Source organism: Asanoa hainanensis, from assembly GCF_900188485.1.
Lineage (GTDB): Bacteria > Actinomycetota > Actinomycetes > Mycobacteriales > Micromonosporaceae > Asanoa > Asanoa hainanensis.
Window position 1 is genome coordinate 168,894 of record NZ_FZPH01000016.1, and the last position, 43,910, is coordinate 212,803.

Genomic DNA, 43,910 nt, shown 5'->3' on the forward strand with positions numbered 1-43,910 from the left:
GGCGGCGGGCTCGCGGTGACGGCGACCCTGGCCGCCCGCGCCCGCGACCTGCCGGCCCCGGCGGCGCTGCTGCTCATCTCGCCGTGGGTGGACATGGCGGTCAGCGGCGACAGCTTCGACACCAACGCCGAACGCGACGGGTTCTTCTACCGCGACGTGGTGCTGGAGTTGGCCGCGATGTACCTCGCGGGCCGCGACCCCCGCGATCCCGCGGTCAACCCGCTCCACGCGGACCTGACCGGGCTGCCGCCCACGTTCATCCAGGTGGGTGCTGACGAGACGCTGCTCGACGAGAGCCGGATGCTGGAGAAGCGGGCCCGGGAGTTCGGTGTGGAGGTGCGCCGCGACGTCTTCGAGGAGCAGCAGCACACCTTCCAGATGGCCGCCGGGCGCGCACCGGAGGCGGATGACGCGATCCGCCGGTTCGCTGACTGGGTACGACCGAGACTGGAGCTGTGACGATGGATCCGGGAGAGCTCGAGCCACATCGCCGCGAGCTGACCGCGCACTGCTACCGGATGCTCGGCTCGGCCGAGGAGGCGCAGGACGTGGTGCAGGAGACGTTCCTGCGGGCCTGGCGGGCCCGGGAGCTGTTCGAGGGACGGGCGTCGGTGCGGGTCTGGCTCTACCGGATCGCCACCAACGCCTGCCTGACGGCGCTGGAGCAGCGGGCCCGGCGCCCGCTGCCCTCCGGCCTCGGCGCGCCCGCCGACGACCCGACCGCACCCGGCACGATCGACCTCGACGTGCCGTGGCTCCAGCCCTTCGCCGACGACCCGGCCGACACGGTGGTGCGGCGCGAGAGCCTGCGCCTGGCCCTGGTCGCGAGCCTGCAGCTGTTGCCCCCGCGGCAGCGGGCGGTGCTGTTGATGCGCGAGGTGCTGGAGTTCCCCGCGACGGACGTGGCGTCCATGTTGGACATGTCGGTGCCGGCGGTGAAGAGCAGCCTGCAACGGGCGCGGGCGCGCCTGGACGCGGCGCGTGGCGAGCCGCTGTCCGACCCGGACTCGCCGGAGGCGTTGGCGCAACTCGACGCGTACCTGGCAGCGTTCGTCAACAGCGACCTCACCGCGCTGGAAGAGGCGCTGCGCAAGGATGCCACGCTGGAGGTCGTCCCGTCCCGCACCTGGTTCGCCGGCAAGGCCGTCTGCGTTCCCTACCTGCGTTCGGTCCTCGGCGAGCCCGGCGAGTGGGCGATGTTCCCGGTGACCGCCAACGACCAGCCGGCGGTGGTGGTCTACCGTGCCGGAGCCGCGTTCGGCGTGGTGCTGCTGTCGCCGACCCCGACCGGGCTGGCCGGCATCGTCCTGTTCACCGGTGCCGACCACGTCGAACGCTTCGGCTATCCCGCGGTGCTGGGCCCTGGGCTTGCCTAGCCGCCCTCGGTCTGGCGGAGCTGGCCGGCGATGTCGTCCGGCGAGAGGTTGGCGTTGGCGAACGCGGCCGTGCGGGGCAGGCTCAGGTGCAGCTCGGTCTCGGTGGCCACCCGCACCTCGCCCTCGACCAGGGCGAAGTCGAGGGCGTGGCCGCCGTGGTCGCGGTCGGCGGTGAGGAAGTGCAGGTGGTAGCCCGGCACCGCGATTCCCAGCTCGTACGACGGTGACCGGAAGCCGGCCAGGTCGCCGTCGACGTCGCGGAACGTGGTGACGGCCTGCCCTTCGGTGGCCTTGGTCAGCGGCGGGTACGGCGGCTTCTGCTCCATCACCGTGCGGGTCTCGACGCTCGCGAACCGGCCGGTGACGCGGACGGCGGCCGTCAGGTTGGTGGTGGGCAACGCGTGGTCGATCCGGTCGAGCAGGTTCTTTCGGTCGACCGGCGCGGTGATCCGCAGGGTGATCTCGGGCCGGAACCAGGTGACGGTGGCGAACGGGGTCAGGTCGGTGGGCTCCGCGACCCGCGCGCCGCCGTCGGCCCGCAGGTGGTGGCAGGTCCCGTCGAGCACGACCATCTCGCCGTCGAGGTGGTTGAAGGTGCCGAGCCCGAAGTTGCCGTGCCGCAGCAGCTCGGCGATCGTCACGTCGCCGTCGTAGAGCCCGTCCAGCAGGGCGGCGATGGTCGAGGTCTGGTAGATCTCGTCGGCGTGCCCGTCGTGGATCATCGCGCGGCCCCACGCCCGGAACCGGTCGTATGCTTCGCTCTCCATGGCGCTTCCTCGCTCGGCGTCACCTTTGTCCCTCGTCGGGGCACCCGCTTGACACCTACCCGGTGACGCCCGGCCGACACCACCCGGCGCGGTAGAGGTCGCGCAGCACGCCGATCTCGCCGCCGTGGTGCATGGTCTCGCGGTTGACGTGCACGATCAGGGCGGCCATCGGCTCCGCGGCGAAGTAGGCCCCGCGCGGGCCGAGCGGGCGGGCCAGCTCGTCGGCGTCGAGTGCGGCGATCGCCGTGTGCCAACGGCCGTACACGTCGTCGAGGAAGGCCAGCGCCCCGGTGGCGTCCGCCGGGAGGTCGGGGACGTGCCGCGGGTCGGACATGTCGGCACCGTCCTCATTGGAGGCGAAGAACGTGCTCACCCGGGTGTGGAAGTTGACGGCTACGTGCGCGATCCGCCAGGCGATGGTGGTGAACGGCGGCGGTGTGCCCGGTTCCGGCCAGGGGCCGTCGGCGCGGTGGCGGCCGTCGTCTCCCCGGCGGACCGTCCAGGCGTCGGGGACCGGCTCCCAGGCGTACTCGTCGTCGGTCAGCCCGTCGAGTCGGGGTCGCAGGTGGTTGTCCCAGTAGAACGTGAGCTGGTCTTTGAACAACTCGATCAGAGCGCCGCTGCCCATGCCCGCACCTTCTGCCGGAAGTCCTGCTCCACCTCGTCCGGTGGCAGCCAGGCGATGCCGTGCACCTCGTCTGCCCGCAACCGGGTGGCAGGTGCGGTGACCGTGGTGAAGAGATAGCGGACGTCGAAATGGTGGTGCGCGGCTTCGTCTCTGGCCGGGTTGGCGGCGATCGGGTGGACGCCGATGTCGCACGGCGTGTCGTCGGCCAGGGTCAGCAGCGCGATGCCAGTCTCCTCTTCGACCTCTCTTTGGGCCGCGCCGACTAGCGTCGTGTCGCCGGGTTCGAGGTGTCCGCCGGGCTGGAGCCATCTCTTGAACACGCTGTGGCGGATGTGGAGCATCCGGCCGGCAGGGTCGAGCACCACCGCGGAGGCGGTCACGTGGCCGGGTACGAACGTCTTTCGGGAGACGACGTCGGCTTCTTCCGTGAGGGCGGTGGTCAACGGTGCCAGCCGCTCGGCCTCGGCCGGGTGCCGCGCGAGGTAGCCGGCGATCACCTCGGCGACGTGCGCACGGGACATCACCCCGAGATGGTACGCGTCGCCTTACGGATGCTGGTGTGCCGTGGACGCGCGGGGCACGAGGCTCGGCTCGAAGCGGAGGTGCCGGGCCGTGACCGGGCTGCCGTTCTCGCGTTCGACGATCCCTTCCAGCAGCAGGCGCGCCGCGTGGCGGCCGAGGTCGGCGCGGGGCGCCCGCACGGAGGTCAGCGGGACGGCCGCCGCGGCCGCGAACTCCATGTCGTCGTAGCCCACGATGGCGACGTCCTCCGGCACCCGGACCCCGTGCGCAAGCAGCCCTTGCAGCAGGCCGATCGCCACCAGGTCGTTGGCGGCGAAGACGCCTGTGGGCCGGCTCGCGGGGTGCATCGCCAGGAGGTGGTCGGCGGCGCCGCGGCCGGAGCGCAGGGTCAGGTCGGCGGTCGGGATCGACAGGAACGAGGTGGCGCCGTCGGAGACCTGGCGGATCGCCTCGTACGCGCCGTCCCTGCGGTCCTCGATCTGGGCCAGCGTGGCCGGGCCGCCGACGACCGCGATCCGCCGGTGGCCGCGGGCGAGCAGGTGCTCGGCCGCGATCCGGCCGCCGGCCACGTCGTCGACGGCGACGTTCGAGTGGGTGCGCTCCAGGTGCCGGTCCAGGAAGACGATCGGGATGCCGAGGCGGTCGAACGCGTCGGTGCTCGGCGGGGACAGGTTGGTCGGGTTCCAGAGCAGTCCGCGTACCCGCTGCTGCTGGAACATCTCCAGGTAGCGCTGCTCGCGGCCCAGCAGGCCGCCGCTGCCCGCCAGCATGACTACGAGCCCGGCGGTGGCCACTTCGTCCTCGACACCGCGTACGACGTCGGTCAGATAGGGGTTGGCCACGTCGAGCACCAGCATGGCGACGGTTCGGCTGGACCCGGCGCGGAGCTGGCGGGCCGACTCGCTGCGCACGAAGCCGAGCTTGGAGATGACGGCGCTGACCCGGCGCCGGGTGGGCAGTGCGACCAGATGTGGCCGGTTGAGCACATTGGACACAGTGCCGACCGAGACGCCGGCGGCCGCCGCCACGTCCTTGATCCGCACACCGCCCGGTAGCTCAGCCATAGGTGTGACCAGGGTGCCACAGCCAGCGATCGATGCGGCATCCGCCGCCCGGCGGGCGGCTGTGGCCGTCGTCACGTGGTGCCATTACGTGCCCGTGACATCGCGCGGATCGATCGCGGACACGTGGCTGCCACCGTCTGACCTGTGCCTTTGCTATCTCCCCGCCTCGCCGATCGCCGTGGTGCCAGCACCCTCTGGGTCTCGTCGTGGGCCACGTCCGCCGAGTCATCCCGGGTGGCTTGGGCGGACACGGCCAAGGGCGCCTGCATCCTGCTGGTCGTCGCCTGGCACGTGATCGTCAAGGACTACCTGCTGGTCTCGTGGCACATCGGGCTGCCGCTGCCGGGGGTGTGGGGCACGTTCGGAGAGCAGCTGTTGCCACTGCGAATGCCGCTCTTCTTCACCATCTCCGGCATTTTCGCGAGCAGTGCTCTCGCCCGGCCATGGCGGGTGGTGGCCCGCGGCCGGATCGCCACGTTCCTCTACCTGTACGCGGTGTGGCTGCTGGTGCACACGGCGGTGCTCGCGCTCGTGCCGGACTTCCCGACCGCGCGGGCCCACTCGCCGCTGGAGCTGGTGGAGCAGCTCACGATCACCCCGTCGAACCTTTGGTACCTGTACGCCCTGGCGATCTACTTCGCGTTCGCCAAGGCGGTGCGGCGGCTGCCTCCGTTGGTGGTGCTCGTGCCGGCGGCGGTGCTGTCCGCGGTCGCGGCGGCCGGCCTGGTGCCGACGCCCGGCGACCGCGGCGGCTTCTACCAGAACCTGGTGTTCTTCCTCGCCGGCCTGTACTTCCGGCCGCGTCTCGAATCGCTCGCGGCCACCGCGACCCCTCGTCGGTTGTGGCTCACCGGCCTGGCGTACGTGGGTGCGCTGGCCGTGATGGCCGCGCTCGGCGCCTCGGAGTGGTTCGGGGTGTGGCTGGTGGTGTCCGCGGTGGCGGTGGTGTTCGGGGTGACCGCGGCCGCCTGCGTCGCCCGGTCCGCGCTGGGCACGCGGCTCGCGCGGCTGGGCCGGATCACCCTGCCGATCTACGTGATCCACATGCCGGTGCTGGCCCTGCTGCACCTGCTGCTGGTCGGGCTGGTCTCCTCCCTCGGCGGCGGCGCCCAGTTGGTGGTCGCCCTGTTCTACCCGGCGGTGCTGACCGCGGTCGTGGTCGTCCTCAGCCTGGCCATCCATCGTGGACTGACCGCTGTGCGTGCGCGCTGGCTGTTCGCCCTTCCCTCCCTCCCCCTCCGCCTCCGCTTAGGAGCTGCCCCATGATCCTGATCTCCGACCCCCGCGTCGCCGCGGTGCCGGTGTTCGACAACGGTGAGGCCATGGTCGACCTGCGCACCGTGGACGAGCTCCGGGTCGACGACCGGCTGGCCGATCCGGAAGGTGCTTTCGCGCGGCTGCGGGAGGGCGCGGTGGCGCGGCTCCTCGCGGCGCAGCGCGCGCTCCCGGCCGGGCTGCGGTTGCTGGTCGTAGAGGCCTACCGACCGTTGCGGCTGCAGCGGGAGTACTTCGGTGGCTACCAGGACGAGCTGCGTTCCCGGTTTCCGTCGTGGTCGGAGGAACGGGTGTACGTGGAGGCGAGCAAGTACGTGTCACCGCCGTCGGTGGCGCCGCACAGCACCGGCGGCACCGTCGACCTGACGTTGGCGGGGCCGGACGGGCGCGAGCTCGACATGGGCACGGCCGTCAACGACAGCCCGGTGGCCAGCGCCAACGCGTGCTTCACGGCCGCGACGCACATCCCGGCATCGGCGCGCCGCAACCGCTACGTGCTGGGCTCGGCCCTGCGATCGGCCGGCTTCGCGAACTACCCGACGGAGTGGTGGCACTGGTCCTACGGCGACCGCTACTGGGCCCTGGGCACGGGCGCCTCACAAACCCACTACGGCCCGGTCGACCTGGGCTGACCCTGGGTCAGCGGTTGTCGGCCGCGACCAGTAGGCGGATCTGGGCGTCGGTCCAGGCGTTCGGTAGTCGGTCCGGGGAGCCGCAGGCGCCGGCCACGGTCGTCAGCGCCTGGCCGCAGCGGGCCAGGCCCAGGTTGGTGAGTGTGGTCGCGGCGGTGCGCAGGCGGTCCGGGTAGGTGGGCGGTAGGTGGTGCCCGCCGCGGTGGGCCAGCTCCGCGAGCAGGCCGAGGGCGTCGTCGAGCGCCCGGCCGAGCTCGTCGCCTTCGGCCGCGTCGCCGTGGGTGGCCAGCTCGCCGCCGGCGGTCGCTAGGTCCGGCACCACCACCGTGTCGGCCACGACGACGGCGAGTGGGCTGATGACCAGGCCGCCCCGGCCCCGGCGGACCAGGCCCGACAGGAAGCGGGCCTTGGGCAGAGCCTCCGCCAGGGCGTCCAGCGCGCCCGGGCTCGCGGAGCGGTGGACCGCGGAGACCGTCGCCGTGGCGCCGGTCGCGTCGGCGACGACCGCGTCGAGTCGCTGGTCGCCTGGGGCGTAGTGGACGGACCTGACCTCGGCCACGGGTATCACCCGGACCGCTTCGGCGTCGACCCGCGGGCGGATCAAGCGTGGAGGTAGTCGGTCCAGCTCGGCGGTCAGCGCGGCCAGGTCGGGGGTGAGGATGCCGGGCGGCAGGTCGCCCCACTCCCCCGCCGAGCCAAGCACGCTGTTGCGGGACAGGCGTCCGGCGGGCAGCCGGACCCGGCGGCTGGCGGTGCGCACCGCCGACTCGCTGAGCAGGTTGCCGCCGGCCAGGGCCGCGATCGTGGTGCCCACGACGCGGCGGGATCCGGCGGGCTGCCCGTCCGCGCCGCCGCGCGTCCAACGGTGGCGCAGGGTCAGCACCGTGGCGGTCATCGGGTCCGCCAGGAAGATGTCGGCGGTTTGCTCCGGGCCGGCCGACGTGACCCGGCAGCCGAGGCCGGTCAGCCGGACCCGGCGCAGCTGCGTCTCGGCGGCCTCCTCGGTGCCGAGCACCGACGCGCCCCGCGCGGCGGCTCGTCGCCGGCAGTGCAGCTCCGCGAGCAGTTCCGCGAGCTGCTCCGGGCGATAGCGGGCGCTGCGCTCGGCGTACGCGGTGAGCTGGTCCGCGATGTCCTCGAGCGCGAGGAGCGGCCAGCGCAACCGGGCGCCGTCGAGCCCCTTGGCCACCGCCGCGACGGCCGGCAGGAGCGGGGTCGCGTGTGCGGCGCCGTCGAGCAGGAGGTCGTTGGCGAGGGCGACCGCGTCGTCCAGCGCGCCCAGCGGGCCGGTGCTGCCGCTGCCGACGTCGACGCGTTGCCGGCCAGCCTCCGGGTCCTGCTCGTCGGCGACCCGGAACGCCCACACGGCCAGCGCGACGGTGTGGTCTGTCCCGCCGTGCGCGGCGTCGCTGTGCACGTAGCCGAGGTCGTGCGGCACCAGGAACCGGACCGTACACGCCGGCAGGTCGACGCGGGGTGCCGGATCGTCGGGCGTCGGGCGGTGGACCTGGGCCTGGTAGCCGGAGCGCGCGATCCGCCGGGCCGCGGCGAACGCGCGCTTCCCGATCGCCGCTTCGAGGTCGGTGTCGGTGAACGCGCCCGGCGACCACGCGGCCACGGGTGCCGGGCTCTCCACCGTGGGTGGGTCGGCCTGGTAGGTGAGGATCGTCGCGAGCGCGTGGCGGCAGGTGGTGGTCGCGCCGCAGGTGCAGTGGGCGGCGTCGAGGCCGCCGGGTGACAGCGTCGTGCGTACCCCGTCGGAGAAGTCCGCCCGCACGGAGCCGTCGGGATCGGTCCGGATCGTCGGCCGGTCGCCGGACTCGACGGCGCGGCCGGCCCGCTTGACCAGGCCTCGGTTCGTCAGCGCGGCCAACGCGTCGGTGGTCAGCGCGAGCAGGTCGGCCCTCATCGGCCCACCTTCTCGGCGACGAACTCGGCCAGGTGCGCGGGGGTCATCGCGCCGACGTGGGCGCCCGCGTCGGCGAGCAGTTGCGCGGTCTGCCGGTCGTACGACGGATTGGCCTCCTCGTCGAGGGCGGCCAGCCCGAGCACGTGGGTGCCCTGTTCGACCAGCCCACGGACCGCCCGCACGAGCCCGCCCGGCGGACCGCCCTCGTAGAAGTCGGTGACCACGGCGACGATCGCCCGGCGCGGGTTGTCGACCAGCCCGGCGCCGTAGCGGACCGCCCGGGCGATGTCGGTGCCGCCCCCGAGCTGGACCTTCATCAGCAGCTCGACCGGATCGTCGACGTCGGCGGTCAGATCGACCACCTCGGTGTCGAACGCGACCAGGTGCGTGCGGATGCCCGGCAACCCCCAGAGGCAGGCGGCGGTGACGGCGGAGTGGATGACGGAGCTGACCATCGACCCGGACTGGTCGACCAGCAGGATGAACTGCCAGGGTTCGAGCTGCCGCCGCGTACGCCCGAAGAAGTGCACGTCCTCGACCAGCAGCCGGCGCTGGTCCGGCTGGTAGTTGCCCAGGTTCGCCCGGATCGTCCGGCGCATGTCGAGGTTGCGGGCCTGTTTGAACCGGCTCGGGCGGCGCGACCGGGCACCGGTGAACGACTGCCGCACGCTGACCGCGAGCCGGTCCACGAGATCCTGCACGACCGCCCGGACGATCCGCCGGGCCAGCGCGAGCACCTCGGGGTTCATCAGGTGTTTCGTGCGCAGCACGGCCTTGAGCAGCGTGGCGTTGGGCTCGATCCGGCCGAGCACCTCGGGGTCGGTGAGCACGTCCGGGATCTGGTAGCGCTCGACCGCGTCGCGTTCGAGCCGTTCCACCGTCTCCTTCGGGAAGAGCCGGTTGACCTGGTCGAGCCAGTCCATCGTGGTCAGTTGGGAGGCGCCGTCACCGCCGGCGCGGCGCCGGACGTCGCGCTGGTCCAGGTCGTCGTCCCGGCCGTAGAGCCAGTCGAGTGCGGCGTCCCGCCCGGCCGCGGTGGCGCTCATCGGCTGGCCGCACAGGCAGGCGTCGGCGGCCTCGCCGAGGATCAGCCGCCAGCGTTCGAGGTCGCTCATGGTGCCACGAGTCCTTCCCTGTGCAGCAGCTCGTCTACATAGGAGTCCAGCTCGCTCGCCCTTGCGTGCCGCACCGGGTCATGCCTCAGGCGCAGCAGGGCGCGGCTGTCCGCGACGATCCCCCGCCGGGCCAGCAGCGCCTCGGCGAGGCGGTGCCGCTCGCGCGGCGGGAAATAGGCGAACGCCTGGCGCAGCGCGGGCAGGGCGATCAGGAAGTCGCCGTCGGTCATCGAGCTGACCAGGCCGTCGAGCACGTCGAGCAGCCCGCCGTCGGCTGTCGCCTCGTCGCGGGCGACGCTGAACAGCCCCGCCAACCAGTCGCCGAGCACGCCCGGCGCCGCCGCGCCGCGCAGCGCCCTGGTCGGGTCGCCGCTTTCGCCCAGGGACCAGCCGAACCCGAACGCGGCGCCGCGTAGGTCGGGTGGTGCCGCCGCGTCGGCCGCGACCCGCGCCATGACGGCGAGCCCGGCCGCGCGGTCGAGACCGAACGCGTCCGCGGCATGCCGCAGCCCGTCCCGGATCGCCGCGACCGCCCGCAGCCGCGCCAGGTCGGCCGGCGCGGGTCCACCATGGACACCCTCGGCCAGCCACAACCCGCGCGTCACACCGCCTCTGACGACCTCGCCGAGCACCGGACTGCGCGCGGCGCCGAACAACCGGTCGTGCCGCCACAGCCCGAGCGCGACGGCGAGCACCCCGCCGAGCTCGGCCAGGTCGGTGACGCCGCCGACGGCCCGACGCAGCACGCTGACGATCTCACCGGTGACCGCCGCGACGCCGCACAAGGCGGCGTCGAACAACACGGCGGCGACGGCGTCGGCCCGCCCACCCGCGTCGGCGGCCCGTTCGAGCAGCGCCGCGGCCGCCGCGTCGCCGAGTGTGGCGCCGTGCCCGCCGGCCTCGATCAGCGCGACCAGCCGGTCCGGGTCGTCGGTCAGCCGCCACTGTTCGGTCAGCACGGGGTCGACTCCGGGCTTCGGCCCGCTAGCTCTCTCGTATCCCGGCACCCGCAACACCCGCAGCCGGTGCAGTGTGCGGCTGCGGTCCCGGTCGTCGCCGTCCGTCAGGTCCAGCTTCCGGGTGCCTGCGGCGTCGAGGCCGAGCCGCGTCAGCTCGGCGGCCGCCGCGCCGACCAGCGGGGGTTGCGGAGTGTCCGGGTGCAGGGCGCCGACCCGCTCACCGGCGAGGGCGGCGACCATCTCGACGACCACGGGGTGCGTGCCGACCGCGAGCCGGCCGCGGTGCGCCCACGGCAGCGGTGCCTCCATGGCCTCGCCGACCAGGGCCGAGACCAGACCGTCAAGGACGTCGGCCCGAGCCGGGTACGCGTGGCCGCGCACCCGGGCCAGCCCCTCGGCCATGGTGCGGGCCGCGATCAGGTCGGCGGTTGAGGCGGGTTGCCCGCGCGGGCGCAGCCGGGTGACCACGGTCTCGGCGAGCCCACGCCCGGCCGCCTCGGGCCCGTCGTCCCAGACCCGCTGATAGAACTCGGGCGACGGCATCCCGGACTGGTAGCCGTGAAAGGCATCCAACCGCTTGAACGCGTACGGAACGAGGTAACTGGACCCCACCGCCCCGGCTGGAGGCGCCGGCACCTCAGGCCACAACCCAACGTCCCCGCCGTCCATAGCCGGTACCTCTGACCGCGAGCCAACCGCCCGGCCTGCCACCAACTCCGACCGCGAGCCAACCGCCCGGCCTGCCACCAACTCCGACCGCGAGCCAACCGCCCGGCCCGCCGCCAACTCCGACCACGACCGAACATCGGCGCCCGCCACCACCACCGGCTCGGACCGCAACCCAAGGTCCGCGCCCGCCGCCACCACCGGCTCGGACCGGGACTCGGCCCCGGTGCCCGCTGGCACCGGCAAGCCGGACCGCGACTCGACAGGCCCGCCCGACGCCACCTCCGACCGCGACTCGGCCGCGTTGCCCGCTGGCACCGGCCCGCCGGACCGCGTCCCTACAGGCCCGCCCGACGTCGGGGCCCCGGATCGCAACCCAACATCCCCGCCCAGTTCCGCCGGCACATCCGGCCACGACCGGTCTGTGCCGGCGGCGGCGATCAGGCGTTCCAGGGCCGGGCGGTGGAAGCCACCGCAGACCACGAGGACCGGGCCTTCGTCGCGGGCCACCGCGGCCCGGATCCACGTTGCCATGTAGGCCTCGCGTTCCAGGTCCGCGGCGCTGGCTGCCGTGTCGCCGCGGAGGGTCTCGAAGTAGACCGACAGGCGGTCCGCGAGGCCCTCGAAGGGTGCGGCCTCGACGAGGTGGTCCCAGAGCGTGTCGGTGTTGTCCATCGCGAACGCCGCGCACAGCCGCTCGGTCGCCCGCAGGTAGCGCTCCTCCGCGTCGGCGTAGCGGTTCTCCCTCGTCGCGAACGCCGGGTGCCAGGCCGGCAGGTCGATGAAGCGGACCTCGGCGCCGTTGGCCCGCCCACGCGTCAGGGCCACCCATTCCGGCGAGTAGTCGCAGAACGGACTCCAGGACGCGTGTGTCCGCTCGCCGTCGCGGTAGGAGGTGAAGATCGCGACCGGCAGCGTGTGCCCGAGCAGCAGCTCGTCCAACCGCTCGTTGACGTCGGCCGGGCCTTCCACCAACACGTGCGGCGGGCGTAGTTGCTCGATCGTGGCGGCGACCAGGCCGGCGCAGGCGGGGCTGTGGTGGCGCACGCCTACGACGGTGACGGGCGCGGCCATCAGCCTGGAAGCAGGTGGCGCGCCGCGTGCAGCGCCTGCCACTGCTCGCCCGCGTGCGCCCGTGCCTGCTGCTCCAGGTAACGGCGCAACCTCGCCAGATCGTCGGCGTTGTCTTTTGCCGCGGTGCCGGCCAGGCAGGCCACGACGTCGGCCGCCTGGCCCGCCTCACCCCGCAGGAACCAGCCGCGTAGCCCGACCGCGTGCGCCACCGAGACCGCTTCGGCGGTGCTCATCACCGACGACAGCCGTTCCATGGTGTCGCCGCGTTCGGTGACGCCGCCGCGCAGCTCGCGGAACGCGGTGACGAGCACCTCCAGCACGTCGCGGCGCGGCGGCACCCGCACGCCCGACCGAGCCAACAGCTCGGATGCCTGCGCCTCGACCAGGTCGAGCTCGGTGGCCAGGTCCGGGATCGGGAACACGGTCTCGAAGTTGAACCGCCGCTTGAGCGCCGCGCTCATCTCGTTGACCCCGCGGTCACGGGTGTTGGCGGTGGCGATGACGGTGAAACCGTCGCGGGCGAAGACCAGCCCGTCGTCACCGCTGAGCTCCGGGACGGCCAGCATCCGGTCGGACAGCGGCGACAGGAGCGAGTCCTGCACCTCCAGCGGGCAGCGGGTGATCTCCTCGAACCGCACCACGCGGCCCTCGGCCATGCCGCGCAACAGCGGCGCGGCCACGAGCGACCGGGTCGACGGCCCTTCGGCGACCAGCAGCGCGTAGTTCCACGAGTAGCGGATCTGGTCCTCGGTCGTGGCGGCACCACCCTGGATGACCAAGGTGGAGTCGCCGCTGACCGCCGCCGCCAGCAGCTCGGAGAGCAGCGACTTGGCGGTGCCTGGCTCGCCGACGAGCAACAGCCCGCGACTGGTGGCCAGGGTGACCAGGGCCCGGTCGATCAGCGACGGGTCGCCGACGAACTTGCGGCTGATGCCGGCCGCGGGGTCGCCGACGATGAACGTGCGGGCCGCCCGCAGGCTCAACGCCCAACCGGGCGGCCGTTCGCCGTCGTCGGTCTCCCGCAGCCGCGCCAGCTCGGCGGCATACCGAACCTCAGCCGGCGGCCGTTGCACCGCGCCCGCCCCAGGCTCATCCGCCATCCGGTCCGCAGGCACGCTCCGCACCACGCGCACCGCAGGCTCAGGCGCCACCCGCTCCGCAGACACGCTTCGCACCGCGCCCGCCGACGGCTCGTCGGCAATCTGGTTTGCAGGCACGCTCCGCGTCGGGCCCACCGCAGGCTCAGGCGCCACCCGCTCCGCAGACACGCTTCGCACCGCGCCCGCCGACGGCTCGTCGGCAATCTGGTTTGCAGGCACGCTCCGCGTCGGGCCCACCGCAGGCTCAGGCGCCACCCGCTCCGCAGACACGCTTCGCACCGCGCCCGCCGACGGCTCGTCGGCAATCTGGTTCGCAGACACGCTCCGCGTCGCGCGCGCCCGTGGCTCATCGGCGGTCTGGTTCGCCGGCGGGCTCTGCACCGCGCTGTGGGTGGTTCTGGGGGTCATCGGGCCAGTACCTCGTTCAGGTCGCGGAGCATCTCCGACACGGTCACCGCGTCGAGGGTGTCGAAGGTTTCGGTCAGCCCGGGTCGCAGCCAGTCGCCGTCCGGGCGGGTGTTGATCCAGACGGCCGTGACCGTCTGCTCTTCGAGGATGTCGGGTGCGCCGACCGCGATGCCCGGGTCGAGGTCGATCACGATGGCGCGACGGTCGGGGGTGGCGCGCCAGAACCAACTCTGGACACCGGCGTCCTGCGGCTCGCCCCGCCGCCAGCCGCGGCGTTCGAGGCCGAGCAGGGTGGTGCTGGGCACCTTCTCGTCGGCGTAGCGGGTCAGCGTCGTCGCCGCGCGCTCCGCGTCGGTGAGCGCCAGGACCGGCCGACCGAGCTGTGGGAACGGCTGGAGGATGGCGTAGTCGGCGAAGATCTCCGACCACGCCGCCGCCTCTTCGGCGCCGAGGTGCAGCGGGTGGGCTACCCGGACGGTGGCGTCGGCCGGGAGCTCCCAGGTCTCGTCGTCGACGTCGGCGTAGCTGCGGTCCTCGGCCACCCGGAACGCGACAGGGTCGCCGTCGCCGACCCGCGCCACCCAGACGAGGCGGCGGACGATGTGCCAGAGCAGCGGGTGCCGCACGAACAGGTCGCGGAACTCGTCGGCCGACCAGGCCCGCTGGCCGACCATCGCCGCCTCGAGCCGACGGATCTGGTCGGCGGCGAGGGTACGGACGTCTTTCTTGAGGCCGGCAAAGCGCTGGTGCGCCGCGGGAGCGAGCGCGGGCTCGTCGCGGATGCCCGGCTTGGGCAGGTCTTTGCGGCGGGCGCCCGACTCGTCGACCACGTAGGGCTCGAGCTGCTCGTCGAACCCGACCACGAACCGGCGGGGGCCGTAGTCGAGGGTCAGCGAGCCGTTGGCGTCGAGACCGAGGTCGGGCACGAGTCGGTCGGCGAGCTGGTCGGCGGTGAGCCCGAGCCCGTCGGCCACCTCGGCGATCTTCTCGCCCGCACGGTCCTTGAGGCCCTTGAACTTGGCCTTCTGCGCGATGCCGTGCAGGTGCGTCAGCGCGAGGTCGGAACCGATCTCGGCGAGCACGTCGAGCCCGATCAGCGCCTTGGAGTGGCCACCGTCGCCCGGCCACGCCCGGATCACCGGCGATAGGCGGCGAACCGTCTCGTCGTCACCGATCCAGCGCAGCGCGTGCAGCGGCCAGGCCTCCTTTGGCGGCGCACCGACCGCCTGCCACTGCGTGAACAGCGCCCAGGCGAAGTCGGCCAGCGAGCGCGGATCGCAGGCGGCACGGACCAGCGGAACGCCGGCGTAGACGTCGCCGGGCTTGGAGATGGCGAGCATGGTGCAGAGGTGTCGGACCGCCTCGGTGCTCAGCGCGGCCGAGCGGTCGGCGAGCAGGATCCGCGGCAGCAGGCCGGGCTCGGCCCAGGCCGGGAGCTTCGGGAGGCGCGTCGGCACCAGGTCGAGCGCGTCGGTGCCGAGCAGCTCCTCGACGCCGGCCCGGGCGGCCGGACCGTAGTCGTCGGCGGCCGCGAGCACGGCCGCGTGGTGCCGGGCCGCGATCTGCCGCAGTGCTCCCTCGGCGGCCCGGCGGTCGGTGCCGGGCTTGCCCAGTGCGGCCGGGGTCAGGGCGCGGGCGGCGTACGCGGGGTGCCGGTCGAACCAGGCGATCGCGTACGAGCGCAGCGACTTGAGCCGGGCCAGCGCCTCGGCCATGCGGGTGGCGATCTCGGCGCTGGCGAACGGGAGCAGCAGCTCGGTGCAGCTCGCCGGCAGCGCCTTGGCCACGTGCATGGTCGTGGGCAGTGCGACGAGCCCGTGGGCGGCGACGATCGCCGGCAACCACTCGTGGGCGTCCCAGACCCGCCCCGGCCGCCAGTCGGGTAGCAGCGTCGCCACCACGTCATGCGGTCCGGTGCACATCAGCGTCACGTGGTGGTGGGACGGCAGCTTTCCGGCGCGGAACTGCTCGACGGCGGATTCGATCGGGACCTCCAGCTTCCACCAGGCGGCGCGTCGGGCGCTGGTGGCGGCCCACTCCTCCTGCTCGCCGGGCGCCCAGGCGAGCACGGGCCCGCCCGTGAAGGCGAGACCGGTCAGGACGGTCGGTTTGGCCGGCTTCCGCTTGACCGTCCAGGGTGGAGTGACGAGGGCCGGGGGCAGCACCTCGGGGGACGCGTCCGGCACGGCCGAGCGCTCGGCGAGGATCGCCTCGACGCGAGCCTGGGCGGCCGGCGGCAGGGTGGGCAATTCGCCCGCGACCAGCTCCTGGTTGGCGAGAACGTGGACCCGGAGTTGCTCGGCCACACCGTCGGCGGCGGCGAGGACGCGGAGGGCACGGCGCGGGAACCGGCTGGCCGCGCCGTGGATGGCGGCGCGGACGTATTTGTCGTCGAGGCGGGCGACCAGTGCGGCGAACGCCTCGTCCGTAGGGAACTGCGCGATGATGCCGGCGAGTCGCTGCCGTGCCTCGGCGTCGACCTGACCGGAGTCGAACCAGGTGAGTAGCTGCGGCAGAACGGCCGGCCCGACCCCGTCGACCCCGGTGGCCAACAGGTCGGTGTTGGTGACGACGCCCCAGCCATACATCGCCGGCGCGACCAGCGCGATCTGTTCGCTGGTCGTCGCCGAGCACCACAGCAGGTGGGCGGCCGAGCCGTAGCCGCTGACACTGGTCTCCACGCAGTCGGCGTCGACCCAGGACTGGCGCGTCGGCAGCAGGAACGAGCTGGCCGCCCGCAGCTCGATCGAATCGTCGCGTAGCCCGCCCAGCAGGTCGACCGCCGCGGCGTAGTCGTCGTCGCCCGCCACCGCCAGGTGCGCCCGCACCCGGCCGGCGATCACCAACCAGGGGTGGTAGTGGCCCCACGAACCGGTCACCCGGCGCACGAGGCGCGGCGGGATCTGGCCGCCGTTGTTCCAGTAGCCGCCCAGCTCTACGCCGGCCATGCGGAGCGTCGCCTCGGCCGCGAAGACCACGCCGCGCCGCGCCGCCCAGTCGTCGGCGAGGTGGCGGAGCTGGTCCTGCTCGCGCCAGCCGAGATGGTGTCCGACCAGCGCGGCCACCACGGCCGCCCCCTCGGCCGAGCCGGACTCGTGATCGGCCAGGTAGCCCTCGGCCTCCGCGACCAGCTCGGGGTCGCTGTTGGTGTTGGCGAGCCGGGAGTCCAATGTGGCCTTGGCCGAACGGACCAGCTCGGCGGCCTTGTGCGGGTCGAGGGTCAGCGCTGGCCCTGGCGTGCCACCACGGCGTGGATAGAAGTGCCGGCGCCACGCGACCGGCAGCGTGAACGGCCCGTCTTCGCCCACTGCCCCGTGCTCCTGCCCGACCGACAACACAGCCTCCCCTGATCCGTTGTGAACGGTGGAACCGTAGCGGCGGGGTACGACAAAACCTGCCCTTGAAGTGCGCCGGCCAATCTGGCAATCTGCGACTATCGATGTGAGCGCTAACCGGGTGGCGCGGGGACTCCACATCGGATCAATGGTGCTGCGCTGTGCACTGGTGCGCGCGCGGCGATGTTAACGCTCACATGCCCCGTACCGCCGGAAGATTGGTGATTCTGATGTCCCTGACCCGACGTGCGTTCACCGCCGGCACGCTGGCCGCCGCGGCCGGAATGTTCGCGCTCCCCCGCGCCGCGCTCGCGGCCAACGCCGCGTACCTGATGGCGTATTTCACCGAGTCGCCGCAGATGCAGGGCGCCAACTACGGGCTGCACCTGGCGGTCAGCCAGGACGGCTGGAACTGGACGCCGCTCAACCAGAACAACCCGGTGGTCACGCCAACGGCCGGGACGCTCGGCCTGCGCGACCCGTTCGTGCTGCGCAAACAGGACGGCACATTTGTCGTGTTAGCCACGGACCTGAATGGCACGAACTTTGGGCTGAACAATCAGTACCTACATGTATGGGACTCGACCAACCTGACCTCGTTCACCGGCTACCGGCGCATCCAGATGCACACGCTGGCGACGCACACCTGGGCGCCGACGGCGTTCTGGGACGCGTCGCGCGGCCAGTACGGCATCGTCTACTCTGCGGTCAACGGCGGCCGCGACCTGTTCCAGGTCAACTACACCTCGGACTTCCGCACCGTCAGCGCGCCCCAGATCTTCTTCAACCCGGGCTTCGGTGTGCTCGACGGCGACATCGTCGTCGACGGCGCGACGACCTACCTGTATTACAAGAACCTCAACGACGGCTACCTGTACGGCGCGCGCTCCTCCACGGGCCAGCCGAACAGCTTCACCACGTACACGGGTGGGTTGCGGCAAGGCACCGCGATCGAGGCGCCGCTGCTGCTGAAGGCCAACGACGGCGGCTGGCGGCTGTGGGGTGACTCGTTCGGGCCGGTCAACAACGACTACTACGCCTGGTCCACGGGCAGCATCGGGGGTGGGTCCTGGTCGGTGATGAACCAGCGCGACTACACGCCTCCGCTCAACGCCAAGCACGGATCGATCATCGGGATCAGCGCCACGGAGTACGCGGGTGCGGTCTCGCGTTGGGGCCTGCCTGCGTGGGTGCGGCTCAAGTCGTCGAACTTCCCCGACCGGTACGTGCGGCACGCGAACCGGATCGGCCGGCTCGACGCGTACCCGTTCGACCCGTACCAGGACCAGATGTGGCGTCTCGTGGCCGGCCTGGCCGACGGCGCGGGTGTCTCGTTCGAGTCGGTCAACTACCCGGGGTCTTACCTGCGCCACTACAACTACGAGATCCGCCTCGACGTGCTCGACAACACGGCGACCTTCCGGGCCGACGCCACCTTCTACCGCACCGCCGGCCTGGCTGATTCGGCTTGGTCGTCGTTCCGGTCCTACAACGCGCCGACCCGGTACCTCCGCCACTACAACTATCTGTTGCGGGTCGACCCGATCAGCACAGCGACGGAGCGGCAGGACGCGACGTTCCGGGTCACTTCCTGACGGTGAAGGGTTCCGACTCGGCGACATCGCGAAGTCCGTCGTCGGGCAGCAGGCGCACCACGTACCGGCCGGGCGGCAGCGGCCAGTCCCCGATGCCGCCCGGGCCGATGCTCAGTCGCCCTTCGATCTGACCACCGGTGTACGCGTACGTGAGGTACGCGTCGTTCCCGTCGCCTGCGCGGAACACGGAGATCCAGTCGAGTCCCATGCCGGGCGCGTTGCTGAGCTCGACCGCGATCTTCTCGCCGGCGCGGTAGCTGGCCTTCGTGGTCGCAACAGGCGCGGGCCTGTCCTGGGTAGAGCCAGACCGGCGCGCCGTTGACCGGGTAGCGGCCGCGCTCGAGGCCACGGGTCTCGAACCGCACCGTGCCGTCCTGGCGCGGCGTCGACGGCGGGCCTTAACGTGGCCGGCGCCGTCGCGGAGCGTCACCGCGTCGGTGTTGTGATGGTCGACCACGATCGGGTCGCCGAGGTCGACGTTTCGCTCGCGTGGGGCGGCGAGCCCGAGCCGCCTCACCGACCCCCGGCGGTCAAAACGACCGGCGCCTGCCGGCCTCGCCCGACACCGCTGGGGCCGGCATCCCCGCAACCAGCCACCGACTCAAACCCAAGCCCACTCACCAACCCCAGCGGTCAAAGCGACCGGCGCCATGCCGACCCCGACCGACACCGCCGGCAGCGGTATGCCGGCAGTTAGACGCCGCCTCAAGCAAAGGCCGCCCTACCGACCGCCGGCGGTCGTAGCAACCGGCGCCATGCCGACCCCGACCGACACCGCCGGCAGCGGTATGCCGGCAGTTAGACGCCGCCTCAAGCAAAGGCCGCCCTACCGACCGCCGGCGGTCGTAGCGACCGGCGCTTCGCCGAGCTCGGCTGACGACGCGGGGACGGCGCCGCCGGGCTCAGCCGGTGGTTCTGGTGGGACGCGGCCGTCCTGCTCGGCTGTGACGACGTTGCGTAGGGAAAGCGCCAGCGCCGCCGCGGTCAGGCAGCCTGCGACTGTCAGGCCTAGCCAGATCGAGCTGTGGCCGCCGCCGATCAGTGGCGCCGCGGTGATCGGGCCCACGATGCCGCTGATTCCCCAGACCATCGAGCCCAGGGCGTTGAAGCGGCCGCGTAGTTCGTCTGTCGCCAGCGAGTTGAGGAGGGTCGGGCTGATCGGGGACAGGAGGGTCTCGCCGAAGGCGAAGACCGCCGCGCAGGCGATGACCGCCACGATCGCGAGCGCCGTGTTGCGGGCGTTGGCCGTGCCAGCGACCGCGAGGATCAGCCACGAGCCGGCCATGATGGCGCCGACCACCGAGAGCAGGCGGGTGCGGCTGCGGCCCTGGATCAGGCGCACGACGAAGAGTTGGGCCAGGACGATGACCAGGGTGTTGGCGGTGAAGGCGTAGGCGACGACCTGCGGGCTCACGTGGGCCACGTCGATCGAGAAGGCCGTGAAGCCCACCTCGATCTGGGCGTAGCCGCTGATCGTCAGCACGATGCTGAACAGCAGCAGCCGCCGGAAGCCGCGGTGGGCGAAGACCTCGCGGTAGCCGGGTTGGCGTCGGCGTGTCGGCGCCGGGCCGTCGGGGACCAGGCGGCGACCGACGCCGGGCATGGTCAGGAGGTTGACGAACGGGACCAGGTAGAGGGCCGCGTCGATCAGGTAGATGAGTTGGAACGTGCCCGGACGGGTCTCGTCGACGATCGAGCCGGCGATCACCGTGCCCGCTCCGATGCCGAGGTTGAGCAGGGCGAAGCTCAGCCCGAACGTCTTCTGCCGCTCCACCCCGTCGGTGACCGACGACAGGATCGTGGTGTTGGCCGCCCAGATCACGCCGCCGCCGGCGCCGATCAGGGTGACCGACAGGAGCGCCTGCCAGGTGGTGTGTGCGAAGCCGACGCTGCCCACGCCGGCCGCCTCGACCAGGAGCAGCGGGAGCACGATGCGGCGTGCGCCCCAGCGGTCGACGGCCCAGCCGCCGAGCGGCCCGATAGCCAGCGCACACACCGCCATCCAGCCGATGACCAGGCCCGCTGTGCCGGACGGGAACTCACGGACCTTGGTCAGATAGATGTACATGAACGGCAGCGTCAGGCCCCGTCCGGTGGCCGAGAAGAACGTGGCGGCCAGCAACCGCCGGGCCTCGGGTCGTTGGGGAAGGACGTCGCGGAACATGGGGCCATCTTGACGAGGGGGTACGACAATTCGCGACCGAGTTATCCGCAGCGGCACATCGCTGTCCGAACCCATCGCGCCAGTCGTAGTCGGATCGGGCTGACCAAGGCGCCGCCGCAACGCGGCGACGCACCGGTCACTGAGGCGTCGCCGTCTCCCGTGATCCGGCCGATGAAGGCTCCCTGCGCGCCATCCACAGCATGGGTCAGTTCAGCACCCACCCACCGGTCACCGAGGTGTCGCCAGATCCCGCCACGCGCGATGAACGCTCCCCACACCGCACCCGCCCCCGGCGGACAGCCACCGCACCGGTCAGCCCGGCAGCGACCCACCAGTCACCCAGACGTCGCCAGACCCCGCCACCCGCCCAATGAACGCTCCCACGCCGCGCCCGCCGCCGGCAGACAGCCACCGCACCGGTCAGCCCGGCAGCGACCCACCAGTTACCCAGTCGTCGCCAGACCTCGCCACCCGCCCAATGAAGGCTGCCACGCCGCGCCCGCCCGTTGGCGGCCAGCCACCGCGCCGGGTCAGTCCAGCGGCGGCCGGTCGAGCACCTCGACGTAGACGATGTCCGCGCCGACCACGTCGAGGACGAGGAAGCCCGGCCAGGGCGCGTCGAGCGGGACGCAGCGGTGGCCGGCACCGTAGGGGCCGGTCGGCTTCGGGGCCGTGTAGAGGCTTTGGCAGAAGCCGTCGCCGCAGCCGCACGGTTCGACCACGCGCAACCGGTCGACCTGGGCTTTCAGCCCGGGCTCGGCGAGGGCGGTGGCCAACTCCGCCGCGAAGACCGGCCAGGTCGCGCGCAGCAGGGGCGGTGGGGGCACGGGCCAGAGGCTACGACACGAACACCGCCACCGACCGGCCCGGGACCGTGAACGCTCCTCCGCCGGTGTAGCGGGCCGTCTTGACCACCGGGTCGCTGCCGCCCGCCTGCACCGGATGTAGGGCATAGGAACGGCCCGACGCCCCCGGGACCACCTGCGTCGTCGCGGTCGGCGAGGCGTTGAAGACTACGACCAGGCGGTCCCAGCGCCGGTCCAAGGACTTGCCGGCCGTGTCGTCGAGGACCATGACGATGACGCCCGGGGTCTGGTCGGGGCCGCCCAGCGGGAAGGACACCCGCCGCTGGATCTCGGCGGCTGACGGCAGTGCGAACAGCGGTGACGAGCCCGCGATCCGTAGGAAGTCAGCGGCACCCGACGCCGCCGCGGCCATGTCGGCCGGCGTCGGCTTGAGCGCCGGATCCGCCAGCAGCGGGCGTTGGTAGGACCACTTGGCCTCGTTGTCGCCGCGCGGTGGTAGGCCCGAGCCCCACGTCGACGAGGCGCCCGACCAGTCGATGCGGTTGAACCAGTCGCCCGAGTCGTAGGAGTTGCGGTCCAGGGACTTCGAGCGCAGCAGGTCGGTGCCCGCGTGCCAGAAGCCGACCCCTTGCGACAGGGTGGTCGTCGCGAGGGACAGGGTGTTCATCCTGACGCGGTCGGCCATCGGCAGGGACTGGGGCAGCTTGTATTGCAGGTTGTCGAACAGCGTCTCGTTGTCGTGGGCGTCCACATAGGTCACCGTGTCGGCCGGTGAGGCCGCATAGCCTGCCGGTTGGCCATTGTAGTCGACCTCGGCCCCCGAGACCACCGCGCCCGTTCGCGACTGGAACCGGTAGGAGCGCAGGTTGCCGGCCAGGCCCACCTTGATCTGGTCCTGGGTGAGCAACAGACGCGCGAGTTGGGCGGCGGCGTCGCCGTTGACCGGGTCGCCGTTTGGGTCCGTGAACAGGCCCGAGCCGAAGCCCTGCAGGTGCGGGTTCTCGTCGAACGGGCCGCCGCCGCGGACCGCGTCGCGTAGTCGGTCCGAGAACGTCGCGATGCCGGTGCCGGCCATGTTGGCCTGGGTCGCCTGCACGAAGCGGGCGTCGTTGGCCACCTCGCCGAAGTTCCAGCCCTCGCCGTAGAGCAGGATCGACCGGCCGTCGACGCCGTCCCGGGCCAACGACAGCTTGTCGAGGGCGTGCCGGACCGCGAGCATGTTGGCCTTGGAGTGGTGGCCCATCAGGTCGAAGCGGAAGCCGTCGACCTTGTAGTCGCGGGCCCAGGTGACCACGGAGTCGACCATCAGCTTTTCCATCATCCGGTGCTCGGTCGCCGTGTTGGCGCAGCAGGTCGACGTCTCCTGCTGCCCGGTGAGGGTGAGCCGCTGGTAGTAGCCCGGGACGATCCGGTCGAGCACCGACTTGGGTGCCTGGCCGGACGCGGTCGTGTGGTTGTAGACCACGTCCATCACGACCCGCAGGCCCGCGCCGTTGATGCCGGCGACCATCGAACGGAACTCCCGGGTACGCGCGGCGCCCGCCGGATCGACCGCGTAGGAGCCCTCGGGCGTCGTGTAGTGCCACGGGTCGTAACCCCAGTTGAACCCGTCGGTCGGCCGCACCGGCTCGACACACGCCTGCTGCTGCTCGGACGCTGGCGGCAGCGCGGCCAGGTCGCACGCCGGCACCTGCTGGGCGGACCGCGCCTCAGGCACGGTCGCGAAGTCGAACACCGGCAACAGGTGCAGGTGGCTCACCCCGGCCGAGGCCAACGACCGCAGGTGCCGCATGCCGGCACTGGAGCGGTCGGTGAACGCGGCATAGGTGCCCCGGTGCGCGGCCGGCACCGACGTGTCGCCGATCGAGAAGTCCCGCACGTGCAGCTCGTAGACGTGCGCCTCGGTCGACGGGGACGCGGCCGGCTTACGCAGCTTGGCCCACCCGGGTGGCGTCAGCGACGGATCCGACAAGGAGGCCAGCACCGAGCGGGTGGAGTCGGCGGTCAGGGCGACCGAGTAGGGGTCGGTGACGAGGTTGGTCTCCACACGACCGGTGGTCGGCGCGAACACCTGGACCGAGTAGACGTAGGACAACCCACGCCACGATCGCGACCCCACAGTCGACCAGATCCCGTCGCGATCACGCCGCAGCACAATCGGCGCGACACCGTCGACCAGAAGCGAGACCGACTGCGCCGTCGGCGCCCACAACGCGAACGACGGCACCCCACGCGCCGACCACGACACCCCGAGCGTCCGCCGCGCCGCGCCCGCGTAGAGGTCGTCCAGCACGCCCGGGATCTGCACCCCGGTCGCGTCGACCAGGACCCCCGCGGCGTCGAACGCGGCGACCGCGAGCTGCCCGGTCAGGACCGAGGCGGCCGGCACCGAGGACGGCACGGTCAGGGCGCGCATGGCGGCCAGGTGGGGGTAGTCCCGCCGTACGGAATCAGGCAACCCCGCCGCGCGTATCCCCAATGGATGAGCGGAACCACCGACCACAGCGCCGTCGTCGACGATCATGCCGCCCGACGGCGCGGTGTAGAGCGCGAAGCGCACCGCGCTCGCCGGCGGCTGCCAGGCGATCACGTCGCGCCGCACCCAGTGCGCCGCCGACTCAGCACCCAGCGCACGCGGCGCGTCGTCGACGATCCGGTGCGTCGCGTGGTCGTAGGTGAAGGTCAGCAGACCACCCGGCGCGGTCAACGGAATGTTGGCCCCACCTGGAGCTCCGCCGGCGCCGTAGTTCTCGTCCCACGACCCGTTGAGCGCCACCTTGTATTCGAAAGCGCCCGCCGGCACCGTGAACGAGGCCCGGAACAGCCCCGGCGAACCGGCGACCGGGGCGAGCGCGGTCTGCGCACACTCCGGCTGCCAGTCGCCAGGACAGCCCAGCTCCGACTGGAGCGACCCGACCAGCGTCACCTGGGAGGGCAACGGCGTGTGATCAGCGAAGGCTGGAGCGCCGACCAGCGACGCCAACACGGCAAAGACAGCGACAACGACGAACCGCCAGCGTGGACGCATCGGACGACCCCTCCCCAGGAAGCATCGAAGCTCCTCGCATTGGAGTCGTCCGGCGACGCTGCGTCAACCCACTACCGGCGAGTCGCGCGAAAGCCGGGAAGGCCACTCACATATTGATCATGTGCCCCGCGAGACCGTGGATCGCCTCCTTGACCGCCTCGCTCAGCGTCGGGTGCGAGTGCACGTTGCGCCCGACCTCGTGCACGGTCAGGTCCCACTGCTGGGCCAAGGTCAACTCGGGCAGCAGCTCGGTCACCTCGGGCCCGATCAGGTGGGCGCCGAGCAGCTCCCCGTACCGCGCGTCCGAAAGGATCTTGACGAAGCCGACCGTGTCACCGAGCCCGTTCGACTTGCCGTTGGCGGTGAAGGGGAACTTCGCGACCTGCACGTCGTACCCGGCCGCCAAGGCCTGCGCCTCCGTGTAGCCGAAGCTGGCCACCTGCGGCTGGCAGAATGTCGCCCGCGGGATCATCACGAAGTCGAGCTCCATGGTCTCCGCGTTCGCGATCGTCTCGGCGGCGATGATGCCCATGCTCTCGGCGGCGTGGGCGAGCATCAGCTTGGCGGTCACGTCACCGATGGCATAGATCCCGGACACGTTGGTACGCCCCCGCGCGTCGACCGCGATCGCTCCGCGATCGGTGAGCTCGACACCGGTGTTCTCCAGGCCGTACCCGGTGACATTGGGTTGGAAGCCGATCGCCTGGAGCAGCTTGTCGGCCTCGATCACCCGGCTCTGTCCCTCGGTGTTCGACACGGTCACCTGGACGCCCTCGGCGGACTCGGTCACCGACTCCACCCGCGTGGAGACCAGCACCTCGACGCCCAGCCGCTTGTAGCGCTTGAGCAGCTCCGCCGAGACCTCCTCGTCCTCCAGGGGCAGCATCCGGTCGAGGAACTCGACGATGGTGACCTTGACGCCGTAGTTGTGCAGCACGTACGCGAACTCGACCCCGATCGCGCCGGCGCCCGCGATGACGATCGACGACGGCAGTTCAGAGCTGAGGATCTGCTCCTCGTACGTGACGACGCGGTCGGACAGCGCGGTGCCGGGGATCAGCCGGGTCGAGGCGCCGGTCGCGATGATGCAGTTGTCGAAGGTCACGGTCTGGTCGCCGATGGCCAGCGTGTGGGCGTCGACGAACGTGCCCCGGCCGTTGATCTCGGTGATGCCGTTCTTCTTCATCAGGTAGTGCACGCCACGCACGCGCCCGTCGGCGACCTTGCGGCTGCGCGTGAAGGCGGCCTCGTAGTCGAAGGTCACCTCACCGGTCACGTTGATGCCGAACGTCTTGCGCTCGGTCGTGAAGATGTGGTTGAGCTCCGCGTTGCGCAGCAGCGCCTTCGAGGGGATGCAGCCCACGTTGAGACACACGCCGCCCCAGTAGCGCTCCTCCACGACCGCGGTCCGCAGGCCGAGTTGGGCGCCACGGACCGCTGCGGTGTAGCCGCCCGGGCCCGCGCCGAGAACGACGAGATCGAAATGCTCAGTCATGGTCTGAAGCCTATGACGCTGGAAGTGTCGGTGCCCGCGACTACCATCCGCCGCATGCGTATCGGTGTGATCGGGTGCGGCAAGATCAGTGGGATTTACTTCCAGAACCTGCCCCAACTGCCCCAGACCGGGGTCGTACGCTGCGCGGATCTCGACGTCGAGCGGGCGAAAGAGGCGGCGGAGCGGCACGGCGTCCCGTCCGCCGGCAGCGTCGAGGACCTGCTGGCCGACGACTCCGTCGACCTTGTGGTCAACCTCACCATCCCGGCGGCCCACGTGGCGGTCGGCCTAGCGGCCGTCCGGGCGGGCAAGCACGTCTATGCCGAGAAGCCGCTGGCGCTCGCGGTCGACGATGCCCGGCTGCTGCTGGCCGAGGCGGCCGGTCTTGGCGTGCGGGTCGGCAGCGCTCCCGACACCTTCCTAGGTGCGGGCCTACAGACCGCCCGCGCCCTCCTCGACGAGGGCGCCATCGGCACCCCGCGCGCCGGCGCGGTGCACATGCTTTCCCCCGGCCACGAGCACTGGCACCCGGAGCCCGACTTCTACTACCAGCGCGGGGGCGGGCCGCTGTTCGACATGGGGCCCTACTACCTGACGGCGCTGGTCAACCTGCTCGGCCCGGTGGCGGCGGTCAGCGCCGTGGCCACGTCGGCGTCCCCGACCCGGCGCACCCCGGCAGGTCGCGAGATCCCGGTCGAGGTGCCCACGCACGTCAGCGCGGTGCTCGAGTTCGCGGGCGGCGCCACCGTGACGGCCGTGTTCAGCTTCGACGTGCCGGCCTCGACGGTCCCGCACGGCATCGAGCTCTACGGCAGCGCCGGCACCCTGGTCGTGCACGACCCCAACAACTTCGGCGGGCCGGTCCTGGTCGGCGGCGCGGGCGAGTGGCGTGAGGAGGAGCTACGCACCCCCTGGTCGGCCAACTCCCGGGGCCTCGGTGTCGCGGAGATGGTCGCGGCCATCTCGGCGGGCCGGGACCATCGGGCGTCCGCGACGCTGGCGCTGCACGTGCTCGACACGATGGAAACGATCCACACGGCCGCCGAACGCGGCGAACGACTACCGGTGCACACGACCTGCACGCGCCCGGAGCCGTTCACCACGTTCTAGGTCCGATCGTCACGGGCGCCGTGCGGCGGCGCCCGCCGCGGGCGGCCTAGCGGAGTTCCTCCGCGCGGGCGACCAGGTCGGCAAGCTCGCCCACGGCTGGGTCGGCCGCGCGGTCGGCGATCCGGTCGGCGATCCGGCGCAGGTCCTCCAGGGGGATCACCTGGTCGCCGCCGCGCAGGGTCTCGGCCAGGTAGGCGGCCACGTAGTCGACGGTCAGGCGGGGCGCCGCCTCCTCGAAGCCCTGGTCGAGGTCGGCCACGGTGATCCGGTGGGATGCCTCGGCGGGGCTGCGGTTGCCCGGGTCGAGCCAGCGCACCCGGACGGTCGCCACCTCGGCGCGCGGGTCCTCGCCGGTCAGGCGTACCTCGTAGAGGGCGGTCACGCTGTGTCCGGGGCCGACCTCGCCGCCGTCGACCTTGTCGTTGCGGAAGTCCTCGTCGGCCACGGCGCGGTTCTCGTAGCCGATCAGCCGGTACTCCCTGACCGCCTTGGAGTCGAACGTCACCTGGACCTTGGCGTCGAGCGCGCGCACCTCGAGGGTCGCCGGCAGTCGGTTGACGAACACGTCGCGGGCCTGCTCCGGCTCGCTGACGTAGACGGCGAAGCCGTCGCCGCCGTCGGCGAGCTGCTCCATCAACGCGTCGCCGTAGTCGCTGCCTACGCCGACACCGAGCAGCGCGATCTCCTTCGCGGCTTCCTCACGCACCCGGCGCAGGATCGAGTCGGAATCGGTGTCGCCGGTGTTGGCCAGCCCGTCCGACAGCACGATCACGCGGTTGGAAGTGCCCTCCCGGAACCCGTCACGGGCCACCCGGTAGCCGAGCTTGAGCCCCGCGCCCAGGTTCGTGCTCCCCTCGGGACGCAGGCGGTCGATCGCCCGGCGCAGGTCGGCCTTCTCCGACACCCGGGTCATCTCGCGCAGCACCCGGGCCTTGTCGCTGAACGAGACGATGGCCACCGAGTCCGTCGGGCGGAGCTGGTCGACCAGCGTGTGCAGGGCGTCGCGGACCAGGTCGAGCCGGCCGGGCTCGGCCATCGAGCCGGAGACGTCGACGACGAAGGTCAGCGAGGCGTCCGGGCGGCGGAAGTCGGTCTCGGACCGGGTCTGCAGCCCGACCCGCATGATGCGCACGTCGCCCTCGGCGCGGTGGGCCGCGGGCGGCCGGGCTCCGTCGGCGAACACCGCGAAGCCGCCGCCGCGCGGTTCGGGGTAGTCCTGGTCGAACGCGTTGACGAACTCCTCCGGCCGGACCATGGTCGGGTCGGGGAGGTCGCCGTCCTGGATCACGCGCCGGGCATAGCCGTACGAGGCGGTGTCGACGTCCACCGCGAACGTCGACTGTGGATCGTCGAGCGGGTCGCGCTCGCCGCTGCCTTCGCGCTGTGAGTAGTTCGGTGCCGAGGCCTCGCGGCCGGTCGAGCTGCCCGCCCCTCCCCCGCAGGCGGTCAGCGCCAGCAACGCGGCCACCGCCGCGGCGCCGATAATCGTGCGCTTCATCTGTTCCTCCCCGCTCCTCGTGTCCTCTTCATTGGACAGACGGCGGACAGCGAGCGCTCCCGTCGTGGCCGAGCCGTTGCCGAAGCGCGACAACCGTGATCGCGGCGTGTCCTTCCGTAATCTCCGCGAGTCGGCACCGAGACCGATACGCGTCCGCGCCGAGACCATTGCCCGGCCTTGGTACCGTGCGGCGCGTGAGACGAACCGCATCGACGCTCGTCGCAGCCGCTCTGGTCCTGGGCACACTGGTCGCATGCGCCGCTACCGAAGACGAGGCGGTGCCCGCTCCGCAGATCGGCCTGACGCCGGGCCCGGGCGTGAGCATCCTTGCCCGGCCCACGCCGAGCCAGACCACGGTGCCGCGCAGCGAGGTCGGAGACGGCCAACCGCCCCTGGTCTTCGGCGACTGCGTGGTCGAGCTGACACGCAGCAGCGGCGGTCCGGTGCAGCGGGTCACCTACGGCGAGGTCCCCTGTGCGGAGGCGAAGGACAGACCGGAGGCGTGGACGGTGGTCGACCTGACCGACAACCTCCGTGCCAAGTGCCCAGAGGACGGCCGGCACATCTCGTTCACGGTCGGCCCGTTGCTGCCGTCGTCGACGAGCGACTACACGTTCGTCTGCGCCGAGAAGCTTTAGGCGCAGCTTCGAATCTGGGGTCGGGTGTGCGGCGACCTCGCCCGGATACCGGTGTCGTCTCCGGGTGAACGTGCTGTGCGGCCGGACGGCGCCCGGGCCCGCCGTTGCCCGGCCTTCGGAGGGCCTAACGCCAGGTCTCTGCGACGTCCACGGGGACGGCCGGGCCGAACAGCGGACCTTGGGCGTACGCGCAGCCGAGGTCCCGCAACGTCGTGCACCCGGCCTCGTCGTGGACGCCCTGCGCCACCTGTTCGAGCCGCAACGTGCCGGCCAGGTCCGTGATGGCCGCGAGGAGCTGCCGCGAGCGCGGTGAGCCGGCGTCCGCGAGGAACGAGGCGTCGAGCTTGATGACGTCGATCGCCGGCTGGCGCAGGTGGCTGAGCGACGCGGTGCCGGTGCCGTAGCCGTCCAGCGCCACCCGGACGCCGGCAGCGCTCAGCTCGTCCAGTTGGTTCCATGCGCGGTCGGTGTCCTCGCCGAGCTCGGCCTCCGCGATCTCGAGCACGAGGCGGCGCGGGTCGGCGTCCGCCGCCTCGATGGCGCGCCGGACCCGGTCGGCGAAGTCGGGCTGCCGCAGCTGGCGCGAGAAGACGTCCACGCCGACGAACCGGCCGTCGCCGTTCCCGAAGCCGGATCCAGACCCTGAGCTGGAACCGCAGCTGAACCCGGAGCTAGCGCCAGAACCAGAAGCGGAACCGAACCCGGGGTCGGAACCGAAGCCGGACCCAGAGCTGGAGCTGGACCCGACGCCAGAGCCGGAACCGGAACCGGAGCCTGAACCGTTCAGCCGCGGCAGGTCGTGTAGCGCGCGCTCCAGCACCCAGTCGCCGAGCTCAGCGGCACGCCCGATCGCATCCGCGGCCTTGGCGATCTCGGCCGAAGACATCGGCCCGCCGTCGTCGGCCATCCGCGGCAACCCCTCGAACCCGACCACATGGCCGGATGCCAGGTCGACGATCGGTGCGTAGTGGAGGGTCAGCTCCCCGGCCGACAGCGCCGCGGCCATGCGGTTGCGGACCTCCGGGCGTTGCCGGCTCGGTGCCGGCATCCCCGCCGTGTACTGGCGCCAGCGTCCCTTGCCCGCCGCTTTCGCGACGTAAAGCGCCGTGTCCGCGTTGCGCAGCAGCGTGTGGTCGTCGTCGCCGACGGAGGCCAGCGCCAGCCCGATGCTCGACCGGGTGTTGACGAGGGTTTCGGCTACCGATGCCGGCTGGCCCAGCGCCTCCGAGATCCGCCGGGTGATCTCGGTCGCGGTGCGCTCGTCGACCGCGCGCAGGAGCACCGCGAACTCGTCGCCGCCGATGCGGGCCGCCAGGTCGACGTTCCGGATGCCCGCGGTGATTCGGGCGGCCACGATCGCCAGTAGCTCGTCACCCACGTGGTGGCCGAAGGTGTCGTTGACGATCTTGAAGTCGTCTACGTCGACGACCAGCACGGCCCGGTCCGGCTCGCCCTGGCCCTCCCGCACCGACCCGCGGAACAGGGCGGCATTCGCGAGCCCCGTGAGCGGGTCGTGGGTTGCCCGGTGCTCGAGGTCCCGGCGCAGCTCCCGCTCCGCCGTGACGTCGTGCAGGGTGGTGATCACGCCGCGGATCGTCGGGTCGTCGCGGAGGTCGCGGCGGTAGACCAGCACCGTCGCGCCGCCTCCCCCGGGACGCGAGATCGACGCCTCGCGGCCGTTCTCCGCGTCCGACCACGTGCGGCGGTCTCCAGCGGGCGTCCGGACCAGGTCGTCGAACCGGTCGCCGTGTACGTCGCGCCCGAACATCCGGTCCGCCGACGGGCTCACGTACTCGATGCGGTCTTCCCTGCTGATCAGGATGACCTCCTCGCTGGACGACACGATCCGTTGGAAGAACCGTTCCCGGTCCTGGTCGTTGAGCCGGCCGGCCAGGTCGATCCGGGCGAGGGCCACGCCGGCCTGGTCGAGCAGGGACACGACCGACGGGTGGACCTCCGCCAGGTCCCGCGGCGGCGCCGTGACGTAGGCGGTCCGGCGCGGCGCGTCGTCCCGTTCGTCGGCGACGACATCGGTCAGCCGGCTGTCCAGCGGGTAGACGAGCTCGCCCGGGGTCGTGCCGCCAACGGGATCGCCCCGAGCCAGCCGGACCCCAGACCGCGCGCCCGGCGGCAGCATCCCGTGCAGGGCGTCGCGCAACGCCGCGAGGATCTCCTCCTCGTTGGCGGCGAGCGCGAGCCGCCGCAGCCCGATCCGGGCGATCGCGTTGCGGGCGGCCCTCCGCCGGCTCTCGGCCACGGAGACACCCAGGCGCGCCAGCACGAGAACGGCCTCGACGGCCGCGATCACCCCGATGGCCGTCGCGGTGTTCACTGCGCCAGTGGTCGCCTCCACGAGCAGCACGGTCGGGGCGACCAGCAGCCCGACCGCGATGGTGAAAAGGGTCGCGGGGCGCAGGACGCGACTCGAGCGCCGGGCGACCGGGGGTTCCCGCTCTGGGAAGAACGTCGCGACGCCCGCCGCGACGACGCTGGCCAGCAGCAGGAATCCGGCCCCCACCGATACCCCCCACGAGTCGAGCACCCGCGCCCGGATGAAGACCAGGTTGGCGACCAGGAAGGCGGCCACGCCGATCGCGATCACCAGCACGTTGCCCCGGCCCCGGGCGGCCGCCAGCGCGGCGATCGCGGCGGCCAGCACCGCGACGTAGCCGACGCACGAGGCGATGGCCACCGAGATCGAGAACGTGCTCTCCGCCTCGGAGGTGAGCCCCGGCCGCAGCACCGTGATCCAGATGAGCAGCGAACCGGCGAGGCTGAGGAGGCTGATGTCGATGATCGTCGGCAGGGACCGGTAGGCGCGCCACCCGGCCAGCCGCAGCACGCCCACCGCGAGCGGGAAGTAGGCGAGCAGGAAGAAGAGGTCTGTCCGCCCGGGGAACTCCGCGGCCTCGATGACCCCGGTGGTGGCGACGGCGAAGATCGCATCACCCACCGTCATGAGGGCCGCGGCGACGGCTATCAAGATCCACCCGGTGCGGTTCCGTGCCGGGCCGTGGGTGATCCGCAGGATGATCATGCCAACGCTGAAGACGCCCGCGATCAGCACGGCCGCCACTCGCGTCGCGGAGAAGAGATAGAGCACCGGTGCCAACACGATGATGACCACGAGGTACGCCACGCGGGTCAGCGTCAGCAGCGGCACTCCCGCCCTTTGCCCGTAATTGTCCGCCTTATGCGCGGCGACGACTGTGAGGTCCGCCCCGTCCGGCATGGCTTGGGCGGCGTGCGGCGTTACCCCTCACGTGCCGGATATCGACGTCGTGGTGATCGGGGCAGGTCAGGCCGGGCTTTCCAGCGCGTACCACCTGCTCGGTTCGGGCCTGAGTCATGTCGTGCTGGACGCCAACCCGGGTCCCGGCGGCGCCTGGCAGCACCGTTGGCCGAGCCTGCGGATGGCGACCGTACACGGGATCTTCGGCCTGCCCGGCATGCCCTTCGACCCGCCGGCGCCGGACGAGCGGGCCGCCGACGCGGTGCCCGCCTACTTCGGGGCCTTCGAGCGCCGGTTCGGGCTCGAGGTGCGGCGGCCGGTCAAGGTTTCTGCGGTGCGGCCCGGCGACCGACTGCTCGTCGAAACCGACCACGGCATCTGGCGTACGCGCGGACTGATCAACGCCACCGGCACGTGGACCAGGCCGTTCTGGCCCGTGTACCCAGGTCAGGAGACGTTCCGCGGCCGGCAGTTGCACACCGTCGACTACCCCGGCCCGGAGGCGTTCGCCGGCCAGCGGGTCGTGGTCGTCGGCGGCGGCACGTCGGCCGTGCAGACCCTGCTGGAGCTCGCCGAAGCCGGAGCGCACACCACCTGGGTCACCCGCCGGCCGCCGGTCTTCCGCGAGGGACCTTTCGACGAGGAGTACGGCCGAGCCGTGATCGCCAAGGTCGAGGCGCGGGTCAAGGAGGGGCTGCCGCCACGCAGCGTGGTCAGCGTGACCGACCTGCCGTGGACGCCGCAGATGGCGGCCGCGCAGGAGCGCGGGGTGCTGGTCCGCCGGCCGATGTTCGAACGCGTCGTACCCGATGGCGTGGTCTGGGCCGACCGCACCCGGCAGGACGCCGACGTGATCCTCTGGGCCACCGGCTGGCGGGCGGCGCTCGACCACCTGGCGCCGCTGCGGCTGCGCGGCGAGGGTGGCGGCGTCGTCATGGACGGCACCCGGGTGGTCGCCGATCCCCGGATCCACCTGGTCGGCTACGGGCCGTCAGCGAGCACGGTCGGGGCGAACCGCGCAGGGCGCGCCGCCGTGCGGGAACTGCGAGCGCTGCTCGGCTCAGCCCACCCGGGCGTGGCCGGCGGTGCGGAGCAGGAACTCGGCGTTGCTGCCGGTCCGGGCGAGCTGGTCGAGCAGCTGCGGTAGGGACTGCACGGTCTCCCGGCCGGCGAGCGCGCGGCGCAGCAGGTGCACGGCGGCCAGCTCGTCCGGGGGCATCAGCAGGTGCTCGTTGCGCGTACCGGACTGGTTGAGGTCGACGGCCGGGAAGATCCGCCCGTCGGCGCTGGCCCGGTCGAGGGTGAGCTCGGCGTTGCCGGTGCCCTTGAACTCCTCGTAGATCAGGGTGTCGCCGCGCGAGCCGGTGTCGATCAGCGCGCTCGCGATGATGGTCAGCGAGCCGCCGCCGTCGACGGCGCGGGCCGCGCCGAGCAGCCGCTTGGGCGGGGCGAGGGCAGAGGCGCCGACACCGCCGGACAGGGTACGGCTGTTGCCGCCGGCCGTGTTGTTGTAGGCGCGACCGAGCCGGGTCAACGAATCCATCACGATCACGACGTCGCGACCGAGCTCGACGAGCCGCTTGGCCCGCTCGATGGCGAGCTCGGCGACCGCGGTGTGGTCCTGGGCCGGGCGGTCGAACGGCGAGGCGATGATCTCGCCCTTGACCGACCGCCGCAGGTCGGTGACCTCCTCGGGCCGCTCGTCGATCAGCAGCACCATTACGTGGCACTCGGGGTTGTTGCGCAGGACCGACTGCGCGATCGCCTTGAGCACGATCGTCTTGCCGGCCTTGGGCGGTGACACGATCAGCGCCCGCTGCCCCTTGCCGATCGGCATCACGAGGTCGATGACCCGGGTGGTGAGCAGGCGGGGGTCGGTCTCCAGGCGGAGCCGCTCGTGCGGGTGCACCGGGGTCAGGTCGTAGAAGTCCGGGCGCCGGCGGGCCTGTTCCGGGTCGCGGCCGTTGACGGTGTCGACGGTCTCGACCGGGCGGGGGCGGTTGCCCTGCGGCTTGCTCTGACCGCCCTGGCGTCCGCCGGGCTTCTTGTTGTTCTGGCCGTCACCGGCGCGCAGGGTGCCGACGATCCGGTCGCCGGGACGCAGGCCGAGCCGGCGGACCAGCGGCGGGGGCAGATAGGCGTCCTGCGGCCCGGGCGCGTAGCCCTGGGTCCGCACGAAGTACTGGTCGCCGCGCTGGTCGACGATCCCGTCGACGGGATCGGCGCCGGCGGGCGTCTCTTGTGGAGCATTGGGGGTAGCGCGCACGCGCGTCTCCTCGTGGGATGTAGTCGCTCCCGAATGACGTGCGTTCGGAAACGGTCGAGATCGATCGGGCGTCGCCTCGATCATGAACGGCCTCCCGGGGGGCAGCGGAAAAGCTGCGCACATCCACGGGGGTGTCGTGCTGTGGGTGACAACGCGACAGCCGAGGGCAGATCGCCTTGGCCTGGCTGAACGGTAGCGCGCTCCCACTACACACCGCAAGCACCTAGGAAAATCCCCTTACGGGTGGGGTTGGCACTACCACGGATCCGGTTGGCCGCCGGATCGAGTCGCGGCGCCGCCGAACCTAGCGTCGAGAGCATGACCGCGACGGTATCCCTCACCCCGGTCGCCGCCACCGGAATCCAGCGTGAACGGGCCATAGACGGCCTGCGGGCACTGGCGATCCTCGGTGTCGTGTGTGGACATTGGTTGGTCGGCGGGCTCAGCCCGGGCACCGCCGGCGGGCTCGTCGTCGACAGCCCCCTGCGCGCCGCCGCCTGGCTCGCGCCCATGACCTGGGTGCTCCAGATGCTCGGCGTGTTCTTTCTCGTCGGCGGGTACGCGGCCGGCGCCTCGCTGACCCGGTGGCGCTCCGGCGGCGGCACCGACCGGGCCTGGCTGCGGCGGCGGTTCCTGCGCCTGGCGTGGCCCGTGGTCGCCGCCGTCGCGCTGGTCACGGCCGCCCTGCCGCTGGCCGCGCTGGCCGGTGCCGCGCCGGCTACGCTGCGCACCTGGGCGGTGCTGCTGGTGCAGCCGTTCTGGTTCATCGGCATCTACGCGGTGGTGACGGCGCTCACCCCGGTGGCGATGTGGCTGGACCGGCGCTGGGGCTGGGCGGCGGCGCTGCCGCTCGCGGGGGCGGTCGCGGTCGCCGACGTGGCGCGCTACGGGCTGCACGTCGTGCCGGACTGGGCCGGTTACCTCACGGTCGTACCCGCGTGGATGTTCACCTATCAGCTCGGTGTGGCGTGGGCCCGCGGCGGCATCACCCGGACCACCGCGTGGCGGCTGCTGCTCGGCGGCGCCGCGCTGTTCGCGACCCTCGTGGTCGTGTTGCGGTATCCCGCCAGCATGGTGACCGTGCCCGGCTCCGGGCGCTCGAACTCCAACCCGCCGTCGCTGCTGGTGCCGGCGCTGGCGGCGGTGCAGTCGGGCGCGGCGATCCTGCTCCGCGAGCGGTTCGACCGGCTGCTGCACCGGCACAGCGGGCTGTGGACAGCGGTCGCGGTGCTCAACCTGTGCGCGATGACCATCTTCTGCTGGCACCAGACGGCGCTGGTCGCGGTGTCCGCCGGCGCGGCGCGGCTGGGCTCGTTCGCGGGGCTCACCGACGCGCCGACGTCCGGTCACTGGGTCGCGGAGCGGCTCGGCTGGTTCCCGGTGCTGGCTGTGGCGCTCGGGCTGCTGGTCGCGCTCGTCCGGCGGTTCGAGCGGCCGGCCGCGGTGGTCACGGGGCGCCACCGGGCGTTCGCGGTTGCTGTCGCGGCGGCCTTCACGGCGTACCTCGTCCTGGTCTATTGATCCTGTTCTGCGGCGTGCCGCCCTCGCGTTCAACTACTCTTCGTGTGCTTATTTACACGTTGCGTCGTTGTTTTCTCGGGGGTCGGAATGGCGCGTTGCTACGCGGCGCTGATGGTGCTGGTCGCCTTGGTCGCGCCGGCCTCCCCCGCTTCGGCCGGTCCACCCTCGCGCCCTGCCGACCTCGTGTGGATGCCCGCCGGTGACGGGATCTTCTCGGTCGACGCCGCCATGCGGACCGTCCGGTACCGGTCGTGCTCGGTCGACACCGGGCGCGTCTACAACCCGACGATGCGGGTCGCCGGCGGTTTCGCGAGCGGGCGGATCACGTACGAGGGGACTGCTTATCGGTTCCGGGTGCCGCTGGTCGGGCGCTCGACCGGTTTCCTGTCGGTCGGCCGGCGGGAGTTGACCGGGCCGACGGTGACGAGCCCGCAGCCGCCCACCTCGCCTTCACTCGGTCGCCGGCTGCGCCCTCTGGCTGCCAAGCTGCAGGCCATCGTGGACGCGGCGCCGGTGACCGCGGGCGTGTCGGTGCGCGACCTGTCCGGCCGGTATGGCGAGCAGCAGGTCTCGGTGGCCGGGCGCTTCCGGCCGAAGGCCGCCAGCCTGATCAAGCTGTGGGTGATCACCGAGCTCATGCGCCGCATCGACTGCGGGCAGGCGGCGTACACGGACACGGTCCTGGTCCTACCCACGGATGTCGTCGGAGGCACCGGAGAGCTCCAGCACGAGACGTTCCCGCAGAACGTGACTTTGTTTCGGCTGGCGCAGTACACGATCAAGTACAGCGACAACACGGCGACGAACGTGCTGATCGACTATCTCGGCGGGTTCGGGCCGGTCAACGCGCTCGCGGACTCGATGAACCAGACCGAGACGGTGCTGGCGCGCAAGATGCTGGCGCCGGCGCCGCCGGAGAACTTCACGTCACCGGACGACGTCATCTCGCTGCTGGGGGCGGTCTGGTCCGGCAACGTGCTGCGCCAGGTCAACCGTGATCTGCTGTTGAGCTTCATGCTGGAACAGACGCTCAACAGCAAGATTCCCGCGGCGCTGCCGTCCGGGGTGCCGGTCGCGCACAAGACCGGCGAGCTGGTCGACGTGTCGCACGACGTGGGTTACTACCTGATCCCGGGTACGGAGATCGCGGTCGCGTTCCTGACCGCGGGGCCGGAGGAGCTCGGGGCGGAGACGGTGCGCGAGCTGGCGCGGGCGGTCTACGACTATGTCGCGTCGCCGCCGCCTGTTGGGGGGCTGCCGATCACCGGGCCGCCGCCGGTCGTGTCGTTGTCGTTGGTCGGCGGGCTGCTGGTCGTCTCGGGCCTCGCGCTGGTGGTCGTTTTCAGGCGTAGAGGGGTCCGGACAGGTATTTGAGTCCACTGTCGACCTGGATGGTGACCACACGTTGGTTCCGCGCCGCGAGTTGCTGAGCGGCGGCGAGGTTGGCGCCGGTGGACGGGCCGCTGAAGATGCCATGGTCTTTGGCCGCCCGGCGCGCGGTGGCGAACGCCTCGGCGTCGGGGACGGCGATCACCTCGTCGAAGTCGTTCTTGCTCAGCTGCGGCGGCCAGTAGCCGATGCCGCCGCCCTCGATGTGGTGGGTCCCCGGCGCTTGCCCGGACAGGACCGCGGACTCGGCGGGCTCGACAGCGACCCTGCTGGCGTGCGGCAGGCGTTCCCGGATCGCCCTGGCCGCGCCCAGGAAGGCGCCGGCCGCACCGACGTACTCCCGCCGGGGCTGTGGATCAACTCGACGTCGGCCCCGAAGGCCCGCATGGTCCTGATCTTCTCGTCAGCGAAGGCGTCGGAGGACACGATCTTGAGCGGGTACCCCTTGACGGCGCAGACGAAGGCAAGCGAGGACCCGGTGCTGCCGCCGGTGTACTCGACCACGGTCTGCCCTTGTTGAAGGCGCCCGTCCCGCTCAGCGGCCTCGATCATCGCGAGCGCCATCCGATCCTTGTACGACCCGGTCGGATTAGCGGCCTCGACCTTGACCCAGACCTCGCCTGCGCGCCCACCAAGATCGAGCGCGACCAGCGGAGTGCCTCCGATCGCCCCCAATCCACCCTTTTCCCCCATTGCCCCCTCCAGCCCCTCGACACCGTGGACCACACGAAACACGCAGCCCGCCCGTGCGCTACTCTGTAGCGGCTGCCATGCGGGACGCAACACCCCGCCGGCAACGGGACGTGGCGCAGCTTGGTAGCGCACTTGACTGGGGGTCAAGGGGTCGTGGGTTCGAATCCCGCCGTCCCGACAGCGTGAGGGTTTCCGCAGGTCAACGACTTGCGGAAGCCCTCTTTTCATAGCTCGGCATCGATGTCAGGTCTAGCACGCCGCTGCCAGACCCCTTGACTCGGAGTTAAACGACCATGCCGACCATCGACATCCGTAAGATCACCGCCGGTCTGTCCCCCACCTGGTCCGGCTACCTGCGCGACTGGGACCGCACCCTGCGCGCCGCCAACCACCCGGAGACCACCCGCTACAGCTACCTGCTCGCCGCCGCTCAGCTCGGCCGCTACCTCGCGACCGAGTGCGACGAGTTCGACGCCCCTCAGGCCGCCGACGACCCGTGCCTGGTCGCCCGCGGCCACGTCGAGGACTTCCAGGCGTGGATGGTCGACACCCGGTCCGCGTCCACAGCGCTAAACAAGCACAAGAGCCTGCAGCAGTTCTTCAAATGGCTCACCGTCGACGAGGAGGCCATCCGCCGCTCACCGATGGACCGAGTCCGCCAGCCCAAGACACCCGAAAAGCTGGTGCCTGTCCTCACCGCCGAGGACACCCGCAAGCTACTGGCCGCCTGCGCGAGCTCGACGTTCGTGGACCTGCGGGACCAGGCCCTCATCCGCCTGTTCTACAACACCGGCGGACGCCTGGCTGAAGTCGGGAACCTCATGCTCGACGACCTCGACCTACACGCCGACACCGTCCGATTCCACGGCAAGGGCGCCAAGGACCGCCGGGTCCGGATCGGACCCCGGACCGGTCGGGCGATCAGCCGATACCTGCGAGCCCGATCGAACCGCCGCGGTGCCGAGCTGCCGCACCTGTGGCTGTCCGCCCGCGACGCCTGCCGCCTCGAACCGAACGGAATCAAGATCCGCCTCAAGCAGCTCGGCACCGCGGCCGGGGTGGCGAACGTGCACGCCCACCGGTGGCGGCACAGCTTCGCTCACGAGTGGAAGCTGGCCGGCGGCGACACTGGCGACCTGATGCTGCTGCTCGGCTGGTCATCCGACGACATGCCCCGTCATTACGGCGCCAGCGCGGCAGCCGAGCGCGCGCAGCAAACTAAGGCGCGCCTCGCCATCGGCGAACGGGTCTGACGGGATGCGGGGGACGGGTGGCCCCGCCGAGGGCTTGGAGGCTCGGTCACGTCGGCTGTCCTACGACGCGGACGACGCGGGGTGCCTAGCGGCGACGCAGAGCCACGCGCGTCGCAGGGCCAGGCACATCCTCGACGAATCTGACCAGCGGTTCGAACGCGCGCCGCTTCGGGGGTTGCACCGGGAACCGGCCGAGCGGCCGCCTCCGCCGAGCGCTATTTATTACTCATCCCTCGCGCGCACCTAGCGCGCTAAACGGCGCTGCCGGCCTCAGTAGCCCCATCTCATCGATGATCTCGATAAAACGAGTCGGCGGATCATTGGATCGGCGATAAAGATCCCCAAGCACCTCGTGTGCCAACGGACGTGCGGTCAATTCGAAGGGAGCTCGCTTGTCTACTTCCAAGACCATCGCAAGTGCCCTAGTGACGTCGCCGATGTGGAGTGACGCGCGCGCCATTGCAAGGAAATGCGCGCCTTGCATGTTGCGGGGGAGCCTATCCACAATCGAGGCGATCCGTGTGTCATGGATCTGAAGTGCAGTCTTCCCTTCTCCCAGCTCGACCTCAGCCTCGGATCGAACTAAATCGATCGTGCGCGTATTGAAATTCGTGTAGTACGGATCGTCAGCGAAGGAGGCTAGGCCTCCGACTTCGTCTGCGGCGGTAAACAACTCTCGCAGTGTTGCGGAGTCGCCGATCCGGGCGGCAGCCATCGCCGCATCGAGCAACAGAGCGCCAGTAACAGCTAAGCGATGTTTGCCGCGGACAGACGCGTCGGTCTCCCCTAACGCGTTCAGTTGCACGAGGCACACTTCGAACGCCGGTCGGGCGCGGCCAAGAGCTAGGAGCGCCCTCCCAACCCGCGTTAGCGCCATCCCAACGAGTAGCTCATCGCCCGATCGTCTTGCGGCGGCCAGAGCTTTCTCGCCAGCTACCCATGCCAGTTCGTGCTCGCCAAGATTTCTTAAGAGCAATGACGTGATTTGATAGACCTCACAGAGCAAACGGGCTTTGTTCGTGGGAAAACTTGCGTTGTCTGGCGCAGCATCAAAATGCATTCCTTTCCGAATGATCGCCGGGAGCGCTGAGCAAAGCGAAGGGTACGCAGCGCTGCCAAGTAACTTCCAAGCGTGAGACACTGCCTTTTGCATCTCATCCTCCAAGATGACACCGGGAGGATTTGCGTGAGCGGTAACAAAGGTGGGGTACTGCTCAAGCCGTGCTCTTATTTCATCAACTTCCAGCGAAGTATAGGAGACGTAACTGTTTCTCGGCAGATCCTTGCCGATAAGAGTTGGCAAATCGATGCTCAACGCGATAGCAATTCGCGAGAGAATCGTCAACTTGTCTACCTGGATTCGCCCCGACTCGACGCGACTAACCCAACTTTCCGACCTTCCGATCAACTTGGAAAACGTGCGGCCGCTGAGTCCGCGCCGTTGCCGCCAGTGCTGGATACGCTGCCCGACCGGTAGATCGTCGAGCGTGCCATCGATCGCGTCTACAGGCCTCTCCGTCTTGTGGACGTTTCTGACCAGTGCGATCTTTCCTGAGGTATTCCCTATCCGTTGCTCAGGTAGATGCAAGCTGCTTTCTTGCATCAACGCCCGCACATTCTCGTAAAGCAAATCCATCGGAATCGTCGAGAACGATCCTTTAACTCCGTTGTGCATGACTGAGACCAGAGCGCCCGTAAAGGCCGTATGCCTAGAACCTTCAGGCGAGAGCGACGTCTTTGTCCCAGAACACGAAGTTACGATGTAAAGACCTTCGATCTTTAACTGACTGACCGCCTCAGCAACTGGATCCGACATTGCGATGCCGAGTGCGCGACCGCTGTAGCAACAGTCAAGAATAACGATCTTTGCGGCAGCTCTGCTCCCCAGAAGTATCCTTGAAACGTGATCGAAAGGTACGCTTGTCCAGAACTGGCCACTCTTACTTGTCGTCAAGCTTAGGTACAGGTCCCGCCCCCCTCCTTCAAGTAGCCCGTGCCCTGCGTAGTAGACCAGTAAGACATCCTCCGCTTCCTGGGATGCTCGATAGATCGGACCGAGAAGATCGTCCGGCGACCTTGGGTCAAGGACACGACTGCAGAACTCACGATGAAATCCTGAAATCCTTGTATCAAGAAGAGTCGCTTCGAGCGAGTTGACATTCTCTGCCACCGCTGGGAGATCGTCGAGGTTATCCGACGCGTAGGTTGCCGTGCCGACTAAGACTGCCCGTGAACGTTCGAATTCGGGGAGGCGCAACCCATATCCTCCCTCATCGCCCGGTGCAGCTGAAATATTATGGCCGCCGACCGTTCAAGGTTAGCCGAGTCCAATTCAATCTCATGTTCGCCAAACTTTACTCTGACACGGCTCCGTCTCGTCGACGCACGAGCAGTAATCCACCCAGTGATTGCGCCGACGAGTGCCGACAGCAACTCGCCGTTCCCGGATACAAACTCCAATACCCCGGAAACTGCTCCACTCATTTCTCCAGGTGCTGGACGACCGCTAACCAGTCTTACTACATCCTTTAGCAGCTTGTGGTCAGCACGTATCCACTCATAGAGATCATAAAGTTCATCGCCCCCTTCGTCGTCGACGACAGACACGAGCATTCGCCGAATACGGGATGGGTTGTGCGTGATGTCAGGACGCATGGAAGTCCTTAGGCCGTAGGAACAGCGCAGTCAATGTCAGACGAATTCGGTTTTTGACGTAGTGTGCTCAGATCGTTGCATCGTGTCCGCTAGTAGTCTCGCACATGGCGGGTACCCGAACGATCGTTAGATCGATGAATGATCCCTTGAGGGACCCACATCCGGCGCAAGTTCAGCCACTGCCTCACGCGAGCGCCCGGCCCATCACTCGAGAGTGCTAGGGAACCGTGTTCGTGTCTGCTGCCTCAACAGCCATGGCGGCTTGATGCCCCCCTGCCTCTCGGCATGTTCGCAGATCTCGCGTGGATGGTATGCCCCAGGCACGTCTTTGCCGACCGCTGCCCAGAACGCGCGGGACTCTCTCAGATGCCCGCTAGGCCGTGTTTCGTAGGGCGTCGATGTCGCGGCGTGTCGGTGATCGATAATTGAAGAGGTCTCCGGTAGTTGGTTCAGCGACCAAGCTAGAACTTCACACCGGAGACCTCGTGCCGAGCGTAGCGGCAGCGAGTCGACATGACCTGACCGACGTGCAGTGGGCGGTGCTTGAGCCGTTGCTGCCGGCGGGAACGGGTCGTGATCGGCCGCGTAGATGGGCCATCAGATCGATCATTGACGGGATCCGGTGGCGGGTCCGAACCGGGGCACCGTGGCGGGATGTTCCCGCGGGGTATCCACCGTGGCAGACGCTGTATCGATGGTTTCGGCGGTGGCAGCGCGACGGTGTCTGGGCTCGGCTCCTGGCCGTGTTGCAGGCCCGGGCGGACGCGGCCGGTTTGATCGGCTGGATGGTGAGTGTGGACTCGACTATCAGCCGCGCGCATCAGCATGCGGCGGGCGCCCGCCGCGACGGTGACGGGCAGAAAGAGACGCCCGGCGGAACCCAGCAGGAGCCGGCAGACCACGCTCTGGGCCGGTCCCGGGGCGGCTGGACGACCAAGACCCACCTGGCCTGTGAGCAGGGCCGCAAGCTGATGGCCCTGGTCGTGACCGCCGGACAACGCGGCGACAGCCCCCAGTTCATCGCGGTGCTCGCCAAACTGCGGGTGACCCGTGCCGGTGGCGGCCGGCCACGAACCCGTCCGGACACAGTGCTGGCGGACAGGGCCTACACGTCCAAGGCCAACCGTTCCCACCTGCGCCGTCGCGGTATCCAAGCCTGCATCCCGAGCAAGACCGACCAGGACGCGCACCGCAAAGCCAAAGGATCTAAAGGCGGGCGACCACCCGCCTTCGACCCCGCCCTCTACCGTCAGCGACATGCCGTCGAGTGCGGCATCAACCAGCTCAAACAGCACCGCGCCATGGCCACCCGATACGACAAACTCGCCGTGCGCTACGAGGCCACCCTGACGATCGCCGCCATCAACCAATGGCTCCGCGCCCTACGAAACACGGCTTAGTACTGCAACGGCACTTATGGCGGTATCTGTCCGCGCCGGTGGTAGTGGCTGACGCGGGCTTGCCATTGGCGGCGTCGTCGGAAGTAGGACCAGGCCAGGACGTGGTCGGGGGTGGTGGGACGCGTCAGGGTGAATGCCAGGAGCAGGCGCCGGACCTCGGGTACGGTCAGCGCGATCAGCATGTCCTGCGCGAGGCTGGGTTTGCTTGTGTGGCAAGGGATTTCGCGACGACGAGTAGGGCGTGGGTGGCCATGGACAGGGTGATGTGGGCGTACCACGCCCGCCAGTCCCGGGCCTGGTACTGGTCCAGGCCGGCTTCGTTCTTGGCCTGCTGGAA

General features: G+C 70.8%; 32 protein-coding genes, 1 tRNA gene and 2 pseudogenes (1 of these 35 only partly in view). 13 read left to right on the plus strand and 22 right to left on the minus strand.

All coding sequences use genetic code 11. The annotated features are described in order from the left end of the window. Positions 1-459 carry the 3' portion of an alpha/beta hydrolase gene (locus CHC05_RS31875; protein ID WP_245871320.1) on the plus strand. It extends 393 nt beyond the left edge of the window, so the window shows 459 of its 852 coding nt (coding positions 394-852); the start codon falls outside the window, past its left edge; the stop codon is at positions 457-459. 2 nt (positions 460-461) lie between these two features. Beyond that, positions 462-1,376, plus strand: coding sequence for an RNA polymerase subunit sigma-70 (locus tag CHC05_RS31880; protein WP_089254372.1), 915 nt, complete (start codon positions 462-464; stop codon positions 1,374-1,376). On the opposite strand, the gene budA is transcribed toward CHC05_RS31880, so the two are convergent. From budA to CHC05_RS31900, 4 genes are read right to left on the minus strand one after another with little or no spacing between them, the layout of a single operon-like run. Then, entirely contained in the window at positions 1,373-2,143 is a 771-nt protein-coding gene (gene budA, locus CHC05_RS31885; RefSeq protein WP_089254333.1) for an acetolactate decarboxylase, read from the minus strand. The genes CHC05_RS31880 and budA overlap by 4 nt on opposite strands. Before the next feature lie 55 nt (positions 2,144-2,198). After that, a complete protein-coding gene (locus tag CHC05_RS31890; RefSeq protein ID WP_089254334.1) occupies positions 2,199-2,771 on the minus strand; it encodes a DinB family protein in 573 nt (190 codons plus the stop codon). Beyond that, positions 2,753-3,292, minus strand: a complete 540-nt coding sequence (locus CHC05_RS31895) for an NUDIX hydrolase (protein ID WP_089254335.1) — start codon at positions 3,290-3,292, stop codon at positions 2,753-2,755. Before CHC05_RS31895 ends, CHC05_RS31890 begins: the two co-directional genes overlap by 19 nt. Before the next feature lie 24 nt (positions 3,293-3,316). Continuing rightward, positions 3,317-4,357, minus strand: a complete 1,041-nt coding sequence (locus tag CHC05_RS31900; protein WP_089254336.1) for a LacI family DNA-binding transcriptional regulator — start codon at positions 4,355-4,357, stop codon at positions 3,317-3,319. Positions 4,358-4,501: 144 nt separating this feature from the next. On the opposite strand from CHC05_RS31900, the gene CHC05_RS31905 reads away from it, so the two are divergent. Together CHC05_RS31905 and CHC05_RS31910 are read left to right on the plus strand one after the other, a co-directional pair. Continuing rightward, positions 4,502-5,623 carry an acyltransferase family protein gene (locus CHC05_RS31905; protein ID WP_245871316.1) on the plus strand — a complete coding sequence of 374 codons (1,122 nt, stop codon included), beginning with the start codon at positions 4,502-4,504 and terminating at the stop codon, positions 5,621-5,623. After that, positions 5,620-6,264, plus strand: a complete 645-nt coding sequence (locus CHC05_RS31910; RefSeq protein WP_089254337.1) for a M15 family metallopeptidase — start codon at positions 5,620-5,622, stop codon at positions 6,262-6,264. Before CHC05_RS31905 ends, CHC05_RS31910 begins: the two co-directional genes overlap by 4 nt. Positions 6,265-6,271: 7 nt before the next feature. Here CHC05_RS31910 and CHC05_RS31915 read toward each other — a convergent pair whose 3' ends face one another. The 5 genes from CHC05_RS31915 to CHC05_RS31935 form a co-directional block, all read right to left on the minus strand. Next, on the minus strand, positions 6,272-8,173 hold the full coding sequence (locus CHC05_RS31915; RefSeq protein ID WP_089254338.1) for a hypothetical protein: 1,902 nt from the start codon (positions 8,171-8,173) through the stop codon (positions 6,272-6,274). Then, a complete protein-coding gene (locus CHC05_RS31920) occupies positions 8,170-9,288 on the minus strand; it encodes a VWA domain-containing protein (RefSeq protein WP_089254339.1) in 1,119 nt (372 codons plus the stop codon). Before CHC05_RS31920 ends, CHC05_RS31915 begins: the two co-directional genes overlap by 4 nt. After that, positions 9,285-11,987, minus strand: coding sequence for a DUF5682 family protein (locus tag CHC05_RS42170; protein WP_245871317.1), 2,703 nt, complete (start codon positions 11,985-11,987; stop codon positions 9,285-9,287). Before CHC05_RS42170 ends, CHC05_RS31920 begins: the two co-directional genes overlap by 4 nt. Continuing rightward, positions 11,987-13,087, minus strand: a complete 1,101-nt coding sequence (locus tag CHC05_RS31930) for an ATP-binding protein (RefSeq protein WP_089254340.1) — start codon at positions 13,085-13,087, stop codon at positions 11,987-11,989. Before CHC05_RS31930 ends, CHC05_RS42170 begins: the two co-directional genes overlap by 1 nt. A gap of 404 nt (positions 13,088-13,491) precedes the next feature. Further along, positions 13,492-16,830: a DUF4132 domain-containing protein gene (locus CHC05_RS31935; protein WP_144022867.1), complete on the minus strand. Its 3,339-nt coding sequence runs from the start codon at positions 16,828-16,830 to the stop codon at positions 13,492-13,494. Positions 16,831-17,060: 230 nt separating this feature from the next. Here CHC05_RS31935 and CHC05_RS31940 point away from each other — a divergent pair, with 230 nt between their 5' ends. Next, positions 17,061-18,425 carry a glycoside hydrolase family 43 protein gene (locus CHC05_RS31940; protein ID WP_089254342.1) on the plus strand — a complete coding sequence of 455 codons (1,365 nt, stop codon included), beginning with the start codon at positions 17,061-17,063 and terminating at the stop codon, positions 18,423-18,425. On the opposite strand, the gene CHC05_RS41005 is transcribed toward CHC05_RS31940, so the two are convergent. From CHC05_RS41005 to lpdA, 5 genes are all read right to left on the minus strand, one after another. Beyond that, positions 18,415-18,633, minus strand: a complete 219-nt coding sequence (locus tag CHC05_RS41005) for a hypothetical protein (RefSeq protein ID WP_144022868.1) — start codon at positions 18,631-18,633, stop codon at positions 18,415-18,417. The genes CHC05_RS31940 and CHC05_RS41005 overlap by 11 nt on opposite strands. 618 nt (positions 18,634-19,251) lie before the next feature. Further along, on the minus strand, positions 19,252-20,589 hold the full coding sequence (locus tag CHC05_RS31950; RefSeq protein WP_089254344.1) for an MFS transporter: 1,338 nt from the start codon (positions 20,587-20,589) through the stop codon (positions 19,252-19,254). Positions 20,590-21,119: 530 nt separating this feature from the next. Further along, the gene (locus tag CHC05_RS31955) at positions 21,120-21,416 is read right to left on the minus strand and encodes a hypothetical protein (RefSeq protein ID WP_218824747.1); all 297 of its coding nucleotides are present in this window, start codon (positions 21,414-21,416) and stop codon (positions 21,120-21,122) included. Positions 21,417-21,426: 10 nt separating this feature from the next. Next, the gene (gene pulA / locus CHC05_RS31960; RefSeq protein ID WP_089254345.1) at positions 21,427-24,423 is read right to left on the minus strand and encodes a pullulanase-type alpha-1,6-glucosidase; all 2,997 of its coding nucleotides are present in this window, start codon (positions 24,421-24,423) and stop codon (positions 21,427-21,429) included. 106 nt (positions 24,424-24,529) lie between these two features. Next, positions 24,530-25,918 carry a dihydrolipoyl dehydrogenase gene (gene lpdA / locus CHC05_RS31965; RefSeq protein ID WP_089254346.1) on the minus strand — a complete coding sequence of 463 codons (1,389 nt, stop codon included), beginning with the start codon at positions 25,916-25,918 and terminating at the stop codon, positions 24,530-24,532. Positions 25,919-25,972: 54 nt separating this feature from the next. Between lpdA and CHC05_RS31970 the strand changes: the two genes are divergently transcribed. Beyond that, positions 25,973-27,028 (plus strand): Gfo/Idh/MocA family protein, encoded by a 1,056-nt coding sequence (locus CHC05_RS31970; RefSeq protein WP_218824748.1) that lies wholly within the window; start codon positions 25,973-25,975, stop codon positions 27,026-27,028. Positions 27,029-27,074: 46 nt separating this feature from the next. On the opposite strand, the gene CHC05_RS31975 is transcribed toward CHC05_RS31970, so the two are convergent. Next, on the minus strand, positions 27,075-28,526 hold the full coding sequence (locus CHC05_RS31975; protein WP_089254348.1) for a vWA domain-containing protein: 1,452 nt from the start codon (positions 28,524-28,526) through the stop codon (positions 27,075-27,077). Positions 28,527-28,720: 194 nt separating this feature from the next. Between CHC05_RS31975 and CHC05_RS31980 the strand changes: the two genes are divergently transcribed. Continuing rightward, on the plus strand, positions 28,721-29,164 hold the full coding sequence (locus CHC05_RS31980; protein WP_144022869.1) for a hypothetical protein: 444 nt from the start codon (positions 28,721-28,723) through the stop codon (positions 29,162-29,164). 124 nt (positions 29,165-29,288) lie between these two features. On the opposite strand, the gene CHC05_RS31985 is transcribed toward CHC05_RS31980, so the two are convergent. Then, a complete protein-coding gene (locus CHC05_RS31985; RefSeq protein WP_089254350.1) occupies positions 29,289-32,327 on the minus strand; it encodes a putative bifunctional diguanylate cyclase/phosphodiesterase in 3,039 nt (1,012 codons plus the stop codon). Between the two features lie 121 nt (positions 32,328-32,448). On the opposite strand from CHC05_RS31985, the gene CHC05_RS31990 reads away from it, so the two are divergent. Next, positions 32,449-33,543 carry an NAD(P)-binding domain-containing protein gene (locus CHC05_RS31990; protein ID WP_245871318.1) on the plus strand — a complete coding sequence of 365 codons (1,095 nt, stop codon included), beginning with the start codon at positions 32,449-32,451 and terminating at the stop codon, positions 33,541-33,543. Here CHC05_RS31990 and rho read toward each other — a convergent pair. Further along, positions 33,457-34,614 (minus strand): annotated as a pseudogene (rho, locus tag CHC05_RS31995) (transcription termination factor Rho); the annotation flags it as partial. The gene CHC05_RS31990 and the pseudogene rho sit on opposite strands and share 87 nt — an antisense overlap. Positions 34,615-34,980: 366 nt before the next feature. Here rho and CHC05_RS32000 point away from each other — a divergent pair. Both CHC05_RS32000 and CHC05_RS32005 read left to right on the plus strand, forming a co-directional pair. After that, positions 34,981-36,183: an acyltransferase family protein gene (locus CHC05_RS32000; protein WP_089254353.1), complete on the plus strand. Its 1,203-nt coding sequence runs from the start codon at positions 34,981-34,983 to the stop codon at positions 36,181-36,183. Positions 36,184-36,270: 87 nt separating this feature from the next. Continuing rightward, positions 36,271-37,557 carry a serine hydrolase gene (locus CHC05_RS32005; RefSeq protein WP_089254354.1) on the plus strand — a complete coding sequence of 429 codons (1,287 nt, stop codon included), beginning with the start codon at positions 36,271-36,273 and terminating at the stop codon, positions 37,555-37,557. On the opposite strand, the gene CHC05_RS42815 is transcribed toward CHC05_RS32005, so the two are convergent. Then, positions 37,526-37,855: a pyridoxal-phosphate dependent enzyme gene (locus tag CHC05_RS42815; RefSeq protein ID WP_245871321.1), complete on the minus strand. Its 330-nt coding sequence runs from the start codon at positions 37,853-37,855 to the stop codon at positions 37,526-37,528. The two genes, CHC05_RS32005 and CHC05_RS42815, sit on opposite strands and share 32 nt — an antisense overlap. Next, positions 37,738-38,307 carry a pyridoxal-phosphate dependent enzyme gene (locus CHC05_RS32010; protein ID WP_218824750.1) on the minus strand — a complete coding sequence of 190 codons (570 nt, stop codon included), beginning with the start codon at positions 38,305-38,307 and terminating at the stop codon, positions 37,738-37,740. Before CHC05_RS32010 ends, CHC05_RS42815 begins: the two co-directional genes overlap by 118 nt. A gap of 62 nt (positions 38,308-38,369) precedes the next feature. On the opposite strand from CHC05_RS32010, the gene CHC05_RS32015 reads away from it, so the two are divergent. Continuing rightward, positions 38,370-38,443 (plus strand) — tRNA-Pro (locus tag CHC05_RS32015). Between the two features lie 115 nt (positions 38,444-38,558). After that, the gene (locus tag CHC05_RS32020; RefSeq protein WP_089254355.1) at positions 38,559-39,518 is read left to right on the plus strand and encodes a tyrosine-type recombinase/integrase; all 960 of its coding nucleotides are present in this window, start codon (positions 38,559-38,561) and stop codon (positions 39,516-39,518) included. Between the two features lie 226 nt (positions 39,519-39,744). Here the strand turns inward: CHC05_RS32020 and CHC05_RS32025 are convergent, their stop codons facing one another. Both CHC05_RS32025 and CHC05_RS43525 read right to left on the minus strand, forming a co-directional pair. Beyond that, positions 39,745-41,775, minus strand: a complete 2,031-nt coding sequence (locus CHC05_RS32025; RefSeq protein WP_089254356.1) for a caspase, EACC1-associated type — start codon at positions 41,773-41,775, stop codon at positions 39,745-39,747. Beyond that, on the minus strand, positions 41,736-42,173 hold the full coding sequence (locus tag CHC05_RS43525; RefSeq protein ID WP_425426873.1) for an effector-associated constant component EACC1: 438 nt from the start codon (positions 42,171-42,173) through the stop codon (positions 41,736-41,738). Before CHC05_RS43525 ends, CHC05_RS32025 begins: the two co-directional genes overlap by 40 nt. 485 nt (positions 42,174-42,658) lie before the next feature. On the opposite strand from CHC05_RS43525, the gene CHC05_RS32030 reads away from it, so the two are divergent. After that, on the plus strand, positions 42,659-43,573 hold the full coding sequence (locus CHC05_RS32030; RefSeq protein WP_089254357.1) for an IS5 family transposase: 915 nt from the start codon (positions 42,659-42,661) through the stop codon (positions 43,571-43,573). A 175-nt stretch (positions 43,574-43,748) separates the two neighbouring features. On the opposite strand, the pseudogene CHC05_RS41010 reads toward CHC05_RS32030, so the two are convergent. Further along, positions 43,749-43,910: pseudogene (locus tag CHC05_RS41010) on the minus strand (IS701 family transposase); the annotation flags it as partial.

Excerpts from the sequence above, each read along its gene's own strand:
- CHC05_RS31950 (WP_089254344.1), bottom strand. The coding sequence starts at position 20,589 with ATGTTCCGCGACGTCCTTCCCCAACGACCCGAGGCCCGGCGGTTGCTG.
- CHC05_RS43525 (WP_425426873.1), bottom strand. The coding sequence starts at position 42,173 with ATGCGTCCTGACATCACGCACAACCCATCCCGTATTCGGCGAATGCTC.
- CHC05_RS31900 (WP_089254336.1), bottom strand. The coding sequence starts at position 4,357 with ATGGCTGAGCTACCGGGCGGTGTGCGGATCAAGGACGTGGCGGCGGCC.
- budA (WP_089254333.1), bottom strand. The coding sequence starts at position 2,143 with ATGGAGAGCGAAGCATACGACCGGTTCCGGGCGTGGGGCCGCGCGATG.
- CHC05_RS31915 (WP_089254338.1), bottom strand. The coding sequence starts at position 8,173 with ATGAGGGCCGACCTGCTCGCGCTGACCACCGACGCGTTGGCCGCGCTG.
- CHC05_RS31970 (WP_218824748.1), top strand. The coding sequence starts at position 25,973 with ATGCGTATCGGTGTGATCGGGTGCGGCAAGATCAGTGGGATTTACTTC.
- CHC05_RS31910 (WP_089254337.1), top strand. The coding sequence starts at position 5,620 with ATGATCCTGATCTCCGACCCCCGCGTCGCCGCGGTGCCGGTGTTCGAC.
- CHC05_RS32020 (WP_089254355.1), top strand. The coding sequence starts at position 38,559 with ATGCCGACCATCGACATCCGTAAGATCACCGCCGGTCTGTCCCCCACC.
- CHC05_RS32005 (WP_089254354.1), top strand. The coding sequence starts at position 36,271 with ATGGCGCGTTGCTACGCGGCGCTGATGGTGCTGGTCGCCTTGGTCGCG.
- CHC05_RS31920 (WP_089254339.1), bottom strand. The coding sequence starts at position 9,288 with ATGAGCGACCTCGAACGCTGGCGGCTGATCCTCGGCGAGGCCGCCGAC.
- pulA (WP_089254345.1), bottom strand. The coding sequence starts at position 24,423 with ATGCGTCCACGCTGGCGGTTCGTCGTTGTCGCTGTCTTTGCCGTGTTG.
- CHC05_RS41005 (WP_144022868.1), bottom strand. The coding sequence starts at position 18,633 with ATGGGACTCGACTGGATCTCCGTGTTCCGCGCAGGCGACGGGAACGAC.
- CHC05_RS31895 (WP_089254335.1), bottom strand. The coding sequence starts at position 3,292 with ATGTCCCGTGCGCACGTCGCCGAGGTGATCGCCGGCTACCTCGCGCGG.
- CHC05_RS32000 (WP_089254353.1), top strand. The coding sequence starts at position 34,981 with ATGACCGCGACGGTATCCCTCACCCCGGTCGCCGCCACCGGAATCCAG.
- CHC05_RS31880 (WP_089254372.1), top strand. The coding sequence starts at position 462 with ATGGATCCGGGAGAGCTCGAGCCACATCGCCGCGAGCTGACCGCGCAC.
- CHC05_RS31930 (WP_089254340.1), bottom strand. The coding sequence starts at position 13,087 with ATGGCGGATGAGCCTGGGGCGGGCGCGGTGCAACGGCCGCCGGCTGAG.
- lpdA (WP_089254346.1), bottom strand. The coding sequence starts at position 25,918 with ATGACTGAGCATTTCGATCTCGTCGTTCTCGGCGCGGGCCCGGGCGGC.
- CHC05_RS31975 (WP_089254348.1), bottom strand. The coding sequence starts at position 28,526 with ATGAAGCGCACGATTATCGGCGCCGCGGCGGTGGCCGCGTTGCTGGCG.
- CHC05_RS42170 (WP_245871317.1), bottom strand. The coding sequence starts at position 11,987 with ATGGCCGCGCCCGTCACCGTCGTAGGCGTGCGCCACCACAGCCCCGCC.
- CHC05_RS31940 (WP_089254342.1), top strand. The coding sequence starts at position 17,061 with ATGTCCCTGACCCGACGTGCGTTCACCGCCGGCACGCTGGCCGCCGCG.
- CHC05_RS31890 (WP_089254334.1), bottom strand. The coding sequence starts at position 2,771 with ATGGGCAGCGGCGCTCTGATCGAGTTGTTCAAAGACCAGCTCACGTTC.